The sequence below is a fragment of the Chryseosolibacter indicum genome (assembly GCF_018598585.1).
In the GTDB taxonomy this organism is placed as follows: Bacteria; Bacteroidota; Bacteroidia; order Cytophagales; family Cyclobacteriaceae; genus Chryseosolibacter; species Chryseosolibacter indicus.
This window is the reverse complement of the sequence record NZ_JAHESD010000053.1, coordinates 1-41,973: the sequence shown is the minus strand read 5'-3', so window position 1 is coordinate 41,973 and position 41,973 is coordinate 1. Positions and strand designations below refer to the sequence as shown.

38 protein-coding genes are annotated in these 41,973 nt (G+C 39.1%); 18 read left to right on the top strand and 20 right to left on the bottom strand.

What is annotated here, in order from left to right; translation table 11 throughout:
- The coding region (locus KK060_RS18835) for an ABC transporter permease (protein ID WP_367397511.1) at positions 1-591 on the top strand (591 nt) is incomplete at its 5' end.
- 88 nt (positions 592-679) lie between these two features.
- Here KK060_RS18835 and KK060_RS18830 read toward each other — a convergent pair.
- On the bottom strand, positions 680-1,249 hold the full coding sequence (locus tag KK060_RS18830; protein WP_254155326.1) for a cadmium resistance transporter: 570 nt from the start codon (positions 1,247-1,249) through the stop codon (positions 680-682).
- 3 nt (positions 1,250-1,252) lie between these two features.
- Positions 1,253-2,143: an SAM hydrolase/SAM-dependent halogenase family protein gene (locus tag KK060_RS18825; protein ID WP_254155325.1), complete on the bottom strand. Its 891-nt coding sequence runs from the start codon at positions 2,141-2,143 to the stop codon at positions 1,253-1,255.
- A 72-nt stretch (positions 2,144-2,215) separates the two neighbouring features.
- Here KK060_RS18825 and mtgA point away from each other — a divergent pair, with 72 nt between their 5' ends.
- The 4 genes from mtgA to KK060_RS18805 all read left to right on the top strand — a co-directional run bounded on the left by mtgA (position 2,216) and on the right by KK060_RS18805 (position 6,913).
- Positions 2,216-2,926: a monofunctional biosynthetic peptidoglycan transglycosylase gene (gene mtgA / locus KK060_RS18820; protein WP_254155324.1), complete on the top strand. Its 711-nt coding sequence runs from the start codon at positions 2,216-2,218 to the stop codon at positions 2,924-2,926.
- Between the two features lie 143 nt (positions 2,927-3,069).
- Positions 3,070-4,689, top strand: coding sequence for an ABC-F family ATP-binding cassette domain-containing protein (locus tag KK060_RS18815; protein ID WP_254155323.1), 1,620 nt, complete (start codon positions 3,070-3,072; stop codon positions 4,687-4,689).
- Between the two features lie 260 nt (positions 4,690-4,949).
- Complete coding sequence (locus KK060_RS18810; RefSeq protein ID WP_254155322.1) at positions 4,950-5,339, top strand: hypothetical protein; 390 nt, start codon at positions 4,950-4,952, stop codon at positions 5,337-5,339.
- Positions 5,340-5,500: 161 nt separating this feature from the next.
- Positions 5,501-6,913 carry a Gfo/Idh/MocA family protein gene (locus tag KK060_RS18805; protein ID WP_254155321.1) on the top strand — a complete coding sequence of 471 codons (1,413 nt, stop codon included), beginning with the start codon at positions 5,501-5,503 and terminating at the stop codon, positions 6,911-6,913.
- Positions 6,914-6,923: 10 nt separating this feature from the next.
- Here the strand turns inward: KK060_RS18805 and KK060_RS18800 are convergent, their stop codons facing one another.
- A complete protein-coding gene (locus tag KK060_RS18800; protein ID WP_254155320.1) occupies positions 6,924-9,497 on the bottom strand; it encodes an ATP-binding protein in 2,574 nt (857 codons plus the stop codon).
- Between the two features lie 230 nt (positions 9,498-9,727).
- On the opposite strand from KK060_RS18800, the gene KK060_RS18795 reads away from it, so the two are divergent.
- The 6 genes from KK060_RS18795 (at position 9,728) to KK060_RS18770 (ending at position 14,856) form a co-directional block, all read left to right on the top strand.
- On the top strand, positions 9,728-10,546 hold the full coding sequence (locus tag KK060_RS18795) for a prohibitin family protein (protein ID WP_254155319.1): 819 nt from the start codon (positions 9,728-9,730) through the stop codon (positions 10,544-10,546).
- A gap of 173 nt (positions 10,547-10,719) precedes the next feature.
- Entirely contained in the window at positions 10,720-12,015 is a 1,296-nt protein-coding gene (locus KK060_RS18790; protein ID WP_254155318.1) for a citrate synthase, read from the top strand.
- Positions 12,015-12,278 (top strand): acyl-CoA-binding protein, encoded by a 264-nt coding sequence (locus tag KK060_RS18785; RefSeq protein WP_254155317.1) that lies wholly within the window; start codon positions 12,015-12,017, stop codon positions 12,276-12,278. Before KK060_RS18790 ends, KK060_RS18785 begins: the two co-directional genes overlap by 1 nt.
- Before the next feature lie 3 nt (positions 12,279-12,281).
- Positions 12,282-12,980 (top strand): 16S rRNA (uracil(1498)-N(3))-methyltransferase, encoded by a 699-nt coding sequence (locus tag KK060_RS18780; protein WP_254155316.1) that lies wholly within the window; start codon positions 12,282-12,284, stop codon positions 12,978-12,980.
- Between the two features lie 65 nt (positions 12,981-13,045).
- Positions 13,046-14,278: a nucleoside recognition domain-containing protein gene (locus KK060_RS18775; protein ID WP_254155315.1), complete on the top strand. Its 1,233-nt coding sequence runs from the start codon at positions 13,046-13,048 to the stop codon at positions 14,276-14,278.
- A 122-nt stretch (positions 14,279-14,400) separates the two neighbouring features.
- A complete protein-coding gene (locus KK060_RS18770) occupies positions 14,401-14,856 on the top strand; it encodes a DUF7832 domain-containing protein (protein WP_254155314.1) in 456 nt (151 codons plus the stop codon).
- Here the strand turns inward: KK060_RS18770 and KK060_RS18765 are convergent.
- Entirely contained in the window at positions 14,853-16,634 is a 1,782-nt protein-coding gene (locus KK060_RS18765; RefSeq protein WP_254155313.1) for a hypothetical protein, read from the bottom strand. The genes KK060_RS18770 and KK060_RS18765 overlap by 4 nt on opposite strands.
- 67 nt (positions 16,635-16,701) lie before the next feature.
- Between KK060_RS18765 and KK060_RS18760 the strand changes: the two genes are divergently transcribed.
- Together KK060_RS18760 and KK060_RS18755 are read left to right on the top strand one after the other, a co-directional pair.
- Complete coding sequence (locus KK060_RS18760) at positions 16,702-17,313, top strand: TlpA family protein disulfide reductase (RefSeq protein ID WP_254155312.1); 612 nt, start codon at positions 16,702-16,704, stop codon at positions 17,311-17,313.
- 53 nt (positions 17,314-17,366) lie between these two features.
- Positions 17,367-18,041, top strand: a complete 675-nt coding sequence (locus KK060_RS18755; RefSeq protein WP_254155311.1) for an SPFH domain-containing protein — start codon at positions 17,367-17,369, stop codon at positions 18,039-18,041.
- Positions 18,042-18,096: 55 nt separating this feature from the next.
- Here KK060_RS18755 and KK060_RS18750 read toward each other — a convergent pair whose 3' ends face one another.
- Complete coding sequence (locus KK060_RS18750) at positions 18,097-18,798, bottom strand: SIR2 family NAD-dependent protein deacylase (RefSeq protein ID WP_254155310.1); 702 nt, start codon at positions 18,796-18,798, stop codon at positions 18,097-18,099.
- Positions 18,799-18,809: 11 nt separating this feature from the next.
- A complete protein-coding gene (topA, locus tag KK060_RS18745; RefSeq protein WP_254155309.1) occupies positions 18,810-21,326 on the bottom strand; it encodes a type I DNA topoisomerase in 2,517 nt (838 codons plus the stop codon).
- Between the two features lie 199 nt (positions 21,327-21,525).
- On the opposite strand from topA, the gene KK060_RS18740 reads away from it, so the two are divergent.
- The 3 genes from KK060_RS18740 to mtaB all read left to right on the top strand — a co-directional run bounded on the left by KK060_RS18740 (position 21,526) and on the right by mtaB (position 24,480).
- The gene (locus KK060_RS18740) at positions 21,526-22,029 is read left to right on the top strand and encodes a SixA phosphatase family protein (protein WP_254155308.1); all 504 of its coding nucleotides are present in this window, start codon (positions 21,526-21,528) and stop codon (positions 22,027-22,029) included.
- A 2-nt stretch (positions 22,030-22,031) separates the two neighbouring features.
- A complete protein-coding gene (locus KK060_RS18735) occupies positions 22,032-23,081 on the top strand; it encodes an agmatinase family protein (RefSeq protein WP_254155307.1) in 1,050 nt (349 codons plus the stop codon).
- 79 nt (positions 23,082-23,160) lie between these two features.
- Entirely contained in the window at positions 23,161-24,480 is a 1,320-nt protein-coding gene (gene mtaB / locus KK060_RS18730; protein WP_254155306.1) for a tRNA (N(6)-L-threonylcarbamoyladenosine(37)-C(2))-methylthiotransferase MtaB, read from the top strand.
- A gap of 41 nt (positions 24,481-24,521) precedes the next feature.
- Here mtaB and KK060_RS18725 read toward each other — a convergent pair whose 3' ends face one another.
- Entirely contained in the window at positions 24,522-25,172 is a 651-nt protein-coding gene (locus KK060_RS18725) for an ABC transporter ATP-binding protein (RefSeq protein WP_254155305.1), read from the bottom strand.
- Positions 25,173-25,241: 69 nt separating this feature from the next.
- Between KK060_RS18725 and sucC the strand changes: the two genes are divergently transcribed.
- Entirely contained in the window at positions 25,242-26,462 is a 1,221-nt protein-coding gene (gene sucC, locus KK060_RS18720) for an ADP-forming succinate--CoA ligase subunit beta (protein ID WP_254155304.1), read from the top strand.
- Positions 26,463-26,496: 34 nt separating this feature from the next.
- Complete coding sequence (locus KK060_RS18715) at positions 26,497-27,354, top strand: DUF6089 family protein (protein WP_254155303.1); 858 nt, start codon at positions 26,497-26,499, stop codon at positions 27,352-27,354.
- Positions 27,355-27,782: 428 nt separating this feature from the next.
- Here KK060_RS18715 and KK060_RS18710 read toward each other — a convergent pair whose 3' ends face one another.
- The 13 genes from KK060_RS18710 to KK060_RS18650 all read right to left on the bottom strand — a co-directional run.
- The gene (locus tag KK060_RS18710; protein ID WP_254155302.1) at positions 27,783-29,696 is read right to left on the bottom strand and encodes a polysaccharide biosynthesis protein; all 1,914 of its coding nucleotides are present in this window, start codon (positions 29,694-29,696) and stop codon (positions 27,783-27,785) included.
- A gap of 64 nt (positions 29,697-29,760) precedes the next feature.
- On the bottom strand, positions 29,761-29,997 hold the full coding sequence (locus KK060_RS18705; RefSeq protein WP_254155301.1) for a hypothetical protein: 237 nt from the start codon (positions 29,995-29,997) through the stop codon (positions 29,761-29,763).
- Positions 29,994-32,525: an Ig-like domain-containing protein gene (locus tag KK060_RS18700; RefSeq protein ID WP_254155300.1), complete on the bottom strand. Its 2,532-nt coding sequence runs from the start codon at positions 32,523-32,525 to the stop codon at positions 29,994-29,996. The genes KK060_RS18705 and KK060_RS18700 overlap by 4 nt, the downstream gene beginning before the upstream one ends.
- Before the next feature lie 519 nt (positions 32,526-33,044).
- A complete protein-coding gene (gene xrtF, locus KK060_RS18695; protein ID WP_254155299.1) occupies positions 33,045-33,596 on the bottom strand; it encodes an exosortase family protein XrtF in 552 nt (183 codons plus the stop codon).
- Complete coding sequence (locus tag KK060_RS18690; RefSeq protein ID WP_254155298.1) at positions 33,580-34,713, bottom strand: DegT/DnrJ/EryC1/StrS family aminotransferase; 1,134 nt, start codon at positions 34,711-34,713, stop codon at positions 33,580-33,582. Before KK060_RS18690 ends, xrtF begins: the two co-directional genes overlap by 17 nt.
- Before the next feature lie 50 nt (positions 34,714-34,763).
- Entirely contained in the window at positions 34,764-35,420 is a 657-nt protein-coding gene (locus KK060_RS18685; protein ID WP_254155297.1) for an acetyltransferase, read from the bottom strand.
- On the bottom strand, positions 35,392-35,988 hold the full coding sequence (locus KK060_RS18680) for a sugar transferase (protein WP_367397510.1): 597 nt from the start codon (positions 35,986-35,988) through the stop codon (positions 35,392-35,394). The genes KK060_RS18685 and KK060_RS18680 overlap by 29 nt, the downstream gene beginning before the upstream one ends.
- Positions 35,989-36,013: 25 nt before the next feature.
- Positions 36,014-36,982: an MraY family glycosyltransferase gene (locus tag KK060_RS18675; RefSeq protein WP_254155295.1), complete on the bottom strand. Its 969-nt coding sequence runs from the start codon at positions 36,980-36,982 to the stop codon at positions 36,014-36,016.
- Positions 36,983-37,111: 129 nt separating this feature from the next.
- Positions 37,112-38,038 carry an NAD-dependent epimerase/dehydratase family protein gene (locus KK060_RS18670; protein WP_254155294.1) on the bottom strand — a complete coding sequence of 309 codons (927 nt, stop codon included), beginning with the start codon at positions 38,036-38,038 and terminating at the stop codon, positions 37,112-37,114.
- Between the two features lie 397 nt (positions 38,039-38,435).
- Positions 38,436-39,185, bottom strand: a complete 750-nt coding sequence (locus KK060_RS18665) for a glycosyltransferase family 2 protein (protein WP_254155293.1) — start codon at positions 39,183-39,185, stop codon at positions 38,436-38,438.
- 56 nt (positions 39,186-39,241) lie between these two features.
- Positions 39,242-39,799, bottom strand: coding sequence for a WcaF family extracellular polysaccharide biosynthesis acetyltransferase (locus KK060_RS18660; RefSeq protein WP_254155292.1), 558 nt, complete (start codon positions 39,797-39,799; stop codon positions 39,242-39,244).
- An 11-nt stretch (positions 39,800-39,810) separates the two neighbouring features.
- Positions 39,811-40,896, bottom strand: coding sequence for a glycosyltransferase (locus tag KK060_RS18655; protein ID WP_254155291.1), 1,086 nt, complete (start codon positions 40,894-40,896; stop codon positions 39,811-39,813).
- Positions 40,886-41,973 (bottom strand): O-antigen polymerase (locus KK060_RS18650; protein ID WP_254155290.1); only part of this gene is annotated, 1,088 nt, incomplete at its 5' end. The genes KK060_RS18655 and KK060_RS18650, both read right to left, overlap by 11 nt.

The following is a 41,973-nucleotide window of genomic DNA, read 5'->3' as shown; positions in this document are numbered from 1 at the left end:
ACCTCACTTGAAAAACCCATTGAGCCACTTGTCCTTTTCACAAAAGCAAGTGATTTCCGCAACATGTCTATCAAATTAAGATCGGCCAACATCGATGAAGCACTTGAAGGCATTAAGGCTAAATGGATACAGGCTTACCCGGAATATATCTTCAGTTACACTTTTCTCGATCAACAGATTTATAATTTATATCGTGGTGACCGGAAGATGACAACCTTGCTAAATATTTTTTCATTTATAGCAGTCTTCATTGGTTGTCTCGGGCTGTTTGGACTGGTAACGTTTATGGCGAATCGCAAGACAAAAGAAATAGGCTTGAGAAAAGTGCTTGGCGCATCGGTAGAAAGCATCATGTTGCTATTCTCAAAGGAATTTGTAAAACTGTTGTTGATCGCCTTCTTACTGGCTGCACCTGCTGCGGGCTTCCTGATGCACACGGTTCTCCAGGAATTTGCATACCGCATTTCACTAGGTCCTGTTGTTTTCCTTACAGCATTGGGGTCAACATTTGTAATAGCTTTTCTTACCGTGGGGTACCGATCGTTCAGGTCTGCCAGTGCAAACCCTGTAAACTCCTTACGTTCGGAATAGAAGCCTACCAGGTGAACAATCTGAAGCGTATTTAAACCTTCAGATTGTTTGTCCTGGTCCCCTTGAGAAACCAAAAGAGAACGAGGGGCTAAATGAAGAAATCTTTACAGATATAGATGCCCAGAGCAATCAGGAATACTGGCAGTGCAAGTCTTCCCCATCGTGAAAAGGTTTCTTTTACTTTTGGGTGTGATACCAGAAGATATCCACCAAGACACCACAATCCCGTAAGGAATAAAAAGGAAAGTATATAAACAGGAATAACAGACCGATCGGTGTTCGCAAACAAGGGTGCATACACTCCTATGTTATCTCCCCCATTCGCTATTGTTACCAATGCTACCGATACAAACCCTATCCTGCTTCTGGACTGCAACCGATCTGCTTCGTCGTCCTGTTGTTTTAGGTTAACCAAGCCCTTAATGCCCAGCAAGATGGGGAACAAGCCGAGCAAGCTCAGGTATCTTTCGTTCAGGATTAAACCGATAAACAAAGCAGTAAGGCTAATGACGATCAGGACAGCGATACCAGCAAACTGGCCGATTACTATTTGTCTTGTTTTAAATTGATTGGTAGCGAAATAAACGCTCAGGATTAAAAGATCATCAATGTTGGTAATAGCAAAGGTGATCAACGCGGTAAGCAGATGTGAAACCATTATTTATCTGCGCAAGGTAATTATCCAATCGCCTCCGCTTTTTATGTTGTGGCGCTCAGCAAAATTATCCATGTTAATGCCCACGGAGAAATGCAACAAACTGTTAACATAGGCTACAGGGTCTCCCTCTTTTACGTCAGAAAATGTTTTTCCGAACAACACTGCTTCATCAAACTTTACTTCATTGAGATGAATGATCTGTATCCTAACCTTTTGTCCATAGTCAATTCCCAGTTTCTTAAATGTAACCTGGTCAATATTGGTCCATACGTTACCGTACTGTACATCAAGAGCATCAATTATTCCTGTTATAATGCCATTTTCAAACACGGGCTTCTTATAAGGTAGTCTTACAATATCTCCTTCCAACGGTTTCCCTACTTCTTCAAACTTAATAACACCTGCCGCTAATCTTGCACCAGTGTATGCGTATACATCACGCCCGTGAAAGGTATAGGAATCATAAGAGTTTTTTAACCTGTTTTTAGATTCATCGATTTCCCTTACCTGATCGATACCCAATGATTCGGCGATGAGGGTTACAGTTCCGTTATCGGGTGTTACAATAAAGTGTCCTGTTTTTGTCTTTACTACAATCGATTTACGGGATGAGCCTACGCCAGGATCAACAACGGATACAAACGCAGTTCCCTTCGGCCAATATTGCGCTGTTTGATTTAACCGGTAAGCCCCCTCCCAAATATTAAAGGCAGGAATCTCATGGGTAAGATCAAAGATCTTAATTTCAGGAGAAACACCGAAAGCTACTCCCTTCATCGCAGCCACGGCCCCGTCTTTAGTACCGAAATCGGTTTGCAATACAAGCGCTTTGGACTGTCCGGCGACATTCGCTGTAATGAAAGCGAACAATATCAACGAATAACAAAATTTCATGACGGTAAGGATGAAATAACATCACAATAATACAGGTTTTTATATTTTTGTATTCCCCTAGCTTAGTAATCCATGAGTATTCTGCAACGCAGTTGGCAACTGATCAAAAGAGTAGTTCTTATCCTCTTCATCGCTCAACTTATTTACATCATTGTCCTGAAATGGGTCTTCCCTCCCGTTACGGTTATTCAACTCGGTAGCTGGATAAGCGGACATGGATTAAAACGTGATTACGTATCGTTTTCGGAGATCTCGCCAAATGCAGGCCTTGCTGTAATGGCGGCTGAAGATCAGCTTTTTCCTGTGCATAATGGATTTGATTGGAAGAGCATAGAAAAAGCACTGAAACACAATGAAAAGAAGCCTACAAAAATAAGAGGAGCCTCAACCATCAGTCAGCAGGTAGCCAAGAACGTATTTCTCTGGAATGGAAGATCGTGGTTCAGAAAAGGACTTGAGGTGTATTTTACCTTCATGATTGAGCTGGTATGGGGGAAAAAGAGAATTCTTGAAGTATATCTCAACGTATCGGAGATGGGCAAAGGTGTATTTGGAATTGAAGCTGCATCAAAAGCCTATTTTAAGAAAAGCGCTAAAAAGTTAACCCGTACTGAAGCGGCAAAAATAGCTGCCTGTCTTCCCAATCCTAAAAAGTACACTGTAAAACCAGTGTCAAAGGCGGTTCAGCGAAGATATCCATGGGTAGAGCAACAAATGCGAAATATCGGGCCCGACAAAGATATTCAGGCGTTGCTGAGCACTGAAAAGACCAAGCCGGTTTAAATCATTCATCTGTCTATCCCTGAACATTCATCAGGTGAGTGGTGGCTCATCTCTATTGAACTTTTTAACCGCAATGTCAATTATGTGTTAATTGTTCGCTGCATTGAAATAGTTACCTTTGCAGCTGATTCTCACAACAACACATGATTGCAGTAAATAACTTATCGCTTCAATTTGGAAAGCGGGTACTCTTTGACCAGGTAAACATGAAGTTTACTTCTGGCAATTGCTATGGCGTAATTGGAGCTAATGGAGCAGGTAAATCAACATTCTTAAAGATTCTTGCAGGAGATATTGACCCTACAGGAGGTAATGTAAGCTTAGAACCGGGTAAAAGGATGGCGGTACTCCGCCAGAATCACCACCAATATGATGAAGTTGCAGTATTGGATACTGTAATTATGGGGCATAACAAGCTCTGGAGTATCATGCAGGAGAAGGATGCCATCTATGCAAAACCGGACTTTTCTGAGGAAGACGGAATAAGAGCCTCTGAACTGGAAGCAGAATTTGCAGAGATGAACGGATGGAATGCACAGTCTGATGCGGCAGCACTTTTAAGCGGTCTCGGTATTCCTGAAGAAGATCACTACAAGCTGATGAAAGAGCTTTCGGGTAACCAGAAAGTTCGCGTATTACTTGCACAAGCTATCTATGGTAATCCGGACATTCTTATTCTGGATGAACCTACCAACGATCTGGACCTTCAAACCATTACCTGGCTTGAAGACTTCCTTTTGGATTTTAAGAATACAGTAATTGTTGTATCCCACGACAGACACTTTCTGGACACCGTTTGTACGCACATTGTAGATATTGACTTTAAAGCCATCAGACTCTTTACCGGTAACTATACTTTCTGGTATCAGTCAAGCCAGCTTGCGCTTTCTCAACGGTCAGCAGCTAATAAGAAGGCGGAAGACAAGCGCAAGGAGTTGATGGAATTCATTGCGCGGTTCAGTGCCAACGCATCGAAATCACGTCAGGCAACAAGCCGAAGAAAGCTTTTGGATAAGATCAACCTGGATGACATCCAGCCTTCAACAAGAAGATACCCTGCAATTATATTCCAGCAGAAGCGTACTGCCGGAGACCAGATTCTTGAAGCTCATAACCTGAGTTACTCATTGAATGGCACTACCCTTTTCAAGAATCTTGACTTCTATGTAAACAAAGGAGACAAGATCGCATTCCTGAGCAATGAAAGTCTTGCTATAACATCGCTGTTCCAGATCCTCGCAGGAGAGCTTCAACCGGACACAGGCACGTTTAAGTTCGGGCAAACCATAACCCATGCTTACCTGCCATCTAACAACGAGAAGTATTTTGAGAACAACGATAACCTTATCGATTGGCTAAGACAGTTCGCTGAAGAAGAAAACAAAGACGAAGTTTATATAAGAGGGTTCTTAGGTAAAATGCTTTTCTCCGGAGAAGAGGTGTTTAAGAAAGCGAATGTTCTTTCCGGTGGTGAGAAAGTACGTTGTATGATATCAAGAATGATGTTGGCAGGGGCCAACTTATTGATTCTCGATGAGCCTACCAACCACCTTGACCTGGAATCAATCACTGCTTTTAACAATGCGTTGAAAGACTTCCCTGGTACTGTTCTGTTTACTTCTCATGACCATGAGTTTACGCAGACTGTAGCCAATAGAATTATTGAAATTACTCCGAATGGTTTCATCGATAAACTGATGAGTTACGATGAGTACATTGAGAACGAAAAGGTAGCAGAACAGAAGGTAGCACTTTACGCTTAATCTTCGGTTTCTTAGAAGAGGGAGGCAGGCTATAAAGCTTGCCTTTCTTTTTTTATAGCGTTCTCTTCAACAATAAGAGGTGCATTGTATGCGTAAGGTTTTAAACATTTATCCTGAGAAATAAAGCTTTCTTCGAAATATTTTTAACGTCAAATTATTGGAAAGTCAATCTCTTAATTAAATTTAGTGCATAAACGATTTTATATTCGAACATTTGTAACTCATTCAAATCTGTAATAAACATAAAACCAATCTAAGCTATGGCAAAAAAAGCGAAGAAAGCTGCTAAGAAAGCACCGAAGAAGGCTGCGAAAAAATCGGCCAAAAAGGTAGCGAAGAAGGCTGCGAAAAAAGCTCCTAAGAAAGCTGCAAAGAAGGCTCCTAAAAAGGCTGCAAAAAAAGTAGCAAAGAAGAGTGCTCCTAAAAAAGCCGCAAAGAAATCAGCTCCTAAGAAAGCTGCGAAGAAGGCAGCTCCTAAGAAAACTGCAAAAAAGGCAACTCCTAAAAAAGCTTCAGCACCAAGAAAAGCTACACCAGCACCAACTCCGGCATCAGAGTCTGCAACACAAGCTGCTCCTGCTCAAACTTCACTATTTGGAGTAATGGACTCTACTTCACTGTCAGAAGGAAAAACCGATGAGTCTGAGTAGTTAGCACCGGATATCTTTTTATTAAAAGCGATGCGGCCATCGCTTTTTTTGTTTTATGTCCTTTGCTCCCTGCTGTTCAGGCAAATTGGGTTTGGCTTTCATGTTGAATAACGTATATTCCTAAACCTTTATTTAACTACTTACCAAAACAATCATTCGCCATGGATAGTAATAAAAGTAAATCCAGAAGAAGTTTCCTCAAAAAAGCTTTCAGCACGGCTATAATTGCAGGCTCTACACCTGCCCTTGCACGTAAAACAGAGCTTATTTCTACAAATGATTTTGATCGTTTCGCCGGGAAGAGGTTTTCCGTCAATGACCAGGTAAATTTAGGTATCATTGGTATGGGCATCATGGGTTTTAACAATGCCCATACGGCACTTCAGGTTCCTGGTGTAAAGCTTGTTGGTGTCTGCGACCTATATTCAGGAAGGTTAGATCATGCGAAAGAGCTTTTTGGAAAAGACCTCTTTGTCACAAAAAACTATCGTGAACTATTAGACAGAAAAGATATTGACGCGGTAGTTATTGCCACCTCAGACCATTGGCATGATCGCATAAGCATTGAAGCAATGAACAAAGGTAAGCACGTATATTGTGAGAAACCCATGGTACATAAGCTTGAAGAAGGTGCTGAAGTAATTGCTACGCAAAAGAAAACAGGAAAAGTATTTCAGGTAGGGAGCCAACGTGTAAGTTCAATTGTAACCCTGAAAGCGAAAGAAATCTTTGAGTCAGGCGTTATCGGAGAACTGGTGCTTGTAGAAACATGGATGGATCGGCAGGGAGGTATGGGTGCATGGCAATATTCTATCCCTACCGACGCAAAGGCGGGCACTGTAGACTGGGATGCATTTATTGGTGATGCTCCTAAGGTAGCTTATGACCCTGTCAGATTTTTTAGATGGCGGAATTACAAGGATTATGGCACTGGCATAGCAGGAGATCTTTTCGTTCACTTGTTTTCAGGACTCCATACTGTAACAAGCTCAAAGGGACCAAACAGGATTTATGCTACCGGAGGACTTCGCTATTGGAAAGATGGACGCGACGTTCCAGATATCATATGCGGTTTATACGATTACCCTGCTACCGATAAACATCCTGCGTTTACACTACAAACGCGTGTAAACTTTGCTGACGGAGGTGGCGGCGATGAGAAGTTGCGCCTGGTAGGAACAGATGGGGTCATAACTTTGGGCTGGAATTCGCTGAAGGTAGAACGCAATAAAACATCTAAACATCCCGGCTACGGTGGCTGGGACTCCTTCGATACATTTACCACTGCGCAACAGAAGGAATACGAAAAATGGTATAACGAAACTCACTTACCAGGCTCCCCGGAAATGATCCAGCCTGAAACCGAATACAAGGCACCGGAAGAATACAGTGCAAGCCTTGATCATCACATCAACTTCTATAAAGGTATTCGTGAAAAAGCACCGATAAAAGAAGATGCGATATTCAGCATGCGTGCTGCAGGCCCCGCTCTTGCCAGTAATAAAAGCCTATTCGATAAGAAGATAGTCAATTGGGATCCGGAAACGGCAAAAGTAGTTGATGTAAAAAGCTAGCGATAGTAGCTTAGGCTTTGTTTGGGATGGTTACCGTAAACACTGAACCAATACCGTAAGCGCTCTTAACAGATAAAGTACCGTTTAATCTTTCAACAGCCTTTTTTACAATGTAAAGACCAAGCCCATTTCCTTTGGATCTTTCATTAGCCCGGTAGTACATATCAAAAATATGGTCAAGGTATTCCTTTTGAATCCCTTGACCGTTATCTTCAATCTCTATAGTAACACCATCTCTATCGTTAAATGCTTTCAGTTTGATAAAAGCACCATACTCACCGCAGAAGTGTACTGCGTTTTCAACCATATTCTCGATAATTATATTCACCAAGGCAGGATAAGAGATAAGTGGTGCCACCAGAAAGATTTCACTATTCACAATGATATTCTTACGATTAAGATCATTCCTAAAGCTATTGCAAACGCTGTCAAAGATCTCTTTGATTAAAACCTCTTTGTAGATTAACACTTGCGAACCGAGATCGCTAATCGACTGTAGTTTCACAAGCATCTTGTCTAAATTAATTGCTGTATCTTTTACCTTCTCAAACAACTCGAGGGCATTTGGGTCTTTAACTGTGATATTGGCTACTTCGGCCAATCCCAGAAATGTAGTAAGAGGTCTTCTGAAATCATGAGAGGCGCGGTAGAAGAATGTATCGAGTTCTTTATATGCCTGAGTTAATGCCTGCGTGCGTTGTTCAATTTTAACTTCAAGGTCTTTATTGATACTGGCTATCGTACTGTTTGCTTCTATCAATTCTTCTGACTGTGCCTGGATCTCTTCCTTCTGTTCAAGAATTTCCCGGTTGGCTTTCTGCATTCTTTTATTGAACTGAAAGGTTTTGAACGTAAACAACAACAAAAGTATCAGCCCACATACAACGGAAAATATAATAATTGTTTGCTGTTTAATTCGGGCTTTTTGAAGTGTTATCTCTTTTTCCTGTAACTGTTTTCCCTGGTTAAGCAATTCTATTTCCTGATCTTTTTTCTCTACCTGGTACAGGGCTTGAAGCTCGGCAAGCTTTCCAACACCAGACTCAAGGTAAATGCTATCGTTTAGCTTCGCGTATTCTTTATGATAGTCAAGCGCCTTTTTGAAATTGCCTTCCGCTTCATACAGTAAAGCGTACGCGTAATTGTTATTCATTGTAAGTACCTGCGATTTGCTTTGGGCGGCACAGCGTTCTGCATCCTGTAAATATTTCAACGCTTTTTTATAATCTCCCAGTTTTATATAAAGCCCACCAATACTATTATAAGACAAGCCTGTGGTATATGTATTGCCAGTTGTATATTCAATAGACAATGCTTCGGATTGCATTCGTAAAGCTGCCCGGTAAAGCTTCTGTTCTTCCAGCAGTAAAGCTTTATTGTAGAGGCAATCAAAAGTCCCTCGCTTATAACCTATCCTCTTAGATATATCAAGTGCCTTATTAAGGTAAACCAAAGCGGAGTCATACTCCTTTTGCTGTAGAAAAGCTGATCCTTTGATATTGTATGATATAGCAGTACCTTGTAAGTCACCAATCACTTTTCTTAATGCCAATGATCTGTTTATAAAATCGAAGGCAAGGTGGAAGTTGTGTTGATTCTTGTATATTGATCCTATACCACTTAGTACCTTTGCAATCTCATACTTCTCTCCTATACGTTCGGCAATCTTAAGCGCTTCTAAATAGTATTTGAGAGCGATCTCATTCTGACTTAACCCTTCGTAAACATTGCCAATGTCACGATAAAGCCTTGTCTGAACCGCTGGCATATTCAGACCTCCTATTAAATCAATAGCCATTAACAAACTTTTCAGTGCCTCATGGTAGTTTCCTTTATCAAATTGCAGCTCACCTCTATTGATATAACAATAAAGATTCAAAAATTTATCGTTCAAGCCTGCCCCAATGTTGCATCCATTATCAACGTATTCGTGTGCTTTTTCAAACTCCTCCAGGTTGTGTTTCACCTCTCCCATTGAAAACCATGTATCTGCTATCGCACGTTGGTTTTTCTTCTGCTGATATAATGTTAACGCTTCTGAAAGGTATTGTAAGGCTTCCTCGTTTTTCCAAAGAATTACATAAAGCCGTGCCGTACATTTTAAGGCATAAGCCTTATATTTTTCATTCCTAATACCAGATTGAACTGATAGTGCGCTTTTAAAGTAGAACTCAGAAGAATCGTACTGGGCTAAAGACTGAAATACATTTCCGCTCATTAACAATTGATAGACCTTAACCTCGTCATCTTCTTCTATCTTGTATTTCGCGCACCTTTTGAGCAGGCCAAGCGCTTCTGTATATTTACTATTCGCATAATAATAAATTGCTTCGTAAATAAGTGCGTACCTTAAACCCGTGATATAATTTTCTGCTTCCGCTATTCGATGAGCCTCCTGGGCATATGCATAAGCTTTATCTAAATTATAATTGTATGCTGTTGCGGCCAGTTGGTTATATAAGTCTACCTTCTCAGTATTTGACTTTGCGCGTTTCAGTAATAATTCAAGACTATCTGTTTCCTGAACTTGTGAGTAACCATTGAAAGCAATAAACAATACCGGTATAAGGAAGTATGCTTTCATTAAACTCAAGGAATGATATTATATTTAAATGTATCTAATCATTAACACCTCATCAAGCACTATTAATAAACAAATATTACTTACCCCTTTAAATACCGAATGGTCCGGTTAAACTTAATACTGAGCTGCCGAACTTACGCACCTTAATTATTAGTAGCTTTACAAAGGTTCTGTAAACCTAATTTATAGAATCATTCCGCTTTAGAAACACCACTAATCTATACTCTGTTATGAATAACCGTAAAGTACTGCCTTTCATTATCTTAGGCGTTATTGTCTTCTTCGTTTTACTGGGGCTCTCATCAAGCATTTTCTACACGATTAATGCCACTCAACGCGCTGTTGTCTTCTATAAATTCGGGGAGGGTTTAAATAAAGATTATGTCGTACAGCCTGGAGTGCATATGAAAGCACCCTGGAATGATGTATTTATTTACGATGTTCAGGAAACATCAAAGGATGAGAATATGGATGTGCTCGACAAAAGTGGGCTATCCATTCATGTCGACATAACTGTACGATTTAAACCAATTGCCGATAAAATTGGTTACATCTACGAGAAGTTCAATGTCTCTTATGTGGATGTTCTGGTGATTCCGGAAGTACGCTCTGCGGTAAGGCAAGTAATGGGGAGATATACCGCGGAAGAGATCTATTCTACTAAACGGGCTGAGGTAGAGGCTACTATAAAAGAAGAATCTGAAAAGGTACTGAATGCAAACAACGTAGATATGGTTGCACTATTAATAAAGTCTATTCAATTACCAGATCAAATAAGGGTTGCTATAGAGAATAAACTTCAGCAACAACAGGAAGCGCTTGCTTACCAGTTTCGCCTGGATAAGGAGAAAAGCGAAGCGGAACGAAAGCGCATTGCGGCAGAGGGGGAAGCCAAAGCCAATAACATCGTAAACAGTAGCTTGACAGATAAACTGCTGAGAATGCGGGGTATTGAGGCTACCCTTGAGTTGGCCAAGTCGCCGAACTCTAAAGTGGTTGTTGTTGGATCGGGAGAGAGCGGGCTACCTTTGATTTTAGGCAATAACTAATTGTAAAGCATTGGGTATGAGATTAATTGCAACTAAAATTCCTTAAAAAGGAGGATTACAATCGATTTTAGGCTCTAAAAATGAAATTAAAAGCCGATTATTTTTAATGCAATTTTTTTTGGAAACCAATTCTACCTGTATATTTAAAACCAGTGTAAAAAAACTATTTAAACATGTCGAAAACTGCAGAATTGATTATCGATGGCAAGTCATACACACTACCTGTAATTGTAGGCTCAGAAGGAGAAACCGCTATTGATATCAGCGATCTATTGGATAAAGCCAAAGTAACAACTCTTGATCTTGGTTATAAAAATACAGGGGCAACGAAAAGTGCGATTACTTTTTTGGATGGAGATAACGGTGTGTTGCGCTATCGGGGTTATGCGATCGAGGAATTAGCGGAGAAGTCGACATTTTTAGAAGTGGCTTACCTGCTTATTTTTGGAGAACTTCCTTCTCAACAACAGCTAGACAAGTTTACATACGACATAAAGACTCATACGCTTGTTCACGAAGATGTAAAAAAGATACTGGATGGTTTTCCATCAACAGCCCATCCTATGGGTGTACTTGCTTCTTTATTCTGCTCACAAACAGCGTTCTATCCTGAATCTCTTGATCCTAATCGCTCTGCTGAAGGTGTTTACCTTAGCATCGTGAGGTCTCTTGCTAAAATGCCGACATTTGCAGCATGGGCTTATAAAAATGCAGTTGGACATCCTGTAAATTACCCTGACAACTCACTTGATTATTGTTCAAGATTCCTCAAGATGATGTTTGGCCTGCCCGCAGAGCAGTATGAAGTAGACCCTGTTGTTGCTCAGGCTCTTGATAAACTTCTGATCCTTCATGCTGATCACGAACAAAACTGTTCAACCTCTACTGTAAGGATAGTAGGATCATCTAAGGCAAGCATCTATTCTTCAATTTCTGCAGGTATCAACGCCCTCTGGGGTCCGTTACATGGTGGTGCTAACCAGGAAGTTATTGTGATGCTGGAAAACATCCGTCAGGATGGTGGTGACACTGAAAAATGGATCAACAAAGCCAAGGATAAGAACAGTGGATTCCGATTGATGGGCTTTGGTCACCGTGTTTACAAGAACTTCGATCCGCGGGCAAGAATCATTAAAAAGGCGGCTGATGATGTTCTGAATAAATTAGGTATAAACGACCCGGTACTTGAAATTGCTCAGAAGCTTGAAGAAGCTGCGTTAAAGGATCCTTACTTCGTTGAACGTAAGCTCTACCCTAACGTCGACTTCTACTCAGGTATCATTTACAGAGCGTTAGGCATACCTGTAGATATGTTTACTGTAATGTTTGCGATGGGACGTCTTCCTGGCTGGATTGCTCAATGGAAAGAGATGCGTGAAAACAAAGAACCTATTGGAAGACCAAGACAGGTTTATGTTGGCGAGAAGTTAAGACCATTTGTAGAAATGTCTAAACGCAGCGCAAAATAATGGCTCTACAGCAAGACTTTGAAAGCGCAGTAGCTCGTTCTAAAGAACTAACAAAAAGGCCAAGCAATGAAGAATTGCTTGCGCTTTATGCCTTGTACAAACAAGCTACTGAAGGTGACGTGAATGGGGATCGCCCGGGCGGCTTTGACTTTAAAGCTATTGCGAAATACGATGCATGGGCCGAGATCAAAGGTAAGTCAAAGGAACAAGCAATGACGGACTACATTTCCCTTGTTGAAAAGCTCCATCAGCAATACGCATAGGATGTGAATCTGTTTTACCAGCCTGCCATTTCTGAAGGAAGTTTGTTTCTTGATCAGGAAGAGTCAAGGCATTGCGTCAGGGTATTGAGAAAGACTTCAGGAGATACCATACGTGTCGCCGATGGAAAAGGATACTTTTATGAGGTAGTCATAACCAAAGCTGATCAAAACAAGTGCTTGTTTGAGATTCAACATCAGTTTCAGCAAGAACATCGGCCTTACTCAATACATGTTGCCATTTCTCCTACTAAGAATGCTGACCGCATAGAATGGTTTGTCGAAAAGTGTGTTGAGATCGGTATTGATTGTATCACTTTAATGGACTGCAAAAACACAGAGCGATCTTTTATAAAGAAAGACCGCTTACATAAAATGGCTGTAAGCGCTATGAAGCAATCCTTAAAAGCCTCACTGCCTTTAATCAATGATGTAACACCTTTCCCTCAGGTAATCGGCAACGCACAGGAAGAAATGAAGTTCATTGCCTTCGTTGACCAAAGTAACCCTGATCACCTGAAAGACCTTGTCCTCCCCAATAGAAGCTACATGGTTCTTATCGGGCCCGAAGGCGATTTTACAAAAGAAGAATTAGACATAGCACTACGATCAGATTTCAAAAAGGTATCGCTGGGAAGTAGCAGATTAAGAACCGAAACTGCTGGAATCGCTGCATGCCATATCCTCAATTTGATCCAATCCTAATTTTTATTGTTGGTTGAATTAACTGATATATTTAGCGTTCTTTAGGAATTATCTCTATTGCCGCTATGGTTTTAAACTACATCTGGGTAGCATTTTTTCTTGTTGCTTTCCTCGTCGCTCTTATTAAACTGATCTTCTTCCAGGATGTCACTGTTTTTCCTGCCATGCTACAGTCTACTTTCGACATGGCCAGAACTGGATTCGAAATTTCTATCGGTCTTGCCGGCGTGATGTCTTTATGGCTTGGTTTAATGAAAATTGGAGAAAAGGGTGGCATGGTCCCCATTCTTTCCCGTGTAGTAGGTCCTTTCTTCTCAAGGTTATTTCCTGAGATCCCGAAGAATCATCCCGCTACAGGCTCCATAATAATGAATTTCAGCGCTAATATTCTTGGGCTCGATAATGCAGCAACCCCCCTCGGGCTTAAAGCAATGAATGAATTGCAGGAAATCAACCCTGACAAAGACACTGCTTCCAATGCCCAGATCATGTTCCTCGTTCTAAACGCTTCCGGACTTACCATTATACCCATTTCCATAATGGCAGACCGAGCCATGCTGCATTCAGCAGACCCTACCAGCATATTCATTCCTACGCTTATTGCTACTTTCTGTTCTACTTTTATTGGATTGCTCTACATCTGCATAAGGCAAAAGGTTAACTTATTTGATCCTGTGCTCCTTGCCTATATCATCGGGATGCTATGCGTTATTGTTGCCATTGTATTTTACTTTGCAGGACTTTCTCCTGAACAAGTACAACTGCAGTCATCCTTGTTTACCGGTGTAATAATCTTTACAGTTATTGTAGGATTTATCTCATTAGGATTGCGCAGGAAGGTACCGATCTTTGAAACCTTTGTTGAAGGTGCTAAAGAGGGTTTTGCTACTTCCGTAAAGATCATACCTTTCCTTGTTGGAATGCTCGTAGGTATAGGCGTTTTCAGAACCTCGGGAACACTTACTTACATTGAACAAGGCATCGCTTGGACTCTAAGCACAGCAGGTATAAATACAGACTTTGTTCCAGCCCTGCCCGTTGCATTGTTAAAGCCTTTAAGTGGTCAGGGCTCTCGATCTATGATGATTGAAATTTCGAAGTCATTTGGCCCAGATTCCTTTGTCGGAAATATAGCCAGCATATTCAGAGGATGTGCCGAAACAACGCTTTACCTTATCGCATTATATTTTGGCTCAGTAGGAATACGGAAGACAAGGTATGCCGTAACTGGTGGGCTAATCGCAGATCTGGCAGGAGCAATTGCAGGTATTTTCGTCGGGTACCTCTTCTTCCATTAGCATTTAAATCAGTTTACAAGGAAAAGTAAAATTTAAAAGATAAACTTACATTACAGCCGATAAAGTGCTTTTACGCCCCGGTTTTGTTTGTTTAAATGCCCAATCAAGGCTATCATTGTTATATGGAAAAGAAAGCTGATATTCAAAAAACGATCTATGATAATGCAAAGAGTCACTTCCTTGGAAATTTTCCTGACTCTCTTCCCATAGAACAAGCATATGTACACATTGGAATGTACCTGGGATGGATTATTGACACAGGAATGTATTCGGAATATTTTGAAGATGAAGCTTCCAACCAAATCTTCAGATTTAGAAGAAGAGAGATCTCCTGTACAATCCTTAGTGAAATCTGGGATGGTTACTTAGGTTATGAACTTTTTAATCGCCAGGGCAATATGTTCACGTATTATTACTATGGCGGCGGTTTATACCGCAATGATTATGACGAAATTCTCGTAAAAAATCTTCCTTCTATTTATCACGTTGTTGATAGCTGGGAGAATTACGAAAAGATAAAAGCACGTATTGACATGCGCTGCCAGGATTGGAAAAAGCTCGTTGGTCAGCAAGGCTAACGAAGTACTTTCCCGTTCTTATCAATTACAATCTTTTTTACTTCATCCTTAATGATGATTTCTGATTTATCAGAATTAAAAACCATCTCATTAGGGATGAAGTTTAAATTTAAATTGCTACTCCAGATAAGTCCAGTCGAACTAATCTTTGCCAAAGAAGCTGGATATTTTTCTTTTAATGCATTCTCGGAATAGATCAACACGTAGTATAACGACTCTGGAACAGAAGCGTAGGTTAAAGTTTTAGCATAGGAAAACTTTGATTGCTTAAATGAAGCTTTCTCAACAGGAAACTTAACTTTAAGAGAAGGTCTTCTTGAATTGGTTATCGTGTAAAAATAGCCTTCGTTGTTTAAGGAATCTTTATAAACCAGGCCAACGGTATAATTGTCTTCATCTATAAAAAGAGGTTTATACCTTTTCAATGTCTCTGTCAAGACAAGTGGTATAGAGTCTACACCATCAACAATCCATTTCAGCGCATCTTTAACAGATGTAAGCTCAGCATTTTTCTTGATCTTTTCTTCCGCAACAGAAGCTCTCATTTGTTTTACTTCAGCTTTCAAGGCATCCGGACTCTTAAAGGCGTAGGAGATATAGTAGGAATAATCTTTTGCCTTCTCATTTATGTCACTACTTTCCAGCCTTTCAGAAATACTGTCCAATCTATTAATCTTATCTAATTCTTCAATCAGTCTTGATCTTCTATAGTGAAGATCAGAAGAATCTTTAGCTTCTTTATGTTCAATTAATAACGAACGGTATTCAAGATCAGCTGTTTTCGTTGAGAATACCAATATCGGAAGTGGGTCGATATCATACTTCTGAAGTTGCTGGTATAGAGACTTATTTATCTTCTTACTGAGTTCACTTCTTACTGAAACTAATTTAGTGTCCAAGCGTTCTTTCAGTTTATTTATTTCAATATCATATCCAATTACATTCGCGCGTGTCGGAATCATTTCCTTTTCAATCACATATATTGCTTTATCTGCAAAAGTCTTGTAGTCCCAAATGTTTATATTATCATCATAAAAGGAAGTTTCGTTACCTCCATCTTTTTGGAAGTTATTGATTTTATTCACTACAAGATTTTGATTGTAGGGTAATCTCCCAACACTTGATACGCTTGACTTATAGGTTTCAAAGGCTATCAGGCTTGAGTCAAAAGCACTACGAAGCGATCGTAATAATTTGATAGTTGACTCCCCCCCACGCAGATACAATTGATTTTCATTAGCAAAAGACGTTTGCAATGATGCGTATATGCTATTACATCTCTTGTTATACAATGAATCCGCCAGTGAGAAGTTATATTTCACTGCTTTTATTTTTGAATTTCGTTCACGAAGGCCCTGCACCTTCTTTTCAATGTCAAATTGAATATCCGACAATTTAACGCCAAACTCCCCTGTCCTTAAATCCCTGCGGTTGTAGATCTGATAGTATTCTTTATTTTTCTTTACCTCACGCTCATCAATTAACTTATACGCCTTATCATAAAACTGTATTGAAGAATCATTGTAGGAAACAGCCAGGCTTGTTTGTTTTAATAAGTCCATTTTTAAAGCCTTCTCCTGAAGTACTATCCCCATATAGAGATAAGCATTTGGATTGTCCGTGTTTTCCTTTAAATATCTTTGAAGAAATGGCTCTGCTTGTTCATATTGCCTGGTGCTCAATAAACCAAAAATATCTTTGTACTTTACTTTTTGTGCATTGGAGGTCGATGTGAGCGCAAAAACAAGCACAAAGGCAATTAGACCTATTTTTGTCATTTAGTGGGGTTATTAATTGCGAAATTAATAAATTAAGGAATTCTGAGGGGTTAATATAAATTAGAAAATGAAGATAACTAAAAATGGGTTCGTTAACAAAGTTTACCAGTTCTTTAAACCCTGGCTTACAATAATTATTGTTATAACGATTTTAAGATACACCGGTTTGATGAGTAGTATCTCCGTGTTTACCAATTCTGTGATACTTAAAACCGGATTAATGGATATAAGACCTGAAGAAGAAACCGCCGTACGGTTATTTGATTATAACTTTGAATTAAGAGACCTGAAGGGAAACATAATTGAGGCCACTACCTTAAAAGATAAGGTTGTGTTCATAAACTTGTGGGCAACCTGGTGTGGCCCATGTCGTGCTGAAATGCCATCAATTCAGGAGTTATACAATAAAGTGGATTCAAGTAAAATTTTGTTCGTTATGCTTTCACTGGATAAACCACAAAACATCGAGAAGGTAAAGCAGTTTGTCGCTGATAAGGAATTTACTTTTCCAGTATATATGCCTAACGGTTCTCTTCCTAAACAATTAAATGTGTCATCAATACCAACAACTTTTGTAATCGGTAAAGATGGAAAGATCAAAATGCAAAAGACCGGCGTTGCTTCATATAATACTCCTAAGTTCGAAAAATTCATTAACGACCTAACGGCAGCGAATTGACACAATCAAATATTCATGTAGTGTTTGGCATGTTGTTTTTCGCGTTATGAATTATGAAGACGCTGCGAACACAGTTATCAAAACCGGTAGAACTCATAGAGTGGTCTGAGGATTCCCTTGGTACTATGCTATGGAAGTATCCGGCTGAACAATCGCAGATTAAGTATGGTGCTAAACTTACCGTTAGAGAGAGTCAGTACGCTTTTATTGTTGCAGAGGATAATGTAGCAGACGTTTTTAAGCCCGGCCTCTATTCATTAACAGTTGAAAATATGCCTCGGTTGGCAATACTGAATAAATGGGATAAAGAGTTCCATGGCACAATTACAGCTGATATCTATTTCTTCAAAACTAAGTTTTTCCTGGATCAAAAGTGGAAGTTACGAAAACCGCTAATGGTTAAGGATGATGAGTTTGGGCTTGTAAGAATTAATTTGTCAGGCTTGGTTGACATAAGAATTGTAGATACCGAGCAACTTCTCTCACAGTTAAACGATAATAAGAAGGAGTTTACAGTTACGGAGGCCTGTTCCATAGTAGAAGGGATCATTCTAAGTAAGTTTCCTTCAGTCATTACAAACAAAAAGTTCTCTGTTATTAAACCCACTCCTTACGATGAAGAGTTATGGGGTTTAGCACAGGAAGAAGTAAATAATGAGCTGGAAAAATTTGGATTGGAAGCTGCAAATCTAAAATTCAAGGCAACAGCACTTGGTTCTGAGAACTAACTATTAAACGGTTAGGGTTCTTTGATACGAAAAAGAAAAACCAGAGATGAATGCGTCATAGCATTGAAAGCAATTCCTTTTTAATCTTCTCCATACCTGTACTTGCCTTCTCTTCATACAACTTCAGGTAGGGACCAGTTTGAATAGAAGGAAGTTTTGGATCTACCACAAACTTTATCGTTTCATAGGGCACATAATCAATTAAGCTGGCGGCAGGATACACCACCAAAGATGTTCCAACTACCAGGAAATAATCCGCTTCTGCCGCGTGCATTGCAGCAACCTCCATAAGCGGAACCATTTCTCCAAACCATACTATGTTTGGTCTTAGCTGTGATCCCTTTTCACATAAATCTCCTACATTCAGTTGCCATCCGTCAATTGGGTAAACCAAAGATTGATCGGCTGTACTTCTTGACTCAAATAAACTACCATGAAGATGAATGACATGCGAAGATCCTGCCTTCTCATGAAGGTTATCTACGTTCTGTGTTATAATAACCACATTGAATTGTTCTTCTAACTCTGCAAGAACCTCATGCCCACGATTAGGTGTGACTTCAAGTGCTTTTTTTCTACGCTGATTATAAAAGTCCAATACGAGAGCCTGATTCTTTCTCCAGCCCTCAGGAGAAGCTACGTCCATTACATCATGACCTTCCCACAACCCATTTGCATCACGAAAAGTAGGTATCCCGCTTTCAGCACTTATCCCTGCTCCTGTCAGAACCACGATCTTCTTTTTCTGTGATGCCATAGCAAAAAGAATTATTTCTTCTTTTTAACCGCTGTTTTCTTAGCAACGGTCTTCTTAACCGCTGAAGTTTTTTTAGCTACCTTTTTTGCGGCAATTTTTTTAGCGGCCTTCTTAGGAGCTGCAGCTTTTTTAGGAGCTGCTGTCTTTTTAGCTGCTTTCTTCACTGTTTCGGCCGTTGCTTTTTCTTCAGTTGCAGAAGCAGCCTTCTTAGCAAACCTGCCGAATCTTCCCTTCTTCTCAGGCGTATTCTCCGCAAGTGTCAAGCACTCTTCCAATGTTAAGTCAGCAGGTAATTTACCTTTAGGTATTTTTACATTCTTTGTTCCTGCTTTGATGTATGGCCCAAACCTTCCATTGAGTATTTGAATGTCAGGATTCTCAGCAAATACTTTGATAGTCTTATTGGCATCTGCTACCCGCTTAGCCTCTATCAGTTCAATTGCCCTTTCTGGTGTAATCGTATAGGGATCAAGATCTTTGGGAATAGAGACAAATTTCTTATCGTGAAGAACATAAGGTCCAAACCTCCCAATATTTACGACCACAGGTTTCTCCTCAAAGAGACCAAGATCGCGGGGCATCTTGAATAATTCCATGGCATCATCAAGAGTAATGCTCTCAATAAATTGTCCAGGGCGTAAACTGGCAAACTTGGGTTTCTCACCCCCGTTATCATCAGGGTTCTCTCCTATCTGCACATAAGCTCCAAACTTACCGAGCTTCGCATATACATTTTTCCCTGTTTTAGGATCAACCCCCAACTCCCTGCTTTTACCAACGGAAGACCTTTCTATAAGCTCTGTTTTGGAAACCTTTTTATGAAATGGAGCATAGAAGTTCTCAATCATCTTCTTCCATTCTAGCTTTCCGCTTGCTATTTCATCGAACTCTTGCTCAATGTCTGAAGTAAACGAATAGTCTGTAATGTCAGGGAAATGTTCTACAAGAAAATCATTAACCACCATTGCAGTGTTAGTCGGGAAGAGTTTATTCTTCTCTGCTCCCGTTATCTCAGTGTCTTCTCGCTTTGAAATTTTATCATCCTTAAGAGAGAATACATTGTATCTTCTTTCAATACCTTCTCTTGTCTCCTTTACTACATAACCTCTTTTTTGAACAGTGGCAATAGTCGGCGCATAGGTAGAAGGTCTGCCAATCCCCATTTCTTCAAGCTTTTTAACAAGACTTGCTTCAGTATACCTGGGGGCGTGTCTTGTAAACACTTGTCTTGCTACAAGTTCATCCAGTTGGAGGATTTGTCCAATATTAAGCGGAGGAAGTACCTTGCTGTTTTCTTCTTCATCCTCATCATCTCCTGACTCCATGTAAACCTTTAGAAACCCATCAAATTTCACCACCTCACCACTTGCTGTTAAGGTTCGTTGATTAGTTGATATACTGATGGTGGCGGTGGTCTTTTCAAGTTCTGCATCCGCCATTTGCGAAGCGATGGCGCGTTTCCATATAAGTTCATATAATCGCACAGCATTTCTCTCCATGCCCGGATCGAGAACTGAAAAATCAGTAGGTCTTATAGCTTCGTGGGCTTCCTGCGCACTGGAAGACTTAGTCTTAAATTGTCTTGGCTGGTGATACTTATCACCAAATTCTGATACGATTTGTCTTTGCGCACCCTGTCTCGCTTCATCTGACAGATTCACCGAATCTGTACGCATGTAACTGATCTTTCCGGCCTCATACAACTTCTGCGCCACCACCATGGTTTGTGTTACTGAAAAGCCGAGCTTACGCGCAGCTTCCTGTTGTAAGGTAGACGTCGTAAATGGTGGAGCCGGCGAACGTCTTGAAGGCCTTGTTTGTAGGTCGGAGATAGAAAACTTTGCTCCTTTGCATGACTCTAAAAACTCTTCAACCTCTTGCTCTGTCTGAAATCTTTCTGAAAGTTCTGCTGTAAGTTGCTTTCCTTTTCCAAGGTCAAAAATTGCATTTACTTTATATGACGATTTAACCTGAAACTCGCTTATCTCACGTTCTCTTTCAACAACAAGGCGAACAGCAACAGATTGAACGCGGCCTGCTGAAAGGCCCGTTTTAATTTTTTTCCAAAGAATCGGAGAAAGTTCGTACCCTACTAAACGATCAAGTACACGCCTCGCCTGTTGAGCATTTACAAGATCAATGTCAATGCCCCGTGGATTTTGTAAGGCATTAATGATTGCTTTCTTCGTAATCTCAGTAAAGACAATTCTCCTTGTCTTCTTGTCATTTAAGTCAAGAACCTCTTTTAAATGCCAGCTGATAGCTTCTCCCTCACGGTCTTCATCGCTTGCCAGGTAAACTGTCTCAGCGTCTTCTGCCAGCTTTCTTAGTTTTTGTATAACATCTTTCTTCTCCGGACTAACCTCATACGTCGGTTCAAATCCGTTTTCTATATCAATAGCATCACCGCCTTTAGGCAAGTCTCTAATGTGCCCCATGCTTGAAGCAACTTTAAAATCTTTACCCAAATAGCCTTCAATGGTCTTCGCTTTTGCGGGTGACTCAACGATTACAAGGTTCTTTGACATGTCTCTTTCTCCTGTTCAAAAGGATCAAATATCTGGAATTTTTTAAAAAATCAAATTTTTACAGCCGATTCAGGCTCTCTTGATGTACCTTTTCAACACTAATTAATGTGAACCAATTCCTCAATATTGGTTTTTTAACAGGTTTAGCATCACTAATTTTAGCAAAAAAATAAAATCCGCATATACTCAAATTTATTTTATGCCGAAGCATCTTTTCTTACTACGCCATGCAGAAAGTATCGAAAAACAAATACGACAACAAGATAAGGACCGTGAATTATCCACGAATGGTGTAAAAGAAGCAATGCAAATAGGCTCTTATTTATTAAAAGAAAGTATATATCCCGATTTTATTTTCACGAGCAACGCTACACGCACTACTGCTACAACACAGCTGGTAGCCGATATTATCAAATTTGATATTAATAAAATTTCGGCTGAAGATGAACTCTATGACGCTTCAGTAAGAACATTTTTGGAGTTCATTACAAGAATTGACGACTCCTACTCGTCTGTATTATGTGTAGGGCATAACCCGGTAATCTCATACCTGGCCGAATACTTAACCAAAGCGGAAATCGGAAGCATGGCTACTGGAAGCCTCGCATCAATAAAGTTCAATTTTAACTCCTGGAGAGAAGCAAGTGAAGGTACCGGTGAATTACTAAACTATGTTGCTCCATCCATGCTACTGATCGATTAGGCATGACAAGGGAAGATATTATAAAAAACTTTGATCCGAATGCACCTGGAGTTGCTGGTAACATTTTTGGCTTACCCTTCTCTCCGGAGAATGCACAACTTATTATAATTCCTGTTCCCTGGGAGGTGACAGTTTCCTATAATACGGGAACAGCTTTAGGTCCGGATGCTGTGTATAAAGCTTCAAGTCAGGTAGATCTTGCTATGAAAAATATACCGGACGCATGGAAGCTCGGTATTTCTATGCTACCGATACAAAAAACAATGCTGGATGAAAGTGCCATACTTCGTGAACTTGCTCTTGCTCATATAAAAGCACTAGAATCGGGTGAAAAGATTGAGATCAATAATCCTGTTGTAGCAAGAATAAATGCAGCGTGCGAAAACCTCAACATTTACATTAAGACTGTCACTCAAAAATATCTGAGTGAGGGTAAGATGGTTGCATTACTCGGAGGAGATCATAGTACACCTCTTGGTTTTATCCGCGCATTAGCGGGTAACTACAAAAGCTTTGGTATTCTTCAATTTGATGCACACTTCGATCTTAGGAAATCTTACGAAGGATTTACATACTCGCATGCCTCAATTATGCACAATGCCTTGAAGCTACCCGCTGTTCAAAAACTTGTACAAGTAGGTATAAGAGATTATTGCGATGAAGAACTCCAATTCATTTCCAAAACACAAAGGGTTGTGACCTTCTTTGACCAGGATATCAAAGACCAGCTTTTTGAAGGGAATACGTGGTCACATATTTGCCAAGAAATCATTGAACAATTACCAGACAACATTTACATAAGTTTTGATATAGATGGGTTGAATCCTAAACTTTGTCCCAATACTGGGACACCAGTAGCCGGGGGACTGGAATTTGAACAAGCTATTTTTTTGATTAGAAAAATCGTTAAAGCGGGCAAAAAAATAATAGGATTTGACGTTAATGAAATTGCCCCTGGAAGTGATGATTGGGATGCAAATGTTGGAGCTCGCTTGCTATATAATCTATGCAACTGGATGGCCGTTTCACAAGGTAAATTGAAAACGATCTAAAGCTCACCCAATCTTAAGTTTTACTCACCGTAATTTTAATTGCGGTCTTTTTCCCTTAAAGGTTTATCTTTGCAGCTCTATGAAGAAAGTCGCTTTTTATACATTAGGGTGCAAGTTGAATTACTCTGAAACGTCTACAATATCAAGGATGTTTGAAGAGAAGGGGTATAAAAAGGTGGACTTTACCCAAACCCCTGACATTTTCATTATTAATACCTGTTCTGTAACAGAAAATGCAGATAAAAAATGCCATAAAATAGTAAAAGAGGCGCGCGCCATATCACCAGAAGCTTATGTAGCTATTATCGGTTGTTATGCCCAGCTAAAACCTAAAGAAATATCTGAAATACCAGGAGTGGATGCCGTGCTCGGAGCTGCGGAAAAATTCAGACTGGTAGAGTTGTTGGACGGTTTTGTCAGAAAGCCTCAGACAGAAGTTTTTGCATCCGATATTCAGGAGGCAAATAAATTTAACACCTCCTTTTCAATTAACGACAGAACACGAACTTTTTTAAAAGTACAGGATGGCTGCAACTACTCATGTAGCTTCTGTACAATTCCGCTGGCTCGTGGCGAGAGTCGTAGTGATAGTATTGAAAACATTCTTGTAACAGCGAGGCAAATTGCAAGTACCGAAGTAAGGGAAATAGTTCTAACAGGCGTTAACACCGGAGATTTTGGTGTACAAAATGGCAAACGTGTAGAACATTTTATTGATTTAATCAGAGCCCTGGATCAAATAGAAGGCGTTGACAGGTTTAGAATATCGTCTATAGAACCAAATTTACTTACAGATGAAATTGTCGACTTTGTAAGTATATCAAACAAGTTTGTCCCGCATTTCCATATTCCGCTTCAATCGGGCTCAAATAAAATATTAAAGCTGATGAGGCGCCGGTACCTCCGGGAACTTTACAAAGAACGTGTTGAAAAAATTAAATCATTAATGCCTCATTGCTGTATAGGCGTTGATGTTATTGTAGGATTTCCCGGGGAGACAAACGACGACTTTCTGGAAACCTATAACTTCCTGAACGAGCTCGATATCTCATATCTTCACGTATTTACCTACTCTGAAAGAGAAAACACGCTCGCCGCCACGTTATCAGGCTCAGTACCTGGAAGCCAGAGAGCAGATCGTTCTAAAATGCTGCACATCCTGTCAGACAAGAAGAGGCGGAAATTTTACGAAGACAACATTGGAAGGGAGTTTAATGTTCTCTTTGAAAACGACATTGAAAACGGCATGATGCATGGGTTTACCGAAAACTATGTGAGGGTATCAGCGAAGTACGATCCCGTTTTAATCAATGAAATAAAAAAGGTAAAACTCACTGCAATTAACAACAAGGGGTTAGTAGAAGTTGAGGATGTTGAGACGCAGGTACTTACGCATTAACAGTACGTGAACGTAGTATCCTATATTGGTACTCCATACAATCAAAGCATTTGCCCATCTCTGATTTCAACTCTCCGATCCGCCATTGCAGAAAGATCATTGTTATGAGTCACTATGATAAATGTTTGATTTAATTCTTTTCTTAACTGAAAAAAAAGATTGTGAAGCTCCAGTGCATTTTTTGAATCGAGGTTTCCACTAGGCTCATCAGCTAAAATAAGATCTGGTGCATTAATAAGCGCTCTGGAAATTGCTACCCGCTGGTGTTCTCCCCCTGAAAGTTCTGAAGGTTTATGATCTTTCCTTAAGCCAATTCCTAGCATTTCAAGCAACTCTGCCGCCCTTTGCTTCACAGCTTTTTCTTCCTTTCCCCCAATTAGTCCCGGAATGATGACGTTCTCGACCGCAGTAAATTCCGGTAGCAGATTGTGAAATTGAAAAACAAACCCAATCGATTTATTTCTGAAAGCAGCAAGTTCCTTCGATGATTGCGAAAAGACATCTTTATTATCGATATAAACTTTTCCGCTGTCAGGAGAATCAAGTGTGCCCAAGATATGCAGCAGTGTGCTTTTACCCGCTCCTGAAGCTCCTACTATAGCAACTATTTCACCCCGCTCTACGCTTAATTCTACACCTTTTAATACTTTTAACTGTCCGTAACTCTTTTGAATTCCTGTAGCGCGCAGCATGCTTGTCTTGATTATTTTCTTGAATTAAAGCATTAAATAAACTAGTTTCACGCCAAAACAAAAAATTCAATGAATATACACGAATACCAGGGCAAGGAAATCCTTAAACGTTACGGTGTTGCCATTCAAAGAGGCATTGTTGCAGATACTCCGGATAGTGCGACTCAGGCTGCAAAAGAACTTCAGGCAGAAACAGGAACAAAATGGTTTGTTGTTAAGTCACAAATACATGCTGGAGGCCGTGGTAAAGGTGTTGTAAAAGAAACAGGTTCTAGAGGAGTTGTGTTGGCAAAAGGCCTGGGAGAAGTCGCTGAAAAGGTAAAGGCTATCTTAGGAGGTACTTTAGTAACCATACAAACTGGTCCTGAAGGCAAAAAAGTAAATAAAGTTCTGATTGCTGAAGATGTTTATTATCCAGGGGAATCTGAACCAAAAGAATACTACATGAGCATTCTGCTCGATCGTTCAAAAGGATGTCCTGTTATCATGGCTTCTACCGAAGGTGGTATGAACATCGAAGAAGTTGCTGAAACTCATCCGGATAAAATTGTAAAAGAATGGATTGACCCTACGGTAGGTTTACAGCCATTTCAGGCAAGGAAAATTGCCTTTTCTATGGGTTGGGAAGGAAATGCCTTTAAGGAAGGTGTTAAGTTTATCAACTCTTTATATGCTGCATATCTAGGTTTAGATGCATCAATGTTCGAGATTAATCCGTTGTTAAAAACATCAGACAATAAAATTCTTGCTGTTGATGCAAAAGTAAATCTTGATGATAATGCTTTATACAGACACAAGGATTTGGCTGAACTGAGGGATATAACAGAAGAAGATCCTTTGGAAGTTGAAGCAGGAAAAGCGGGCCTCAATTATGTTAAGCTTGATGGAAACGTCGGTTGCATGGTCAATGGAGCAGGGCTTGCGATGGCTACAATGGACATTATAAAACTTTCCGGTGGAGAACCAGCTAACTTTTTGGATGTTGGAGGTGGAGCAAACGCTGAAACAGTTGAAGCCGGATTTAGGATTATCCTAAAAGATCCTAACGTAAAAGCGATATTGATTAACATTTTTGGTGGTATTGTAAGATGTGACAGGGTTGCAAATGGCGTTGTTGAAGCTTACAAGAAAATCGGCGATATCCGGGTACCAATTATTGTCCGTTTACAGGGAACGAACGCTGAAGAAGGTGCGAAGATTATCGAGCAATCAGGATTAAAGGTTAAATCAGCTATCTTATTAAAAGACGCAGCATTGAAGGTTAAGGAAGTTTTAGGCAGCAGTTTCTAAGTATTTTTCGTATATTTCGAAAAATATTGTTGGCATGCGTAATCTGTACCTTCTTACCTGTTTGGTTACTGTCGTAACTGTGGTCTCTGCTAGTGCACAAAGTTTTTATGCAATAAGAAGAGACCGCAGTTTAATTGCTACTTTGGGCATAAACAGCAGCACCTATTATGGTGATCTGAAAGACAATACTGGGCTTGACGCCAAACCAAGCTTATCACTCGGAGTAATGATGAATGTAGCCCCAAGAATTGCAGTACGGGGCGAATTTTCCTGGATAACGCTATCTGGCGATGATGCTAAAACCGGGAATGAATCACTAATGGTCCGTAACCTCTCATTTACTTCAAACAACTACGAAGTCAATTTTTCAGGCCAGATTAGTCTTTTCCCTCATAAGGGAAGGTTCTATCAAAGACCTAAATTCAATGCATATGGATTTGCTGGAATAGGTGCACTATATTTTAATCCAAAAGCCGAGCTCGATGGCAAAAAGTATGCGCTTCAGCCACTTAAAACTTCAGGTGTTGATTACAGTCGCTTAACTGTGGTAATACCGTATGGTTTTGGTATTAAAACGAGGGTTAGCCCATTTATTGACTTTGGAATTGAAGTAGGATTTAGAAAATTGTTTACAGATTATATTGATGACGTAAGCGGCCGATACATTGACAACGCATCCTTTACAGATCCTGTTGCGCAAAAACTAGCCGACAGAAGACCTGAAATAGGCTTACCGTTGGCAAGAGCAGGTGCAATCCGCGGAGGTTCATCAAAAGATAACTATATGTTGCTGACTGCGAAAATAGGATATTACCTACCCTTTCTCAGTCGCTCTTCTAATGGCGGCCGAAAAATTTACAGTGTGAAGAGGAGAAGACCTTCTCATCGGTAGTAGTAAGATAAAAAGTACAAAAGTATTATAAATAGAAAGAGGGAATTAATTACGTTAATTCCCTCTTTCTATTTTAGTTCTCCTTACCTCAATGGTGCAGATAAGCTTCCTTTAAAGGTGAAGACGGAGCTTTGGTAGCTGGATTAAAGATAATTCAAAATTTAGGGAGTGACTGGTCCAGAATTGAAAAATCCTTCTTAGAAACAAAGAAGGATTACTGGTAGTTGTACGTTATTGCAGCCGTAGCAAAAGCAAGTATAATTATACTGTAGTTTTCTATTTTATGTGGTTCTCTTATCTCTAATTGTTAGAAGACGAATAGGCTGTTCTACGTCTTGTCTATACAAGAACAAATATTAAAAGAAAGATTAAGATACAAGGACGAGCGAAGCCATTATTAAATATAATTATCCAAATGCTTCACGCTATTATTTAGAGGTGTCAAGCGCTTCAAACCTGGAGAACTTGCTTTTATATTCAGGCACAATCTCCTTCATCAGCGAAACCATTCTTAATTCATTACCCACCACTTCATTATCATTAAAAAGATCGATAAGGTGATTAATGCGTGCATATTCATACTCTCGTACACGCGCAATCATGATCTTTTGATGATGAGTAGGCATGGTGTTCTCATGATTATTTAAAAGCTCTTCGTAAAGCTTTTCGCCGTCTCGTAACCCTGTAAATACAATATCAATATCACGATCGGGTTCAAGGCCTGAAAGCAATATCATTTTCTTCGCCAGGTCAACAATCTTAACAGACTCCCCCATATCAAAGATAAAGATCTCCCCTCCCCGGCCCATAACACCAGCTTCCAGTACAAGTTGACATGCTTCGGGAATTGTCATAAAGTACCTGGTAATTGAAGGATGTGTTACGGTAATAGGCCCCCCTGCTTCAATTTGCTTTTTAAAGACAGGTATAACCGAACCATTAGAGCCGAGTACATTACCAAAGCGTGTTGTTATAAACCGCGTACGCTTAATACTTACATCTTCAAGATGTCTGTTAAGCGACTGAACGTAAATTTCCGCGATCCGTTTAGAGCATCCCATCACGTTCGTTGGATTAACCGCCTTGTCTGTCGATATCATTACAAACCTTTCAACATGGAAATGAACAGCAAGGTCTGCTAGAATTTTCGTACCTAGAATATTACAACGTACAGCTTCAGCGGGATTGCTCTCCATTAAAGGAACATGCTTATAGGCTGCAGCATGAAAAATTGTATGGATTTGATGACTACCAAAAATTTTCACTAGTCTTTCTTCCTGCGTAATATCGGCTACATAGCTGTATACCTTTACTCCAGTATCCATTGACTGTACTTCCCTGTCTATTTCAAACAAAGGCGATTCAGCCTGATCAATAAGTATAACAGAAGAAGGATGGTATTGTACAATCTGCCGCACTAACTCTGAACCAATAGATCCAGCGGCCCCGGTAATACAAATGTTTTTGCCAGCGATATTCTTTCTGAGCTCAGGATTCGTAAGTCGGATAACATCCCTGCCTAAAAGATCTTCGATATTAATCTCCTTAATCTGATTAAGGCTCAACTCCCCTTTCACCCAGCGATCAACTGGTGGCACAATACGAATCTTTACATGAAACTTCAGGCAGGTATCTACCAACTCGTTCTTTCTCGAAATTGATAAATTCTTTACGGTTATAATTAATTCATCTATTCCTAAATTCACCAAAAGTTCTTCAAGGTCTTCTTGCTTTGCACTGTATATTTTAGACCCGTTTATAACTTTTCCTATTTTGCGCTCGTCATCCTCTAAAAAACCATAAACCTTTGATAATGGAGACGAATCGATTACGTGCTTTGTTATAAGACCCGTTTGCCCAGAACCAAAAATCAAAACCTTCGAATTCTTCAGTACACCTTTTCGATAAAAAGAAAATACATACTTTACCAATAGGCGATAGTTAAATAAAAAGAGAAATGATGCGAGATAGGAAATAAGTACAACAGAATAAGGAATAAGGTTTACTCCTGTATTAGCATACACGACAAGATTTACTACACATACAAATGCTAAATTTAATATAAGTGTAAAGAAGATTCTTACGCCATCCTGTATACCTGTATATCGGACAATGCCTTTATAGCTTCCTAAAAAAATAATAGAAATTGCCCCGCAAGCTATAGAAAGAATCAGCCCTGAAAAAAAGTGATTTTTAATAATGTCTTCAATTACAAAATTGAAGCGCAATAGATAAGCAAGTACTGTTGAGAAGGCAAGAAATAAAATATCAATAAGAATTATAACCCAGCGAGGTAATATGCTGAGGCTATAAAACCATTTAATAACAGAATATTGAAACATAGAGGGGTATATAACAAACACAAAGGTTATTTAAGTAACCTTATGCGAAAATAGAATTCCTGATCTATTGTTTTTTCTTTAAATTGGCATGAACCTTACGAGCGCCATAAAGCCCTCCCAATCCAATAAGAATTTCAATGCCGGTTATTGGAACATCAGGATTATCTATCCCCCCATTGCCTCCCGATCCTGGATTACCTGGTGGTTGAGAAAAACAAGGAAAAGCAACGCCAACCAATACGATAAAGAGCCGTATAAAAAGTTTTAGTCTTTTTTTTAACTCTTTAGTCGTCGGAATCATTGTTTCATTATTTTATAGTTGTAAATATAGCCAGATTTTATCACTTGCAACAAATATATCCCCCGCAGGGCATGTAAGAAATCGTACGTTCCTATTACTTCCTTACCGGAACGGGTAAACGTTATGTTGCCAATGGATTGCCCGGTTGAAGACACAATTGATGCGCTTATGGGTTCATCTTCTTCAAATGATTGTACATACACAGTTAACTTATCTGCGACCGGATTAGGATATGTTTTAATTGTAAGGTTAATTGGTTGCTCTATGTCGGTTACCGTTACTTCACGTGCGGCTCTTGTTGAACATCCATTCGTTGTAACTTCAACTTCATAAACTCCCGATCTATCAGCTACTAGGGTTTGATCCTGCGAATTTTCAACAGCAACTCCATTAAAATACCAGGCATTCCCAGACGGATAATTTGATCTCAATCGCATATCTGCGTCTAATATAAGCTCGACAGGTTTTACAGATATAACAGTTGCAGTAACTGCTACTCGTTTTCCCTCGCATCCTAGCGAATTGACCGGAGCCGCATAGTATGTTCTTGATTCCTGTAACAAAGGTGTTGTAAATATCGCGCTGGTTTGGAGAACAGTTTTTGAGCTTTCACTTTCATACCAATTGATATTAACTTCAGCACCTGCAGGCTCGGCCCTTAACTCAGCCTGGCCTCCGTTACAAAGAGTAGACGATTGTACTCCGGATATAACTAAAGATTCGCTTTTTAAAAGCTCGGCCTGAATTTCTGAAGCAGTTAATTGTAAACGATCCGAAGCATAAGAAGCTGCATCATTGGTAACAGTAAACACATATTTATTAACAGCAGACAACTCCACCTCTTTATTTAAATATTTGTCTTTTAATATCCACTTAAACTGCTCCATTATACCCGATAATGCTGTTAACGCTAACGTATAATTTCCGATAGCAATATCTTTTGTAACAAGTTGTAGTACATGTCCACATTGTATTTGCGGAACAGCGTTAATTGCCAACGCCTGACTGCCATTAGGGGTAAGTGTAGCCAGATCAAAAACTTCTCCTACAAATGCTCTGTAATTATTCATTTTAGGAGCATCATAGTCGTCTAAAGTTTCCCGTGCATCTGCATTAATCCGATAACTAGTAAGATCAGTGATTGTTCCATTACTCAGGGACAAAATGATTTCATCCTTTTTTCCTTCCCTGTAAAAATCGGCTGTAACAGATGACTTAGCTGTCTCATTTATGATTAATGATGGCGAATTTCCTGTTGTTCTAACCCAGAAAGCCTGCCCCGTAGCCACATTATTACCGTCAAGATTCAAATCAGAATAACGCATGACACCAGTACCATTATCCATTACAGCAATTTGCTGGGCAATGTTGTTCTTGGTCCATCCTGAAGTAGAACCCCAGTGTATTGTTGATGGATAGGGATTGCCAACAAGATTCCAGCTTTCAGCCACCGATGCATTATGTTGAAGAGGCAAAGCAATACTTCCCTGATTAATAGGGCCGCGTACATCTGTAATAATCGGATCATTACATTGTCTGATATACACCGAATAACCTCTTCCAGGCTCTAATGGTGCTGCTGAAGATGTTGTAGGATAGGCAATGTATTGAGAAACGGAATTATCATAATAAAACAACGATCCTGTTTTGGTCGCAACTTTAAAACCACACACCGTATTGGTACCGGTTGAAGGATCAGTGGTTGACGCTCCGGTAAAATTTCCAGTAATTGAAAAATTATCCTGCCAATCAGCAATCGTAGCATTAGTGACAGGTGAAGATAGGTAACGGTAAATTCTACCTTCGCCAGACATAAACCGCTGCACAGTCACGTTCCCTGTAAAAGTCGCTCCGGAAGGAATTGTGGCAATCATAGCATCACTCGGCGGCACATCGGATACGGAAGCTAAAATAAGTTCACCACTTCCTGAAGACCCATCAGCATCAAAACTTGACCCTGTTCCACCAAGGGTTAACATGTTATAAAGCATTACTACAGCTCCGTCTCCTATCACTACATGGGCTCCGGCATTAACGTTTAGATTAAAAAAGTCGGAAGATCCGGCGATTGTTTGTGTAGTACTTCCTTTGAAGGTAAGCGTACCATTACCATGATTGAAGAGGTTATTATTAGTAAAATTTCCAGTTAATTCAATTGTCCCACCACTTGTAGTTAGGCTGCCGTTATTTAAGATGCTACCTCCTGAAATCAAGGCACTTTGAAAGTTAACAATACCTGAAATAGTAAGTAAAGAGAAGTGTAAAACACCTGATCCTGAAATAGTGAGTGTTCTTCCTGAATTAATTGTTATATTTTTGGCATTGGCAACGATATTACTAATCGTTACTGCTCCGGCTATGGTAACATCGTCATTCGGTCCCGGTACAACTCCTCCATTCCACGTACTGGAAGACTGCCATGGCCCTCCGGTAGTTCTTGAAGTTATTGCAGCCGCGTAACCAAAATTATTTACAAACAAGAAAATGCTAACTAGTAAACTAGATACTACAGGTAATTTTTCCCTCATATACTAACAGTCTGGCGTCAAATATAGCTATTAATCGAGTAACTAATGGTTTTCCACTATTAATCACTTAAAGACCTACTTAAGTAACCCTACCTATTGTCTTTTCCCATTTTCTGATAAAGCATTCCCAAAATAAGAAGGAGCATTAAAGTAGGATTAACAACCATTCGGTGAATCTGTGACAATAAAGGGGATGATATCTCTGTGTCACCCTCTACACTTAATTTAATAAATAAATATAAAGGCAGAATCACCAAAATTTCCAAGAGAAATACGAACCAGGCCAACCTTACGTGCTTTCTCTCCTGAAATATTGACCATATGACCATAAAACATGCCAGATCATTAAGAGCTAATCTTAACGTCTTATTGAAAACAAATGAAGTATAGGAAGGAAACGATGAAAGCTCTAAAGAAAAGAGATTTAGAATCAACAGAAATACATTGATTCGCTGGAAAATATATACTGACGATAAAATTAAAATTGCAGCGATCCCAATACCTATTCTTAAAACTAGGCTATGCTTTACTTGTTTGTGTCTTAGGCGCATTATTTAATATAGTAATCCAAATACCCCAAAGCATAAAAACAACTAGATATAAGATTGCGGTAAAAAAGTATTTATGGAAGTAATAGAAATAGTTTGCTTTATAAATGGCAGTATAATACAGTAGTGAGATTCGTAGGAGGTTAAAAATGTGAATAACAGCAATGCCCAAAAGTAGAAACCAAACAAGTTTTTTTGCCTTACTGTTAAAAGCGAACAAGAACGCCACAAACACAATGATAACGTTCACGCCGTTACACCCTTCAAAAACGCTTAATACAACAACATTATTTGCCTTAATCATTACAGTAGGACCTGCTGGATTAACTTCAGTATTAACTGTAGTGGCCACAAAGTTCAAAATTACAGCAGATTGATTGGCGACATTTTTTGTAATAGGGTCAGCGCGCTTACCATACGATTCTATAAACAATCCGTAAAGGATGTTACCAACCAAGTAGAATACCAAGAATTTACCCAGAAAGACTAAGGCAGGTTTAAATTCTTTAATTAGAGCTAGCATTAAGTTGATCTTTAATAATGTTTGCAATCATTGAAACGTCCGCGGAAGTTAAACTTGTTCCTGAAGGAACACATAATCCGTAGTTAAAAAGATTCTCTGAAACACCATTAAGGTAGGCAGCACATTCTTTAAATATAGGTTGAAGATGCATAGGTTTCCATACCCTCCTACTTTCTATATTCATCCGTTCTAGTAAAAGCCTTATTGTTTCTGCTTTTTCATGACCTTTAAACAGCATCACAGTGAGCCATCGATTGGAGTATGAACCTTCTAATTCTGGTTGGAAAGAAACAGCTTCACAATTCGTTAGTTCCGCATAGTATTGTTCAAATATTGCTCTTCTCTTCTCTACCCTTTCTGTCAAAACTTTAATCTGTGCTCGACCTAATGATGCAAGCACATTGCTAAACCTGTAGTTGTAGCCGATTTCTCGATGTTGATAATAAGGTACTGATTCTTTTGCTTCTTGTCTTAAAAAGCGCGCACGTGAAAGAATATTTCTATTCGGAGAAAGTAAAGCTCCTCCTCCTGATGTTGTAATGATTTTGTTCCCATTGAATGAAAGTATACCAACGTCTCCTAATGTTCCTAATGGCTTACCTTCGTATAACGAACCTAATGCCTCTGCAGAATCTTCCAGTACTGATATCTCATACTTTTTTGCAATAGATAGAATTGCATTCATATTAGCCGGCATCCCGTATAGGTGCACCACAACAATTGCCTTGGGCCTCTTCGATTTTTTTTTAATTCTGTCTTCTATTGCCTCCTCGAGAAGATGAGGATCGACATTCCAGGAATCTTCCTCAGAATCAACAAACACAGGTGTAGCCCCACAATAGACAATGGGATTAGCTGAAGCGCAAAAAGTGAGACTTGAACAAATAACCTCATCTCCTTTTTGAACGCCTAAGGATAATAAACCCAAATGAATTGCTGCCGTTCCCGAACTAACGCAAACTACGTTAGGCAATCGCAGAAGCACTCCCAACTCTCGTTCAAACGCCTCAACATGTGGCCCTACCGGAGCTATCCAGTTTGAATCAATTGCATCTTTTAAAAAATCCATCTCATCCCCACTCACGTGAGGAGGTGAAAGATATATCCGTTTATTCAATTACTGATCTTTTTTTATTTCATTGAAAATATAAACATATACATTATTATTTAAATAGATTTCGCGGGTACGCCAACTACAGTTGTTCCTGCATTTACAGAATTAGTTACAACCGCACCTGCTCCAACTTTACTACCTTTCCCAACCTTTACCTGCGGTAAAAGCCTCGCACCTGTCCCCACCATCACCTCCGTTTCAATATCTATAAAACCAGAAAGTGAACAACCTGGCATAATAGAAGTATAAGAGTCAATTGTTACATCATGACCAATTGTATTAGCCAAGTTAATAATGACGAATGATCCGATATGAATATTGGTAGTGAGAATATTACCCGCAGTAATTATCGTTCCTTCACCAATCGAATTTCGTTCAGCATCGCCTAACATTACGGAAGGATGAACTAGAACAGGAAAATTTATTTTAGTATTAACAATTTTTTCACGAATGCTTTTCCTGATCTTAGGATCAGCAATGGCTATTGCAACTGCTGTCTCTTCCTGAACCTCATTGAGATGATCAATCCCTCCGAGTACAGGTAATCCATCAACAACCTTTCCCGCCGATAGCCCATCGTCACAAAAGCCAATTAAGTTCCACCTGATACTTTGAACGTTAATTTGCCGGATCATTAACGCTGTTTCTCTTCCAAATCCCCCAGCTCCATACACTATTATTTTATTCATTACCTGTAAATCTTTCTTCATTTAAAGAAACATCTTTTTTAAGAGATAACAACAGCACAATAGTCTTAAAAATGATTTGAAGGTCAAGAAATAACGAAACGTTTTCAACGTAATAAACATCAAATCGAAATTTCTCCTTCCATGACAATCTATTCCGTCCATTTACTTGCGCGAGACCTGTAACGCCAGGCCTTACTTCATGCCGACGCAACTGTTCTCTGGAATATAACGGTAAGTAATAATCTGGCAGTGGTCTTGGCCCAACTAAAGACATATCTCCTTTTAGTACATTCCATAGCTGCGGCAACTCATCCAGGGAAGTAGCTCTCAAAAAGTTTCCCCACCAAAATCTCCTTCCCTGTAAAGACCTTGTTTCATCGATTGACAGTGTACGAAACTTAATAAGAGAAAACAACGAACCGCCTAGTCCAACTCTCTTTTGAAGAAAAAATATGGGGAGTTCTCTTTGAATTAAATAAACAAAAATGATCACAACATACAACCACGAAAATACGATCATTCCTGCAAACGCTAGGATAACATCGAATAATCGCTTACCGTATCTTCTGTATAAATGGAAAGAGGCCACTTGTGCTCAGCTATATTGTGTTCCCTTAACGGCCTGTTGGAGACAATGCTAACTTTCTGAGTAACCACTCGCGAATAATAACATAAGCAACAACATATAAAAACGCTATGAGAACAACCATACTGAAACTATTTCCAATGATAAAATAGATAAGAAACACATTAAGCATTAACTGCAACAATCCATATACAAGGGATACAAAACGATGGGGTACTTTAAATTCGTTAGACAAATATTGATATAAATGTGTACGGTGTGGCTTAAAAATATTCTCCTTCCTTTTTAACCGGTACAATATTGTTATAACGGAATCAACACCATAAACCAATACCATAATTACCCAAAGAAAGTTACCGGTTTCAAAAATGAGTTGCAAAAGCAGAAATAGTTGCACGAAGGCGATGCTGATACTTCCTACATCTCCCGCAAAACACTTGGCCTTCTTCCTGTAATTAAAGAAAAGAAACACAACAACTGATATAAGTGACGTAATCACCAATGACTCTTCTGTAAAATCATAAATCTTCTGATCAATGAAGAGAAAAGTAGAAAGACTAACCTGGGCATACATTCCCGTAATACCATTAATTCCATCCATGAAATTAAAAGTATTTAAAGCACCTATTGCGACAATTAGAACAAGGATCAATAACCACCAGGGCCATACAAATAATCCAACCTCGTAAAACATCATTATCACAGCACCTAAGTGCACCATAAAGCGAAGCAGCGAGGGCTGAGACTTAATATCATCAGCAAAGCTGATAAAGGCTATGGCAGCAAGTGCAATTACAAACCACGGCCACAAAAAACCGCTATAAACAAACCATATAAGAACAGCCACCACGAAGATCATCCCTCCACCTCTTATTACTGGCTTCGTATGAGAGCTGCGTTGGTTAGGCTTATCTATAATATTAAAACGATCAGCTACTTTAAAAAATAATAATTCAATTACGAATAAAAGAACTGCTAGTATCAGATAAGGCAACATACAGTATTAAAGGAATATTGGAAATAAATTAACTTGAATAGAATAAGGGAAAACAAGGGACAAACAGGAAACTGGTATCTGGAACAGGCAACCGAAACCGGCAACAGGAACTGATAACTGACGACTAATTCAAAAACTATTTATTGTCCTCCTCACCCCCTCTTCAATCCCAATCGGCAAAGGTTTTCCAATTGCCTTGACAACTTTTTCATTGGATACCATCATATCCTCCGTCAACTTGTCCAGCATCCGTCTTTTGCCTATCACATTAAATACTTGCCTTAAAACAGCAGGAGGAATATTTAGAGATATTGGATTTATGCCAATTGTCTTAGAAATGATTTTATATAACTCAGTTGTAGATAGATATCCGTCATCTGCAAGATGATAAATTCCAGATGCATAATTTCCCATAGTAAATTCATGAACAATGAAAGTGAAATTATCTACACTGAGAAAAGACCTTTTGTTTCTGAAACCTCCAAAGGGGTAAGGCAACCTTGCCTTTACAAACTTATAGAGTAAGTTCAGATTCCCCTTATTACCAGGGCCATGAATCATACAGGGTCTGAATATGTAATAACTTTTATTCTCGGAAAGCTTTTGTTGCTGGATGTATTGCTCGGCCATAAACTTAGACTTCCCATAATCAGAAACAGGAGAAGGCTCTACACCCTCATCAACAGGACTTGACGCAGTATCAACAGCTGCTTTAATAGAGCTTATAAAAATAAACTTCTTAACATTTGATTGAAGGAACTCGTCGTATAGCCTCCTGGTGCTATTATTGTTTACTTCATAATAATCAGAAGGGCCATAGGTATTGCTTAGGTCATGGGCTATCCCCGCGAGATGAATAATACAATCAATACCTAACCTGTTAAAAACCTCAATAGAGTAATCAGGGACAATTTCGATATTGTATCCTTTAAACTTCTCCGTTGCTTTTTTCACCTCACGACTATGCCCAACTAAAGAAACACCTTTAACATCATTGAAGTATCGTACAAGACTCGAACCTGCAAAACCTGATACCCCCGTAATAAATATTTTCAAGTTACAATTATTTGAGATTACTAATTAATGGTATTTACTAATACCATACTACCCGAACTATTCCTTCACCCCCATTTAACTACTGACTACTATCTACTGACCATTGACTACTGACCACTGACCATTCACTATTGACCACTGACCCTTGACTAAATACCTAATGCCTAATGCCCAGTGGCAAGTGTCCAACGGCCTAATGCCCAGTACCCAGTGCCCAATACCTAATGCCTGCATTATACCCAATCCCTAATCAGTACTTCCCAATGCCAATCACCATTGACCTTTGGCTAATGACTATTGACCACTGACTATTGACTGTTGACCACTGACTAAATACCTAATGCCCAATACCCAGTGCCTAATGACCATTGACTATTGACTAATGACTGACCATTGACTAATTTCCAACCAACTCAAAAACCTTCGTAAAATATTTCATATAGATCAGCGGAAGGTTTGTCTTAAGACCATTCTCAAGACACGCACGTTTAATTTCCTTGTTTAAGATTATATTGCTCTTAATACCACTTGAACTCACACCCCCTTGCCGCATGACAACCATGGTAAAGGGAAGATACTTGTATTTAAGTTTATGAACGTACAAGAAGCGGATCAGTAATTCATAGTCAGAAGCAATCTTATAGTCCGTCTTGAATAGACCAAACTGTTCATAGTATTTTCTCCGAACAAAGAATGTAGGATGGGGCGGCATAAAACCCTTCGCAAATTTTTCTGGGTGCCATTTCTTTGCTGAGTAAAGACGAACTATTTTATCCAGTCTATCTGGATCAACAACGATAAGATTTCCAAATACAGCATCTACAGAAGGATCTTCAAAAGCATCCGCCACTTTTGATATAATATGATTATCAAAATAATAATCATCCGAATTTAGCATTCCGACAACTTCGCCTGAAGTCATCTTTAATCCTTTATTCATGGCATCATAGATACCTTTATCTGGCTCACTGATCCACTTACTTATATTGGAATCATAAGACTTTATAATATTAACTGTATTATCTTTTGATTTTCCATCAACAATGATGTACTCAATATCCTTGTAATCTTGAGACACCACCGACTTTATAGTATCCTCAATAGTAGCTGCCGAATTATAGGAAACTGTAATAAGTGAAACTTTCATGATTATTAATTAAACAGGACCTGAGTTGAAGCTATAAGAGATTTGATAAAACAATACTAAGAAATAACGCGAGCCTTAATTGCTATTGCAGGGTTTCCTCTGTAAACCGTGTAAGGTTCCAGATTAGATGAAGCAACTGAATTGACAGAAAGCACTGAATGAGTTCCGCAATTAACTCCCGGTCCAACTAAACTTAGTGCTCCTATCCATGTCCCATCTTCAAGGATAATTTCTCCTATCATCAAATCAAATGTTACACTTTTATAATTGTGATTTCCGGTTAATAACATCCCTCCTTGTGAAATGCAGCAGTTATTTCCAATCTTGACCAATACAAGGTTGTCTATCCATACATTCTCACCAATCCATGTATGGTTCCCAATTTCTAACAGCCACGGGTATTTAATACTTACTCCGGGCTTAATAGTAACACCATTACCTATTTTACATCCAAAAAATTTTAGCAATAAAACTTTAAGTGAACTCGCCGGATTGAAAGGGTTGATAAAAAAAAGGACATTAATAAAATACCAAAGTATTTGCTTAAGTTTCCCCGCTTTTGGAGAATACCACGAGTTGTTGTAAAGGTCTAATCTAACCTTGCCGCTCTCCATTTTGTTACTGTTTATTTACTTCCGACAATATCTACATAAAGCTTAAAAAGCTTTTCTGCTATAGATGCTTCTGAGTTACAATTAGAAACGAACTGCCAGTTTCTAAAAGACAACCCCTTGTCAAACTTTTTATCCTTAAGCTCCTTCAGCACAGATTTTATGGAGTCTAAAGAAGGCTCCACCTTATAGCCTAAGTTCTCATTAAATACAGTTTCAAAATTACATCCTTCTGAAATTATTGGAATTAACCCATAGCTCATAGCTTCAACAACACTTGTAGGAAATCCTTCACTGTATGAGGGTAAAATATAGTAATGTGCGCGCTTCAGTAAATTAATCTTTTCGTCCCCATAAACAGGACCAATATATTCTACATTTCCTTTTAAATAAGGTCTTATTTTAATAAGCTCTCCTTCATCAGGTCCTGCAATAATTAATTTTTTTCCATGTACTCCTTGCATCATCTTATCCCAGGCTTGCGCTAAAGGAAGGATTCCTTTCTTTTGATGTAGCCTTGCCATAAATAGATAAAGCTCTTCATCAGTTGATTTATCTTCCAATGGAGCAACTTCGACACCGTTCTCTATAACATTAATTGCGCTTGAAAATAACTTTTTAAGATTACCTGCCTCTCGCCTGCTTACCGCTCGAATACAATCTGCTTTTCCTAACCACTTTCTCTCAAACAGATTGAAATATATCCACTTCTTCAGCCATTTTTGCTTCAAACTCCACGGCTCCAGCATACCATGAGGAGAGTAAATCCATTTAAAACCTAGGCGCTTCAAATGTAGTCCTAATTTCGTAGGCATACCCCAGCAGCCGTGCGTAACTATTAATGTAGAATCAATATCAAAAGAGCTTTGTTTAATTAATACCACCAAAGCTTCACTCGATTTCATTTCTTGCCCTAAAAATTTGGAGGGTACGTTAATCTTATTTATGCTCTCTTCATTCCCAACAGTACATATCCACAGGAATGAGGAAATAGCGTATTTATTTTGTAAATACTGCGATCCAAATATTGCAGCATTCCATACCCCAAAATTGACTTTATCCACATTATTTACAATATGGACTATATTTTTAAGCGCCACGATAGTATATCTTTTTCAATGAATGATTTCTAAATTTCCTTTTAATGGCGTTAATAACTAGGTATATAGGAAATACTGTAAAGAAGAATAGCATTGTTACTTGAGGCAAATAACCACGCGAAATAATTACATAAAGATAGATTACTGTTATAGCATAGGCTACGGTAATTAGAGGATTAAACCGATTTATTAAATACCAATTCCAAAGTTTCCTGAAGAACCATCCAATTGCAAAGCCACCAATAACAACTCCAAACCACCCTAGTGCTAAAAAATGTTCTGCATACATTAAAAATGCCGCACCCTTGCTATATTTTTTGCTATAGATAGTATCCAAAACACTGAATAAATAATCGGCCGAATTCTTTTCAGTATAAATTGCACTAGGAATTGGGAACAATAGTGTTGCTATTACTGGACGCAAGCCGACGTAAGGGTGTTTGTCGGGAACTAAAGTTAGAACAGCACCCGATGTTTGAAATATTTTTGCCTCCTGAAGTCCGCTTTCATAATATCCGCGTGTATCCTTTCCTTGAAGCTTTGTTAAGTCTAACCCCCTATTATAACTCCGACTTAAATTCATAATTCCCATGAAAGAAATAAAGAAGAAAACACATATTGTTGACCATATTAAATTAGGACGTTTTTGTTTAAGTAAATAGTAAATTATCGCAAGAGACCCAACAAGCAACACAATCCTATATCTGAATCCAAGGGTAACAAATAGGCAAAAGGCAAGCGTAAAAGTTATGAGGAACCACCACTTACCCTTTTTAGTACGGACGTAGTACCCAAATAATAACGCAATTCCGGGAATGATAATATTTAACGCGAGGTTAAGATAGTTGGCAAAACCACCTGTAATCTTTTCTACGCCATCCGCTGCATCAAGGGGATTCAATAACTTTCCTACATTTCCTTTTGTTGAAATTGTAAAAGCGCCAAACCCAATAAAAAAAAGCATTCTTCCATAATAACTCAATAAATAATCAGAGAAATTAAATACCTCCACGACTTTTCCTGATTGATTATTTAGATTAAAACCAATTGAGATCGATAATAACGATATCAAAGCAC

Bases quoted from the DNA above. Each gene is read 5' to 3' on its own strand.
- mtaB (WP_254155306.1), top strand. From the start codon at position 23,161: ATGAAGAAAGTCGCTTTTTATACATTAGGGTGCAAGTTGAATTACTCT.
- KK060_RS18805 (WP_254155321.1), top strand. From the start codon at position 5,501: ATGGATAGTAATAAAAGTAAATCCAGAAGAAGTTTCCTCAAAAAAGCT.
- KK060_RS18700 (WP_254155300.1), bottom strand. From the start codon at position 32,525: ATGAGGGAAAAATTACCTGTAGTATCTAGTTTACTAGTTAGCATTTTC.
- KK060_RS18790 (WP_254155318.1), top strand. From the start codon at position 10,720: ATGTCGAAAACTGCAGAATTGATTATCGATGGCAAGTCATACACACTA.
- topA (WP_254155309.1), bottom strand. From the start codon at position 21,326: ATGTCAAAGAACCTTGTAATCGTTGAGTCACCCGCAAAAGCGAAGACC.
- KK060_RS18725 (WP_254155305.1), bottom strand. From the start codon at position 25,172: ATGCTGCGCGCTACAGGAATTCAAAAGAGTTACGGACAGTTAAAAGTA.
- KK060_RS18800 (WP_254155320.1), bottom strand. From the start codon at position 9,497: ATGAAAGCATACTTCCTTATACCGGTATTGTTTATTGCTTTCAATGGT.
- KK060_RS18760 (WP_254155312.1), top strand. From the start codon at position 16,702: ATGAAGATAACTAAAAATGGGTTCGTTAACAAAGTTTACCAGTTCTTT.
- KK060_RS18675 (WP_254155295.1), bottom strand. From the start codon at position 36,982: ATGTTGCCTTATCTGATACTAGCAGTTCTTTTATTCGTAATTGAATTA.
- KK060_RS18755 (WP_254155311.1), top strand. From the start codon at position 17,367: ATGAAGACGCTGCGAACACAGTTATCAAAACCGGTAGAACTCATAGAG.
- KK060_RS18765 (WP_254155313.1), bottom strand. From the start codon at position 16,634: ATGACAAAAATAGGTCTAATTGCCTTTGTGCTTGTTTTTGCGCTCACA.
- KK060_RS18735 (WP_254155307.1), top strand. From the start codon at position 22,032: ATGACAAGGGAAGATATTATAAAAAACTTTGATCCGAATGCACCTGGA.
- KK060_RS18705 (WP_254155301.1), bottom strand. From the start codon at position 29,997: ATGATTCCGACGACTAAAGAGTTAAAAAAAAGACTAAAACTTTTTATA.
- KK060_RS18710 (WP_254155302.1), bottom strand. From the start codon at position 29,696: ATGTTTCAATATTCTGTTATTAAATGGTTTTATAGCCTCAGCATATTA.
- xrtF (WP_254155299.1), bottom strand. From the start codon at position 33,596: ATGCTAGCTCTAATTAAAGAATTTAAACCTGCCTTAGTCTTTCTGGGT.
- KK060_RS18795 (WP_254155319.1), top strand. From the start codon at position 9,728: ATGAATAACCGTAAAGTACTGCCTTTCATTATCTTAGGCGTTATTGTC.
- KK060_RS18830 (WP_254155326.1), bottom strand. From the start codon at position 1,249: ATGGTTTCACATCTGCTTACCGCGTTGATCACCTTTGCTATTACCAAC.
- KK060_RS18810 (WP_254155322.1), top strand. From the start codon at position 4,950: ATGGCAAAAAAAGCGAAGAAAGCTGCTAAGAAAGCACCGAAGAAGGCT.
- KK060_RS18815 (WP_254155323.1), top strand. From the start codon at position 3,070: ATGATTGCAGTAAATAACTTATCGCTTCAATTTGGAAAGCGGGTACTC.
- mtgA (WP_254155324.1), top strand. From the start codon at position 2,216: ATGAGTATTCTGCAACGCAGTTGGCAACTGATCAAAAGAGTAGTTCTT.
- KK060_RS18740 (WP_254155308.1), top strand. From the start codon at position 21,526: ATGCCGAAGCATCTTTTCTTACTACGCCATGCAGAAAGTATCGAAAAA.
- KK060_RS18785 (WP_254155317.1), top strand. From the start codon at position 12,015: ATGGCTCTACAGCAAGACTTTGAAAGCGCAGTAGCTCGTTCTAAAGAA.
- sucC (WP_254155304.1), top strand. From the start codon at position 25,242: ATGAATATACACGAATACCAGGGCAAGGAAATCCTTAAACGTTACGGT.
- KK060_RS18660 (WP_254155292.1), bottom strand. From the start codon at position 39,799: ATGGAGAGCGGCAAGGTTAGATTAGACCTTTACAACAACTCGTGGTAT.
- KK060_RS18750 (WP_254155310.1), bottom strand. From the start codon at position 18,798: ATGGCATCACAGAAAAAGAAGATCGTGGTTCTGACAGGAGCAGGGATA.
- KK060_RS18665 (WP_254155293.1), bottom strand. From the start codon at position 39,185: ATGAAAGTTTCACTTATTACAGTTTCCTATAATTCGGCAGCTACTATT.
- KK060_RS18770 (WP_254155314.1), top strand. From the start codon at position 14,401: ATGGAAAAGAAAGCTGATATTCAAAAAACGATCTATGATAATGCAAAG.
- KK060_RS18685 (WP_254155297.1), bottom strand. From the start codon at position 35,420: ATGAAGAAAGATTTACAGGTAATGAATAAAATAATAGTGTATGGAGCT.
- KK060_RS18825 (WP_254155325.1), bottom strand. From the start codon at position 2,143: ATGAAATTTTGTTATTCGTTGATATTGTTCGCTTTCATTACAGCGAAT.
- KK060_RS18715 (WP_254155303.1), top strand. From the start codon at position 26,497: ATGCGTAATCTGTACCTTCTTACCTGTTTGGTTACTGTCGTAACTGTG.
- KK060_RS18775 (WP_254155315.1), top strand. From the start codon at position 13,046: ATGGTTTTAAACTACATCTGGGTAGCATTTTTTCTTGTTGCTTTCCTC.